This window comes from Myxacorys sp. (assembly GCF_059501405.1).
The window spans coordinates 1-47,040 of sequence record NZ_JCACCM010000057.1 but is presented as its reverse complement, the minus strand read 5'-3'; the positions used below and the strand labels follow the sequence as shown (position 1 = coordinate 47,040).

52 protein-coding genes and 6 pseudogenes are annotated in these 47,040 nt (G+C 48.5%); 12 read left to right on the top strand and 46 right to left on the bottom strand.

The window, feature by feature from the left end; all coding sequences use genetic code 11:
* The first annotated feature begins 433 nt into the window (after positions 1-433).
* Genes AC5I6P_RS06120 through AC5I6P_RS06110 form a run of 3 tightly spaced genes read left to right on the top strand, consistent with a single transcriptional unit; the run spans position 434 to position 899 of the window.
* Positions 434-637, top strand: a complete 204-nt coding sequence (locus tag AC5I6P_RS06120) for a tyrosine-type recombinase/integrase (RefSeq protein ID WP_495692866.1) — start codon at positions 434-436, stop codon at positions 635-637.
* Complete coding sequence (locus AC5I6P_RS06115; RefSeq protein WP_495692868.1) at positions 580-861, top strand: hypothetical protein; 282 nt, start codon at positions 580-582, stop codon at positions 859-861. The genes AC5I6P_RS06120 and AC5I6P_RS06115 overlap by 58 nt, the downstream gene beginning before the upstream one ends.
* Entirely contained in the window at positions 831-899 is a 69-nt protein-coding gene (locus tag AC5I6P_RS06110; RefSeq protein WP_495692867.1) for a hypothetical protein, read from the top strand. The genes AC5I6P_RS06115 and AC5I6P_RS06110 overlap by 31 nt, the downstream gene beginning before the upstream one ends.
* 140 nt (positions 900-1,039) lie before the next feature.
* Here the strand turns inward: AC5I6P_RS06110 and AC5I6P_RS06105 are convergent, their stop codons facing one another.
* Positions 1,040-1,456, bottom strand: coding sequence for a hypothetical protein (locus AC5I6P_RS06105; protein WP_495692865.1), 417 nt, complete (start codon positions 1,454-1,456; stop codon positions 1,040-1,042).
* Between AC5I6P_RS06105 and AC5I6P_RS06100 the strand changes: the two genes are divergently transcribed.
* Positions 1,439-1,603 carry a hypothetical protein gene (locus AC5I6P_RS06100; protein ID WP_495692864.1) on the top strand — a complete coding sequence of 55 codons (165 nt, stop codon included), beginning with the start codon at positions 1,439-1,441 and terminating at the stop codon, positions 1,601-1,603. The two genes, AC5I6P_RS06105 and AC5I6P_RS06100, sit on opposite strands and share 18 nt — an antisense overlap.
* 66 nt (positions 1,604-1,669) lie before the next feature.
* Here the strand turns inward: AC5I6P_RS06100 and AC5I6P_RS06095 are convergent, their stop codons facing one another.
* Both AC5I6P_RS06095 and AC5I6P_RS06090 read right to left on the bottom strand, forming a co-directional pair.
* Entirely contained in the window at positions 1,670-1,882 is a 213-nt protein-coding gene (locus tag AC5I6P_RS06095; protein WP_495692863.1) for a hypothetical protein, read from the bottom strand.
* 8 nt (positions 1,883-1,890) lie between these two features.
* The gene (locus tag AC5I6P_RS06090; protein WP_495692862.1) at positions 1,891-3,207 is read right to left on the bottom strand and encodes a glycosyltransferase; all 1,317 of its coding nucleotides are present in this window, start codon (positions 3,205-3,207) and stop codon (positions 1,891-1,893) included.
* Positions 3,208-3,301: 94 nt separating this feature from the next.
* Between AC5I6P_RS06090 and AC5I6P_RS06085 the strand changes: the two genes are divergently transcribed.
* The gene (locus AC5I6P_RS06085; RefSeq protein ID WP_495692861.1) at positions 3,302-3,982 is read left to right on the top strand and encodes a TetR/AcrR family transcriptional regulator; all 681 of its coding nucleotides are present in this window, start codon (positions 3,302-3,304) and stop codon (positions 3,980-3,982) included.
* Positions 3,983-4,127: 145 nt separating this feature from the next.
* On the opposite strand, the gene AC5I6P_RS06080 is transcribed toward AC5I6P_RS06085, so the two are convergent.
* On the bottom strand, positions 4,128-4,613 hold the full coding sequence (locus AC5I6P_RS06080) for a transposase (protein ID WP_495692860.1): 486 nt from the start codon (positions 4,611-4,613) through the stop codon (positions 4,128-4,130).
* Between AC5I6P_RS06080 and AC5I6P_RS06075 the strand changes: the two genes are divergently transcribed.
* Positions 4,596-4,868 carry a transposase family protein gene (locus AC5I6P_RS06075; protein ID WP_495692859.1) on the top strand — a complete coding sequence of 91 codons (273 nt, stop codon included), beginning with the start codon at positions 4,596-4,598 and terminating at the stop codon, positions 4,866-4,868. The genes AC5I6P_RS06080 and AC5I6P_RS06075 overlap by 18 nt on opposite strands.
* 1 nt (position 4,869) lies before the next feature.
* Here the strand turns inward: AC5I6P_RS06075 and AC5I6P_RS06070 are convergent, their stop codons facing one another.
* Together AC5I6P_RS06070 and AC5I6P_RS06065 are read right to left on the bottom strand one after the other, a co-directional pair.
* A complete protein-coding gene (locus tag AC5I6P_RS06070) occupies positions 4,870-5,127 on the bottom strand; it encodes a hypothetical protein (protein WP_495692858.1) in 258 nt (85 codons plus the stop codon).
* Between the two features lie 138 nt (positions 5,128-5,265).
* Positions 5,266-6,199 (bottom strand): annotated as a pseudogene (locus AC5I6P_RS06065) (ISAs1 family transposase).
* Positions 6,200-6,520: 321 nt separating this feature from the next.
* On the opposite strand from AC5I6P_RS06065, the gene AC5I6P_RS06060 reads away from it, so the two are divergent.
* Positions 6,521-7,087, top strand: coding sequence for an ISAs1 family transposase (locus tag AC5I6P_RS06060; RefSeq protein WP_495692857.1), 567 nt, complete (start codon positions 6,521-6,523; stop codon positions 7,085-7,087).
* Here the strand turns inward: AC5I6P_RS06060 and AC5I6P_RS06055 are convergent.
* Together AC5I6P_RS06055 and AC5I6P_RS06050 are read right to left on the bottom strand one after the other, a co-directional pair.
* Positions 7,046-7,393, bottom strand: a complete 348-nt coding sequence (locus AC5I6P_RS06055; RefSeq protein WP_495692856.1) for a transposase — start codon at positions 7,391-7,393, stop codon at positions 7,046-7,048. The two genes, AC5I6P_RS06060 and AC5I6P_RS06055, sit on opposite strands and share 42 nt — an antisense overlap.
* A 221-nt stretch (positions 7,394-7,614) precedes the next feature.
* Positions 7,615-8,991, bottom strand: coding sequence for a dihydrolipoyl dehydrogenase family protein (locus AC5I6P_RS06050; RefSeq protein WP_495692855.1), 1,377 nt, complete (start codon positions 8,989-8,991; stop codon positions 7,615-7,617).
* A 117-nt stretch (positions 8,992-9,108) separates the two neighbouring features.
* Here AC5I6P_RS06050 and AC5I6P_RS06045 point away from each other — a divergent pair.
* A pseudogene (locus tag AC5I6P_RS06045) lies at positions 9,109-9,848 on the top strand (IS1 family transposase).
* 55 nt (positions 9,849-9,903) lie between these two features.
* Here AC5I6P_RS06045 and AC5I6P_RS06040 read toward each other — a convergent pair.
* The 32 genes and pseudogenes from AC5I6P_RS06040 to AC5I6P_RS05885 form a co-directional block, all read right to left on the bottom strand.
* Positions 9,904-10,146, bottom strand: a complete 243-nt coding sequence (locus tag AC5I6P_RS06040) for a hypothetical protein (protein WP_495692854.1) — start codon at positions 10,144-10,146, stop codon at positions 9,904-9,906.
* A gap of 89 nt (positions 10,147-10,235) precedes the next feature.
* A pseudogene (locus AC5I6P_RS06035) lies at positions 10,236-10,457 on the bottom strand (IS1 family transposase); the annotation flags it as partial.
* Positions 10,458-11,065: 608 nt separating this feature from the next.
* Positions 11,066-11,884: an MIP/aquaporin family protein gene (locus AC5I6P_RS06030; protein ID WP_495692853.1), complete on the bottom strand. Its 819-nt coding sequence runs from the start codon at positions 11,882-11,884 to the stop codon at positions 11,066-11,068.
* A complete protein-coding gene (locus AC5I6P_RS06025) occupies positions 11,871-14,561 on the bottom strand; it encodes an MGH1-like glycoside hydrolase domain-containing protein (protein WP_495692852.1) in 2,691 nt (896 codons plus the stop codon). Before AC5I6P_RS06025 ends, AC5I6P_RS06030 begins: the two co-directional genes overlap by 14 nt.
* A gap of 2 nt (positions 14,562-14,563) precedes the next feature.
* Complete coding sequence (locus AC5I6P_RS06020) at positions 14,564-15,346, bottom strand: glucose 1-dehydrogenase (protein WP_495692851.1); 783 nt, start codon at positions 15,344-15,346, stop codon at positions 14,564-14,566.
* Positions 15,347-15,417: 71 nt separating this feature from the next.
* Positions 15,418-16,992: a GMC oxidoreductase gene (locus AC5I6P_RS06015; protein ID WP_495692850.1), complete on the bottom strand. Its 1,575-nt coding sequence runs from the start codon at positions 16,990-16,992 to the stop codon at positions 15,418-15,420.
* 235 nt (positions 16,993-17,227) lie between these two features.
* Positions 17,228-17,371: pseudogene (locus AC5I6P_RS06010) on the bottom strand (zinc-binding dehydrogenase); the annotation flags it as partial.
* Positions 17,372-17,706: 335 nt separating this feature from the next.
* Positions 17,707-18,402 (bottom strand): 3-oxoacyl-ACP reductase FabG, encoded by a 696-nt coding sequence (gene fabG, locus AC5I6P_RS06005; RefSeq protein ID WP_495692849.1) that lies wholly within the window; start codon positions 18,400-18,402, stop codon positions 17,707-17,709.
* A 251-nt stretch (positions 18,403-18,653) separates the two neighbouring features.
* A complete protein-coding gene (locus AC5I6P_RS06000) occupies positions 18,654-18,938 on the bottom strand; it encodes a hypothetical protein (RefSeq protein WP_495692848.1) in 285 nt (94 codons plus the stop codon).
* A gap of 134 nt (positions 18,939-19,072) precedes the next feature.
* Complete coding sequence (locus tag AC5I6P_RS05995; protein WP_495692847.1) at positions 19,073-19,576, bottom strand: DUF2721 domain-containing protein; 504 nt, start codon at positions 19,574-19,576, stop codon at positions 19,073-19,075.
* A gap of 197 nt (positions 19,577-19,773) precedes the next feature.
* Positions 19,774-20,595, bottom strand: a complete 822-nt coding sequence (locus AC5I6P_RS05990; RefSeq protein ID WP_495692846.1) for an alpha/beta fold hydrolase — start codon at positions 20,593-20,595, stop codon at positions 19,774-19,776.
* A gap of 39 nt (positions 20,596-20,634) precedes the next feature.
* Positions 20,635-21,282, bottom strand: coding sequence for a cysteine hydrolase family protein (locus tag AC5I6P_RS05985; protein ID WP_495692845.1), 648 nt, complete (start codon positions 21,280-21,282; stop codon positions 20,635-20,637).
* A 122-nt stretch (positions 21,283-21,404) separates the two neighbouring features.
* Complete coding sequence (locus tag AC5I6P_RS05980; protein WP_495692844.1) at positions 21,405-22,151, bottom strand: SDR family NAD(P)-dependent oxidoreductase; 747 nt, start codon at positions 22,149-22,151, stop codon at positions 21,405-21,407.
* Positions 22,152-22,308: 157 nt separating this feature from the next.
* A complete protein-coding gene (locus tag AC5I6P_RS05975; RefSeq protein WP_495692843.1) occupies positions 22,309-22,938 on the bottom strand; it encodes an HD domain-containing protein in 630 nt (209 codons plus the stop codon).
* 55 nt (positions 22,939-22,993) lie between these two features.
* Complete coding sequence (locus AC5I6P_RS05970) at positions 22,994-23,743, bottom strand: SDR family oxidoreductase (protein WP_495692842.1); 750 nt, start codon at positions 23,741-23,743, stop codon at positions 22,994-22,996.
* Between the two features lie 28 nt (positions 23,744-23,771).
* Positions 23,772-24,056 carry a hypothetical protein gene (locus AC5I6P_RS05965; RefSeq protein ID WP_495692841.1) on the bottom strand — a complete coding sequence of 95 codons (285 nt, stop codon included), beginning with the start codon at positions 24,054-24,056 and terminating at the stop codon, positions 23,772-23,774.
* A 77-nt stretch (positions 24,057-24,133) separates the two neighbouring features.
* Positions 24,134-24,832: a 3-oxoacyl-ACP reductase FabG gene (gene fabG / locus AC5I6P_RS05960; RefSeq protein ID WP_495692840.1), complete on the bottom strand. Its 699-nt coding sequence runs from the start codon at positions 24,830-24,832 to the stop codon at positions 24,134-24,136.
* Positions 24,833-24,869: 37 nt separating this feature from the next.
* Positions 24,870-24,989 carry a hypothetical protein gene (locus AC5I6P_RS05955; protein WP_495692839.1) on the bottom strand — a complete coding sequence of 40 codons (120 nt, stop codon included), beginning with the start codon at positions 24,987-24,989 and terminating at the stop codon, positions 24,870-24,872.
* Between the two features lies 1 nt (position 24,990).
* Positions 24,991-25,143: a hypothetical protein gene (locus AC5I6P_RS05950; protein ID WP_495692838.1), complete on the bottom strand. Its 153-nt coding sequence runs from the start codon at positions 25,141-25,143 to the stop codon at positions 24,991-24,993.
* Positions 25,144-25,188: 45 nt separating this feature from the next.
* Positions 25,189-25,752: a flavodoxin domain-containing protein gene (locus tag AC5I6P_RS05945; RefSeq protein ID WP_495692837.1), complete on the bottom strand. Its 564-nt coding sequence runs from the start codon at positions 25,750-25,752 to the stop codon at positions 25,189-25,191.
* A gap of 63 nt (positions 25,753-25,815) precedes the next feature.
* Positions 25,816-26,517: a dienelactone hydrolase family protein gene (locus tag AC5I6P_RS05940; RefSeq protein WP_495692836.1), complete on the bottom strand. Its 702-nt coding sequence runs from the start codon at positions 26,515-26,517 to the stop codon at positions 25,816-25,818.
* A gap of 64 nt (positions 26,518-26,581) precedes the next feature.
* Positions 26,582-27,451, bottom strand: a complete 870-nt coding sequence (locus AC5I6P_RS05935; protein ID WP_495692835.1) for an alpha/beta fold hydrolase — start codon at positions 27,449-27,451, stop codon at positions 26,582-26,584.
* A 54-nt stretch (positions 27,452-27,505) separates the two neighbouring features.
* The gene (locus AC5I6P_RS05930; protein ID WP_495692834.1) at positions 27,506-28,075 is read right to left on the bottom strand and encodes a DUF981 family protein; all 570 of its coding nucleotides are present in this window, start codon (positions 28,073-28,075) and stop codon (positions 27,506-27,508) included.
* A gap of 151 nt (positions 28,076-28,226) precedes the next feature.
* A complete protein-coding gene (locus tag AC5I6P_RS05925) occupies positions 28,227-28,718 on the bottom strand; it encodes a cupin domain-containing protein (protein WP_495692833.1) in 492 nt (163 codons plus the stop codon).
* Positions 28,719-28,817: 99 nt separating this feature from the next.
* Positions 28,818-29,444 carry an MOSC domain-containing protein gene (locus AC5I6P_RS05920; protein ID WP_495692832.1) on the bottom strand — a complete coding sequence of 209 codons (627 nt, stop codon included), beginning with the start codon at positions 29,442-29,444 and terminating at the stop codon, positions 28,818-28,820.
* Between the two features lie 7 nt (positions 29,445-29,451).
* Complete coding sequence (locus AC5I6P_RS05915) at positions 29,452-30,288, bottom strand: alpha/beta fold hydrolase (RefSeq protein ID WP_495692831.1); 837 nt, start codon at positions 30,286-30,288, stop codon at positions 29,452-29,454.
* A 144-nt stretch (positions 30,289-30,432) separates the two neighbouring features.
* Complete coding sequence (locus tag AC5I6P_RS05910; protein ID WP_495692830.1) at positions 30,433-30,780, bottom strand: hypothetical protein; 348 nt, start codon at positions 30,778-30,780, stop codon at positions 30,433-30,435.
* Positions 30,781-30,897: 117 nt separating this feature from the next.
* Positions 30,898-32,466: a GMC family oxidoreductase gene (locus AC5I6P_RS05905; protein WP_495692829.1), complete on the bottom strand. Its 1,569-nt coding sequence runs from the start codon at positions 32,464-32,466 to the stop codon at positions 30,898-30,900.
* Between the two features lie 21 nt (positions 32,467-32,487).
* The gene (locus AC5I6P_RS05900) at positions 32,488-32,874 is read right to left on the bottom strand and encodes a VOC family protein (RefSeq protein ID WP_495692828.1); all 387 of its coding nucleotides are present in this window, start codon (positions 32,872-32,874) and stop codon (positions 32,488-32,490) included.
* A gap of 24 nt (positions 32,875-32,898) precedes the next feature.
* Positions 32,899-33,459, bottom strand: a complete 561-nt coding sequence (locus AC5I6P_RS05895; RefSeq protein ID WP_495692827.1) for a DsbA family protein — start codon at positions 33,457-33,459, stop codon at positions 32,899-32,901.
* 220 nt (positions 33,460-33,679) lie between these two features.
* Positions 33,680-34,309 (bottom strand): response regulator, encoded by a 630-nt coding sequence (locus tag AC5I6P_RS05890; RefSeq protein ID WP_495692826.1) that lies wholly within the window; start codon positions 34,307-34,309, stop codon positions 33,680-33,682.
* Entirely contained in the window at positions 34,306-40,254 is a 5,949-nt protein-coding gene (locus AC5I6P_RS05885; RefSeq protein WP_495692825.1) for an AAA family ATPase, read from the bottom strand. Before AC5I6P_RS05885 ends, AC5I6P_RS05890 begins: the two co-directional genes overlap by 4 nt.
* A 195-nt stretch (positions 40,255-40,449) precedes the next feature.
* On the opposite strand from AC5I6P_RS05885, the gene AC5I6P_RS05880 reads away from it, so the two are divergent.
* Positions 40,450-40,827, top strand: coding sequence for an IS1/IS1595 family N-terminal zinc-binding domain-containing protein (locus AC5I6P_RS05880; protein ID WP_495692824.1), 378 nt, complete (start codon positions 40,450-40,452; stop codon positions 40,825-40,827).
* Here AC5I6P_RS05880 and AC5I6P_RS05875 read toward each other — a convergent pair.
* The 3 genes from AC5I6P_RS05875 to AC5I6P_RS05865 are packed head-to-tail and all read right to left on the bottom strand — an operon-like array spanning position 40,824 to position 41,653.
* Positions 40,824-41,099: a transposase gene (locus tag AC5I6P_RS05875; RefSeq protein ID WP_495692823.1), complete on the bottom strand. Its 276-nt coding sequence runs from the start codon at positions 41,097-41,099 to the stop codon at positions 40,824-40,826. The two genes, AC5I6P_RS05880 and AC5I6P_RS05875, sit on opposite strands and share 4 nt — an antisense overlap.
* A gap of 6 nt (positions 41,100-41,105) precedes the next feature.
* Complete coding sequence (locus tag AC5I6P_RS05870; protein WP_495692822.1) at positions 41,106-41,273, bottom strand: transposase; 168 nt, start codon at positions 41,271-41,273, stop codon at positions 41,106-41,108.
* Positions 41,270-41,653, bottom strand: coding sequence for an IS5 family transposase (locus AC5I6P_RS05865; RefSeq protein WP_495692821.1), 384 nt, complete (start codon positions 41,651-41,653; stop codon positions 41,270-41,272). The genes AC5I6P_RS05870 and AC5I6P_RS05865 overlap by 4 nt, the downstream gene beginning before the upstream one ends.
* An 88-nt stretch (positions 41,654-41,741) precedes the next feature.
* On the opposite strand from AC5I6P_RS05865, the pseudogene AC5I6P_RS05860 reads away from it, so the two are divergent.
* Positions 41,742-42,181: pseudogene (locus tag AC5I6P_RS05860) on the top strand (IS1 family transposase); the annotation flags it as partial.
* A gap of 126 nt (positions 42,182-42,307) precedes the next feature.
* Entirely contained in the window at positions 42,308-43,138 is an 831-nt protein-coding gene (locus AC5I6P_RS05855; RefSeq protein ID WP_495692820.1) for an IS5 family transposase, read from the top strand.
* A gap of 103 nt (positions 43,139-43,241) precedes the next feature.
* Here AC5I6P_RS05855 and AC5I6P_RS05850 read toward each other — a convergent pair whose 3' ends face one another.
* From AC5I6P_RS05850 to AC5I6P_RS05840, 3 genes and pseudogenes are all read right to left on the bottom strand, one after another.
* Entirely contained in the window at positions 43,242-44,069 is an 828-nt protein-coding gene (locus tag AC5I6P_RS05850) for a transposase (RefSeq protein ID WP_495692819.1), read from the bottom strand.
* Positions 44,070-44,216: 147 nt separating this feature from the next.
* Positions 44,217-45,142, bottom strand: a pseudogene (locus AC5I6P_RS05845) (ISAzo13 family transposase).
* 63 nt (positions 45,143-45,205) lie between these two features.
* Positions 45,206-45,430: a hypothetical protein gene (locus AC5I6P_RS05840; RefSeq protein ID WP_495692818.1), complete on the bottom strand. Its 225-nt coding sequence runs from the start codon at positions 45,428-45,430 to the stop codon at positions 45,206-45,208.
* 253 nt (positions 45,431-45,683) lie between these two features.
* On the opposite strand from AC5I6P_RS05840, the gene AC5I6P_RS05835 reads away from it, so the two are divergent.
* Positions 45,684-46,940, top strand: a complete 1,257-nt coding sequence (locus tag AC5I6P_RS05835; RefSeq protein ID WP_495692817.1) for an IS110 family RNA-guided transposase — start codon at positions 45,684-45,686, stop codon at positions 46,938-46,940.
* Positions 46,941-47,040: the final 100 nt, after the last annotated feature.

Sequence of the window (47,040 nt, the reverse complement as noted above, 5' to 3'; positions counted from 1 at the left end):
CCCGTCAGGATGAGGAACCACAAACTGATTTCGTTTTGGCATTGATCAGACTTCCTGAAATGTTGACGCTGAAAACTGAGTTAATCAATTGAAGCTAGGGTTCCCAGTCGGAGAGAAGCAGTCGCGATTGCTTTGTAAGCTCCGAAGGATCGATAGCTGAGCTAACCGAGTTGACCCTTATGGAGCAATTGCAACAAGCTGGGGGTTGTTGCTCAATAAAGTACTCAAAAATAAGTTGATTATTTTAACCCACGAGACAATGGAGGTTCCAGGCTCTAAATTAATCCTAAAAAACTGTTTTATGACTAGTTGAAATTTTGGTATGGCAAAGCAGAAACGAGTGCCTAACGGCGGACGATTAGCGCTTCGCGCAACTCCGTAGGAACCGCGCCGACTGCCGAATCAAAAACTTCGCAGTCGAGAACACATGCTCATGAGTGAAGTCGATGCACTGTTAGAAGCTGTAAGAGAACACAGTCGTTATGGAGATCGCGATTACGCGCTCATTCTTATGATGTTTCGTCATGGATTGAGAGTGGTCGAAGCGGCCATGTTGGAGTGGAAGGACATTGATTTAAGTTGCAACAGCATTTACATCCGGCGAGTGAAGGGGAGCCAGTCAGGAGTTCACCCCTAGAACACGATGAGCGAGACGCGATTCTGAAACTTCAACAGCGTGATGTGGCTCAAATTTTTGTAAATGAACGGCAGCGATCGTTTCTCATTCCTGCCACGATTCCAGGTCGAGCAGACAAAGCAACGGGAATTTCGCGGGTCGTGGAGCGCATTGGTGAAGCCCCGCTAATTTGGGCATCAAGGTTCATGCTCACATGCTGCGGCATTCGTGCGGGTACTGGTTAGCGAATGGGGGCTATGATACCCGGTTGATTCAGGATTAGGGGCACAAAAACATTCAGCACACGGTGAGGTATACAACGCTGAATCCGGAGCGGTTTAGAGCAATTCGATGGAGGAATTGAGGGGGAGTGAGCAGCGGCTAGAAGATGAAATTGCTTTGGTCGAAAGTCGGATCGATAAACTACTTTCCTGGACGCCGAGGCTTCGGCAACCATAATCTAATTCCGACAATGCTGATGATTCCCAATCCCCCTAGAACGACCCAGAGTTGACCAGGGCGATGAGTTCTGACATCCAGCGTTTCGGACTGGGACGTGTTGAGGAAACGATCGATTTGATCGCGCTGCGCAAACAGTTGATCATTTGCACTCCTTGACCAATTGCGCGTGAACGGGAGTTCTCCTTGTGACCCTGTGACCAGGATCAATCGAGAAATCGATCGTCCTAGCACATCGTTTCTCGACTGCACACGCGTTCTGATGAGGTCAGTTTTGGCAACATGCAGCGTTTGTAAGTTACCGATCAGGGGTTCATGAGCCAGTTCGCAGAGCACGCGACTGGTTTGAGAACGGCAGTTGAAATGAACGAGTTCACCCATATCCGAGATCGCACTCCTACCAATTCCGGTCACGGATATGGCGAGAACGGAATTGGTGGTCAGTTTGAAGAGGAGAAGACGCGATCGCGCATAGAGCATGAGGTCATCTTAGTGCCAAGAATGAGCCAAAATACACCCCGTAATTGATTTGGAACGATGGGGGGGAGAGTGGAAGCTTTGGAGCATAGGTTAGGGAGTGGGATGGAAGCGTCGCTAGAGGCGGCTCATCGCTTCTTCAAACTTAACGGCCGATGCCAAGAAACCGTCTCGATCAGGATGCATATCGTCATACCAAGTATAGGGTTCTGTGGCATAGCGGCAATCGAGGTAGTGGATTTTAGTAGATTGAGTAACTCCTTGAATGACATCGTTCAGTCTGTCGATGATGGCGGCGCTGACTGAACCTTTTGGGGTTGATACGCTCACAGTTCCTCCTACGCAGCTTCTGACTTTCTTAGAATCGGTTGCTTCGTGGTTGCCAGCGTTTCCAGTAGCGTTGCTGCTCGTACTGCGGAATTGTACAGCTTAATTTCTTCTTGAAACCGTTGTGCGTTCTGCTTATAACGAGGCGATGCTAAAACTGTCTGCACTGCCGCTCGAATTTGCGTGGGTGTTGGGGTGTTCGTTTTGAGATCAATTCCGGTGCCTGTCCATCGCACTCTTGCACAGATTTCTGGCTTTTCCTCGGTTTGTCCTGCTGTTACCAGTGGCACTCCGTTCGCCAATGCCATTTGCACCCCGTTGAATCCACCATTCGTCACCATGACATCTACATGCGGCAATAAGTGAGCATGGGGAAGAAACGGCTCCAGCCTGACGTTAGCCGGAATAGATTCTAGATTCAGCCCCTCGATAGCTTGTCCTCCAGTAGTTGCAACCACCAAGACCGCTTCATTAGCGAGAGCTTGAAGGGTTGGCACAATCAAATTATTCGCTTGGGTGGCAATCGTCCCTTGCGTGACGTGTACGACAGGCGTTTCACTTTGGAGATCTTGCCACCAAGCGGGTGGCACAAAGTCGGCGGTTGGAAGTTGTAAAGATGAGCCGATGAAGTGAATTTGAGCGGGTAAGTCACGTCGAGGATATTCGAATGAAGGGGTCGTTCCCTGCAAGTAGAGAAATGGTGACAGGGCAGCACCAAAAAAGTCTTGCCCTTCCGGAGGAAGTCCTACACGGAGACGAATTTGATCCAGATAAATACTGACATCCCGCATCAACACATGCTTCGACAGCCAATTCAATCCCCTATTGCGAAGCTGCCCAAAGGCGGAATGATTCGGCTGCATTGCCAACCCAAAAGGAGCCGTATCTCGGCTGTTGAAAGGCAAAGCAGACATCCCAAATCCCGCCCACGGCAGCCTGGTCTGCTCATGCAGCCAAGACATTCCCAGAAAAAACACATCGCATAACAATACATCAGCCGGAAATTCTTGAAGAATCTCGCTCAAGTCTTGAAGTTGGGTAACAGCAGCATCGATAAACGCATACTTCAGATAAAACTTGAATTGAGCAAACCCCTTCAGCGCATCGCGTCGTTCTGCCCACTCTTCTGGAATGCTGCCGGGTAGGGTAATGTCGATACCTCGACGAATGGGCACATGATGAGCACCCGTCGCTTCTACCTTCGCTTGGAATCCTTGTCCGGTGTACCACCAAACCTCATGCCCTTGAGCTACTAATTGCCGAACAATTGGTAAAGCGGGATTGACGTGACCAATTGCTGCAATTGTCCCGACTAGAAATCGTGCCATCAATCTTATGAATTAAACGTTTATTTCATAACTCTGCGGTAAGCCTTCTCGTCTGTCAAGCTCTAATGAAACGTTTATTCCATCAGCAGGTAGGATGAAACTAAATGAACTAGGGATGCTCATGGGTCGTAAAGCACAATTACCAGGCAAACTGAATCACTCGGTTCGAGACCCAGAAGCGACCAAGCAGCAGATTTTAGATGCGGCGGAGATTGAGTTTGCCGGGCAAGGGTTGAATGGCGCTCGCGTTGATGCTATTGCGGTGCGAGCAGGGGTTGCGCCGCGGATGATTTATTACTACTTCCAGAGCAAGGAGGGGCTGTACCAAGCGGTGTTGCAACGTCCTGCAACCCTGCTCCAGAGCGTGTTTCAGCAATTGAATTTAGATGAATTACCGCCTGATGTGGCGCTAACGTCACTAATCCAAGCTGCGATTCAGTACGAAACGGCGAACCGCAATCGAGGAATGCTGTTGTTTCAAGAAGCGATCCAAAATCAGGGACGGTATTTCAAACTGATTCCGTGGCACGATCCCATTTCACTACTGGCTAAAATCTTGGAGCGAGGCGTAGAAACGGGAGTGTTCAGACCCTTAGATATTCAAATGACGACACTTAGTATCATTGGCATTTGCACCTTTTACGCGAACGCCTACGAAAACGTGAAGCACCTCACACCTGACCAAGACCTCTTGAGTCAGACGATGATTGAGCGTTACACACAAGCAGCCATTCAACTTGCACTCAGGGGCATTCAAAATAGTTCTTTGGAATAAATAGTCAGGATTGTGCTGATGATGTCTGCACATTTCCTAAAACAATGAATGTACTCCCCTAGTACCTAGATGCACCCACCTCAGTCTTCCCAACTTTTCCAATTTCATATCTCAGCTAGGATTGCTATAGAAGGACCTCTCATTTCTAGCGCTCCTGACATGAGTTGTAGAAATTGCTTGAACAGGCAGTGCAGAAGGACTTGGATTGATGACAAACAATCCAAGTCCTTCTGGTCAAATAATTCGTCGCTCTACACCCGTGTAAAAAGTCTTCTCCTGAGAAGCCACCATCCACCCAAATGCGAACGAGTCGTGGCAGGCGTTGGCGTTCCTGATGCACCTGCTGGAGCAACTGCTTTGCCCCTTCGCGTTCGGGGACATTACCTGCAACGACTGGCACAGCAATCAACAGTCCCAAGGTATCAACCAAGGTAAAGCGCTTTCTACCCTTGATTTTTTTGTCAGCATCGTAACCCACCGCTTCATGCACCATGACGGCAGTGGGTACCGTTTGAGAGTCCAGACTGGTTGCACTCGGGCTGGCAAGGCAGGGCTGTTTTGTTAGTGGTAGAAAAAGTAAGGTAGGCGTGTTCCCTGTCTGAAGCGTCTTGCCATGAGTCTGATTGAGCATCTCAAACAAATCCCCGATTACCGCACGCAGCCGCGCTATCCGCTGTGGGTGGTGCTGTTACTGGTGATCATGGGAACGATGAGCGATTGTTTAGGGTATCGCGCTTTAGGCGATTTCGCCGAGCGCTATCAAGCGGTGTTGTTAGACTTGCTAGAGTTATCCCACAACCGCCTGCCCTCGTATTCAACGATTCGCCAAGTGATGATTCGGATCAACTTTGAGGCCATGACGACCTCGTTTAATGCGCAGGGCTGATTTATTGAAAGAAGGAAAAGAGACGACGCACATCATGAGCAAGCTGTCTTAGTCCCTGAGTCACTGAGGTAAAGCCATGCTGTCGAAAGAGGTTGACAGCAATGGTTCTCAGAATGGCAAAGTTCTCTGGTGCGTAACCTGCACACAAGGGCGTTATGTCTTCACGTTCAGGGGGTGACAACGAGCCTGTAACCATTGCCACAGAGCAGTTACAGCCGTTCTGCTCCCGATAAAAATTGGCATTGCTTTTGCCATTCATAGAACATTTGCCCTACCTAAGCGGTGACAGAATGCCTGATCCAAGCGACAGCTTCTAATATTTTAGAGAAATAAAATCAGATTCTTTTTGCTGCTTAATGCCTAAATCTCTTTCTACACAAGCGCTTCAAGGTCGTTGTCACCCCCTGAAGTCTTCACGCAGAACAACATCTTTGACCCAGTGCAAGCGATTTTCAATCTGCCAATGGTCACGAATGAGCTGAGCGAATTCAACGGCATCCGTGGCAACTGAACTGATGTAGAACATCGTTTCATGAGTGGGTTTAGTGCCGCGAATTCCAGTCCGTTGCACTCGAATTAAGCGCTGTACTCCCACCCAAGCCGCACCGAGATTTGCTCCAGGATTGAGGACACTCACGGTACGATGGGTGACGCGGTTCCTCGTTTGTTCAAGTTGATCATCAATGCTCTGAGGTGCGTGCTGCTCAAACTCGGTTTGCAAGTGTTCGTAGAGCTTAGGCTGATTGCCTTTGACGGCAATCACAAAGTCATTGCCACTTGCGATAATCTGCTCAACTGTTTTTTTGGGTATGTAATGCATCGAGACTCAAGCAAACGTTCTGCAATTTCAGCGTTTCCAGTAACGTTCTCACGGTGTCAATCTCGCTGCCCGCCTGCGTGTGCATCGGCATCAGTCCGACCACAATGCCTTGACGGACGCAGAACGCAGACACGACATTGACAAAATCTTGATACCGACTGTCGTACTCTTCGACACTGGCTTTGATGCTTTTCCCATCGATAGCAAGTTGCTCCCCAGGTTGCAATCGAACCTGTTCTGCTGCCCAGGCATTGAATGCGCTCGTGACTGAGGCAAAGTCAACCCGAATCATCACTTGTCGGATTGTTGAGTACGACGGTAAGCGATCATGGGGCAATTCCATTAGCTTCAGCAGCACTGCTTGATGCCGCTCGACGAACTCGCCCAAAGCCCGATAGCCGACTGCGCCGCTCATCGTTCCCATGATAACCAACACTAACACCGCCCATAGCGGGTAGCGCGGTTGAGTTCGATAATCTCGCACTTGTTTGAGATGCTCAATCAAGCTCATGGTCAGTTACAACATAATCACCGCCTTGATTCTAGTTTTTCTCCTGCCAATAGAACAGCCCTGCGTTTAATGCGTGGGCAAGCGAGACGGTTGCCGTAAAACTTGGCGAAGCCATCGCGGTCGATGGTAAAAGTATCCGGGCGAGTCTAAGCGAGTACGACACCCGCTATCAAGATTTTGTCAGTGTCGTGTCAGCATACTGTACGCAAACGGGATTGGTAATTGGGCTACAAGCGATGCGCAATCGGGGAGGCAGCGAGATTGAGACAGTGCAATACTTGCTGCATGAATTGAAGTTAACAGGGGTGTGTTTCAGTTTCGATGCCTTGCACACCCAAAAAAACGGTTGAGCAAATCATCCAGAGCGGCAACGACTATGTGATCACAGTCAAGAAGAATCAGCCAACCTTATATCAATTTCTAGAGACTCAGTTTGCGCAACAGACACCAGATAGCTTGGACATTCAGAAGGAACACACTCGAGGTCGTGTCACCCAACGTATCGTGAGTGTCCTAAACCGCGTCGAAGATATTGACGCGGCTTGGGTCGGCGTGCAGTGGTTGATCCGAGTTGAGCGCAGCGGCACTCGAGGCGCAAAGCCGTACCACGAAACGATGTTTTACATCAGTTCGCGCCCCGTCGATGCAGCCGATTTGAGCCAACGGATTCGCGGACACTGGCAAATTGAAAACGGATTGCATTGGTCGAAAGATGTCGTGCTGGAGGAGGACACGGCACCGCTCTATGCAGGCTACGCGCCTGCCAACTTTGCCATACTACGGACGATGGTCATGAATCTGTTTCGACAGCATGGCTTGACCTCGATTACTCAAGGACTCAGACGCCTAGCACATGATATCCCTCTCCTTTTTTCCTTCTTTCAATAGAACAACCCTGGGGCTGGCAAGGTGGTCTGCGCCCACTCTCACCCATTGCACCAGATGGTCATGAATCCGCTTCCAACTGCCATCTTTGCGCCATTTGCAGAAGTAGTAATAGACCGTTGAGTAAGGAGGATACTCATTGGGTAGAAGTCGCCAAGCGCAACCTGTTACCAGCACATACAGAATCGCCTGGAGGACGCTCATCAAGCTGACGCTGCGGGGTCTACCCGTTGTGTAGGTTGGATGGAGCAGGAATTCAAATAATTGGTATTGTTCGAGGTTGAGTTCTGTGACGTAGGCTAGATCCATAGCTTCTTGGAAGGCTGTTGAAACTTTGTATATGATTCAGCCTATGACTCCAGGAAGCTTTCTTACAGTACGAGTGCTTATTGCTACTTTCTAAACATCCTCTTAAACAACGTTTACAAACAGTCTCTTAGTGTGCTTAATTTCGAATATCTCCGGTTAAGTCGATAATATCGTCCTAACTCCCCTGGCGACAGCTATAGTCGTTATTAATTGCTCCTTTCTTACATATTGGGACAGGTTGGCATGTCGTCCCCGACCAACAGCCTTGCGAGACTGGGCAATGCTTCACCGTAAGTGGGATGAATGTGAACCGATTGTTCCAGTACCTGCCATGTTGCTCCAGCTTCCATCAGTGACAAAAAGACATGCACTAGCTCGGCAGTTTCGTATCCCACTAGTGTTGCTCCTAAAATCAAATTCGTCTGAGTGTCGATGACCATACGGTAAAAGCCCAAATCATGCCCCCACTCTATGCTGCGAGCGATGTGAGCCATCGGCAGGGTGACTTCGCGAGCATGAATGCCCTGTTGCTGAGCCTGCTCTCGTGTCATTCCCACCCGGCCCACTTGCGGCTCGGTATACACGGCATAGCCTAAGACTCGATCGTCGCGTGTCCTCTGTTCGCCACAGAGAATGGCTTTCAAGCGACGATAGTCTTCCCAAGAAACATGAGTGAAGGCAGGCTGTTTGGCAGCGTCTCCGATCGCATAAATGCCAGCACCGGTGGTCTGAAACTGATTGTCAATTTTAACAAAGCCTTGGGCGTCTAATTCAACGCCTGTCACCGCAGCATTTAATGCATCAGTATTGGGTTTGCGTCCGATTGCAATCAGCAATGCTTCTCCATCCAGTGCTTCGCCAGTGTTCAGCGTCAGGGTAAACACACCGTTGGTATAAGCAACCTGCTGAACCATCGTGTTGAAATGCAATCCTATTCCATCGTGCCCCAATGCATCAGCAAGCACAGCACTGACATCGGATTCTTCTTGAGCGAGCAAGCGATCGCCTCGCATAATCAATTGGGTCTGACTGCCTAAACGCGCGATTCCTTGCCCTAACTCTAGGGCAATATAGCCGCCGCCAACCACGAGCAACCGGGGCGGAATCTGCTGTAAATCAAAGAAGTTTCGGTTGGTGAGATACGGCGTTCCCGCTAAACCGGAAATGTCAGGAATGGTAGAGGATGTCCCGGTGTTAATGACCACGATTGGAGCCTGCACCGTCACACTGCCTCCGCTCACCGTTCGCTCTCCGGTGAACGCGGCTTCAGCGCAGATGACTCTAACCCCTGCACTCTCTAGTCGCCGCTTGGTGCCCCCGTTAAACTGGCTGCGAATTTCGCGCACGCGCTCCATCACCTTAGGGAAATCGACTTCAACCTGTGCGTGTATGCCTAGCTTTGCGGCTTGACGAGCACGACCTGCGGCATGAGCGGCGGCTAAGAAGGCTTTAGAAGGCGTACAGCCATAGTTGATGCAACTGCCACCCAATGCATCGCGCTCAAAGAGAACAACGTTCTGACCTGATGATGCAAAGTCAGCCGCGAGTGGCACACCGCCCTGACCGCTGCCAATCACAATTACATCTGCTGTTTCCATCGTTACCTCTGTTGATAGTTGGTCATCTGTTTGTCGGATAATGCTCTAGACAAGGTGATTTTGTGATGAGATAATGCTGTCGGTTAGTTTACGGTGAAACAGATGAGTACACACTCAATGGTACTCGAACCAGTTCGCTGCCCGACTTGTAACGGAACTCATATTGTCAAACACGGTAAGAGTGCTGAAGGGAAACAACGGTATCGATGCCGGAATACGGACTGTTCCCGCCATAATTTCGTTTTAGACTACACTTATCGGGCTTATCTGCCTGAAGTTAAGCAACAGATTAGTGACATGGCAATTAATGGCAGTGGAATTCGAGACACAGCACGAGTGTTGAAGATCAGTCAAACAACCGTGATTGAAATATTAAAAAAAAGCTCGTCACTTAAAATCCGTCAATGAGCCGTTGCTCGAAACGTTGAAACCAACTGCGGTGGAAATCGTTCAACACGTCGAAGAAGCTGAACTCGACGAGATGTGGAGCTTTGTCAAATGTAAGCAACAAGAGCGATGGTTGTGGCACGCCATTGATCACACTACCGGACAAATTCTCGCGTATGTTCTTGCCGATCACAAAGATGCAGCATTCCTCCAACTGAAAGCCTTATTAGCCCCCTGGCATTCAAACGTTTTACACCGATGGCTGGGGAGCCTACGAACGTCACCTAGAAGCAAACCAGCATGTGGTTGGCAAAACCAACACTCAGAAGATTGAACGGAAGCATTTGAATCTGCGAACTCGAATCAAACGATTAGCACGGAAGACGATCTGCTTTTCCAAGTTAACGTTGATGCATGATATTGTCATTGGCCTGTTGATCAATCGGGAAGAGTTTGGTTTTACCCTCTAATCCTAAGATCACCTTGTCTAGAGCATTATCCGAATGCCGGTGCGTTCCACTCGGACTAAGCGCTCACACCCACCCAAGTTGCATCCAGTCCAGCAACGGTATCTAAGACACTAACGGTACGTTGCGTCATCCGATTTCGGGTCTGTTCGGTTTGATCATCGACACTTTGCGCCTCATGTTGCTCAAACTGCGTCTTCAGGTGTGCAAACAACTTCGGCTGATTGCCTTTGACCGCAATCACAAAGTCATTGCCGCTTCCGATGATTTGCTCAACCGTTTTTTTGGGTATGCAAGGCATCGAGGCTAAACCTCCAAATCAGGGAAGTAAATAGAACATTTCCTTATAAGTATCCTAGATAGAGATTTTAAACAGAAGGCACTGGTTTGTTAATGGGTGAAGTTATCAAACCCACGAGTGGTCAAGAGTTCAGAGATTGAAACCGGGCGATTGCAGTACCCCATAGCCATCGCTGGAGTCATCTTGTGCTTCAGTCCCCAGTGCGGTCGTACCCAGTTCTGGATCAGACGTTGCACATCTAAAACTCGTTGTAATCCCTCCACGCACTTGGCATACAGGTTTTGTCGTCTGCGATAAGCACTCGCCAATCTTGTTGAACAGGCTTGACATTTCAGACGATCGCTTCTACTTGATGGCAGCTTGATCTCAACACCAAAAAGCAGAAACTGTTAGAATCTCACTTCAAAGCTAAGCTATTTCCCAACATCTCTAGTAATTTCTGGATTGGCTTGTACGGAACGCTGTGGATTGATTCGATGGATGCGTGGTCAGTCTGGGCGGAGCAACTGATGTGACTCAAGCCGCAAAAGCGCTCTTTTTTCTGACGAGGATTACGGGCACTTTCCCTCATCCAGTCCGCTTTCTAGCCGCTCTGTCACCCCGTGAGCACTTTCACCCAAAGCAGCATAAACTAAGTGCGAAACGATACTGAGAACAGCTACGCCAACGCTTTGAGGAGTAGCAAGAAATCGCTTGCGTGAAAATTGCTGCGTAAAATTAAGCAACGCTTGAATGTTGGAGGATTACTGTGCTTAATGCTGAACATACGTGGTTAAGTTGATAATGCCATGACAAACAATCTGCCGTTCTGGTCAAATAATTCGTCGCTCTACACCAAAGATCTTGAGAGGAAAGGTGAGTGGCAGTCGTCATGCTAGGAATCTCCATGCGAGTCGTTACTGTCATGTGAACGCTGAGTTTAAGAGTTAAGGAGCCGATCGCTCAGGTCAATGGGTTGCTGTTGGTGATAGCTACAGCGAAAAATGCAGCGTTTGTGGTTAGCGTGATGCAGCTTGGCACACTTGATGGCTCTGCGCCCGAACCCGTATTGGTACAATGCGGATGCTGAAACCATACTGAGTGGTGGCACCAACACATACAGCCAGAATGCCGTCCAATTTTGGGCTGGAAATGCCGAGGCAAAACTGCGGGCAGGGTTCATGCCAAAGCCAGAAAGGGGCGCTTCAAGGGTGACATAAAGCATCACTAAACAGCCTGCAAATACTCCTGTGTAGCGACTGAGCGTGTTGTGGTTGCTGGTGAACAGAACCATCGTCATCATGATAAATGCAACAATCCACTCACCAGCCAACGCGCCGATCAAGCCCAGCGCACTAGGAACCGTCACGACATAGCTCACAGGGGGTTGCGTGAACAGGCTACCAAAGAGCAATGCCACCAGGTAAACCCCTGCTAAACCACCCAGGCATTGAAACACAATATAAAAAATGGCGTCCTGACGTTTGACTTTACCAGCTCGGTAAAACGTGAGCGTAATCGCTGGATTCATGTGTGCCCCGGATTGCTTGCCCCAGGGAGAATAAATCAGTGCGATCGCCGTCGTACCCATTGCCACCCCAATCAAAAAGCGACGCAGATCAGCATTGGTGATCGCCTGATGCACCGGGGAATGGGGATACTCAAACAGGATCGTAAATACACCAGCCGAAACCATGAAAAGCCCAAGCTCTGCGGCTTCCATCAGATATTCTGGTAGATGCCTTTTAAGGGTCTCCATGCTGACCTCCCGCTGTTCCACGATTAACAGTTCGATGTTCCACATTCTGTAGAATCATCGCGGCTACCAGTCCTGTCCAGCCCGTTTGGTGGCTGGCTCCCAGACCCGCACCATTGTCACCGTGAAAATATTCATGGAACAGGATCAGATCTTTCCAATGGGGATCGGTTTGGAAGATTTCCAGATTGCCATAAACGGGACGCTTGCCCGCTTCATCCGGCTCGAAGATGGAGACTAAGCGATGAGAAAGCTCGATCGCTACCTCTCGTAGCGTCATTTCATGACCAGAACCCGTTGGACACTCAACTTTGAATGTATCGCCGAGATACTCATGGAAGCGCCAAAGTGCTTCGATAATGAGATAATTCACCGGAAACCAGATCGGTCCCCGCCAGTTGGAATTGCCGCCAAACAGCCCTGTGGTAGATTCGGCGGGTTCATAGCGCACGCAGTAATCATGCTCACCTTCATGCAGCGTATAGGGATGTTCTAGATGAACTTTTGATAGCGCCCGAATGCCGTGAGGACTGAGAAATTCATTCTCATCCAACAGGCGCTGCAAGACGCGCTTTAATCTTGACCCGTAGACGATCGCCAATAGTCGTCTGGCTCCTATTCCAGGCGTTTCCATACACGCCACTTTATTCTTCAGTTGGGGACGATTGCGGATAAACCAATCCATCCGCCGCTTAAACCCTGGAAATTGCTGTAGTGTATCCAACTCCAGCACCGTCACCGCAAAGAGGGGAATTAACCCCACCATCGATCGCAGCTTCAGCGGAAACTGACGCCCATCCGGCAGTCGCAGCGCATCGTAGTAGAAACCATCTTCGTCATCCCAGAGCGCAATCTCGGCATCGCCAATCCCATCGATCGCATCTGCAATGTAGAGGAAATGCTCAAAAAACTTGCTGGCAATGTCTTCATAGGCATTGTCTTCTTTCGCCAGTTCCAGCGCGATCGTCAGCATGTTCAAACAATACATGCCCATCCAGCTTGTGCCATCAGCTTGATTCAGATAGCCGCCTGTGGGAAGTTCTTTGCTGCGATCGAATACACCAATGTTATCCAGTCCTAGAAAACCGCCCTGAAAGACATTGTTGCCTTCTATATCTTTGCGATTGACCCACCAGGTAAAGTTCAGCAGCAGTTTGTGAAAGACACGTTCCAAAAATTGGCGGTCACTGCGTCCATAAAACTTTTGCTCTACCTGATAGATGCGTAACGCTGCCCAGGCATGAACTGGGGGATTGACATCACTAAACGCCCACTCATAGGCAGGCAATTGACCGTTAGCCTGCATGTACCATTCGCGGGTGAGGCGATCGAGCTGCAACTTGGCAAAGTCTGGATCAAGCACCACCAAAGGAATCAAATGGAATGCTAAATCCCAGGCAGCAAACCAGGGATATTCCCACTTGTCAGGCATAGAAAGAATATCTTCACTGAATAGATTGATCCAGTCATGGTTGCGTCCTCTCTTCCGTTCAGGTGGTGGCGGCGGTTGTTTGGGATCACCATTTAACCAGTCATGCACGACGTAGTTATAGTACTGCTTGCTCCACAACAGTCCGGCAAACGCCTGTCGCTGAATGTTGCGCTCCTCTTCCGACATTGGAAAGGGACAGAGGCGATGATAGAACTCATCTGCTTCCTGTTTTCGTGTGTGAAAGATCTCATCGAACTCAGCCCCTAATGGATCGCTGAGTGCCTGTTGATCGGACAACCGTAGGCGAACCGTTTTGGTTTCTCCGGGTGCGAATGTCAAGGGATAACGAGCCGCAAATTTAGTGCCAATGCGATCGCCATTAATCGCATTTTGCTTGCCATCCACGACATATTCATTGATGCCGTCTTTCACATAGGGTGATGTATTGCTGGAGCCAAAGAGCCGTTCGTAATTCGTTTCGTTATTGGTAAAGAGCAGTTCTGCACCGGGTTCACAATAGAGCCAGTGAGTACCAAGAGTTGGATGGTCGGCTTCCAGTACGCTCACTGTGGTGTCAGCGACTACTTTAATGAAGGGTGCTTCGGTATCCGGCAGCCAGCCCCACAAGTTGCGAAACCAGAGCGTTGGTAGGAGATGCAGCGTACAAGTTTCAGAGCCTCGATTGGCGATCTCCACCTGAATCAAAATATCTTCAGGTGATGCCTTGGCGTATTCCACAAAGACATCGTAGTAGCAATGCTCGGCAAAGATGCCGGTATCAAGCAGCTCAAATTCGGGTTCAAATTTGCTGCGGCAACGGTTTTCTTCCGTTAACTGGGTATAGGGAAACGCCTGCTGGGGATACTTATACAGGCATTTCATGTAGGAATGCGTGGGCGTATTGTCTAGATAAAAGTAATACTCTTTGACATCCTCGCCATGATTCCCTTCACTACCCGTTAAACCAAATAAGCGCTCTTTCAAAATCGGATCGTTACCATTCCACAAGGCAATCGCAAAACACAAGCGCTGACGATTATCCGAAATGCCCGCGATGCCGTCCTCACCCCAACGGTATGCCCGCGATCGTGCCTGATCATGGGGGAAATAATCCCAGGCAGATCCAGACGGGCTGTAGTCTTCGCGCACCGTGCCCCACTGCCGCTCACTCACATAGGGTCCCCAACGCTTCCAATATGCAGTGCGTCCCCGATCTTGCTGCAACCGCTGTTCTTCTGGAGTCATCATTACTACTGCTCCTGATAGTTCCAGAGTAAACCACCATCGACAAAGAAGGTTGTGCCCGTAACGTAATCGGCTTCAGCAGAGGCAAGAAACGCGACGATCGAAGCGACATCGCCTGGTTTGCCTAAGCGCCCTAACGGAATATTTTGCAAAAGTGCACCCAACTTCTGGGGATCATTCAGGAGTTTGGTATTGATGGGCGTTTCGATCGCCCCTGGAGCCACATTGTTGATGTTGATCCCAAGCGACGCTAGTTCGACTGCCAAGTTACGGGTCAGCATCTTCAAACCGCCCTTGCTCGCACAGTAAGCAGCAAAATGAGGAAAGGGCAGTTCTTCATGCACTGAACTGATGTTAATGATTTTGCCAGGTTGTTTGGTTTCCCTTAAATGGTTCACAAGAGCCTGCGTTGCAAAAAATACACCCTTAAGGTTCACATTCAACACGGCATCATAATCGGCTTCAGTCACGTCCCAAAAATCGGCATTTTTCTCGATCCCGGCATTATTGACTAGAATATCCAACTTGCCAAAGTGAGCAATACTGTCTGCAACCATGCGCTGCACATCAGCCACCCTCCCCGCGTCTGCCTGCACTGTGAACCCATCAACCATGTGGCACTGACCACCCGCCGCTTTCACTTTCTCCAGGGTTTCTTCTGCGCCTTCTGGATGCGATCGATAGTTAATCACTACACCCGCTCCTTCTTGAGCCAGCCGGATGGCAATGGCTTGTCCAATGCCTTGGCTGCTGCCTGTTACCAACGCTACCTTACCGTCAAGTTTCATAGGTTTCTTGGTGAGTTTTGAGTTTTGAGTTTGAGTGATTGCATTGAGGCGTGAGCGCTGATCACGCTTAGCTACTTCAAGCGCTCCATCAAATGTTCACTGACCCGCAGAGCATTGGCAATGATTGTCAGCGTCGGATTAACGCCGGAGTTTGATGGGAAGAAACTGCCATCCACCACATACAAATTATGGATGTCATGCGTGCGACAGTTGAGATCCAATACCGACGTGGTAGGGTCTTCACCAAAGCGACAGGTACCACACTGATGCCCCACAACCTGAATGCCTGTGTTGTTGCGCGGATAAATACCGTGGTGCAGTCGCACATTTTCGGCACCTTTATCGATCGCCTTCAAGATTTCCGTCCAGCGATGAACCAGGCGATCGCGGGCTTTCGTATTATTGGGCGTGTAGTTTAAATGCAATTTATCTCCCTCGACCTGCACGCGATTATTGGGATCAGGTAAATCCTCTGTTTGTAGCCACCAGCCCGTAGAATGGCTGGCAATTTGCTGCAATCCAAAGCCGGGTACTAATTTTACCAGCGGAGCCAGCAGCGACGGCGCTTCGGCTGGGATCATATCTCCAAGGACGTTACCCGTGTTTTGCACTTCGCCCATCGGATAGGGAAAGTCTGGTTCTCCCCAGTAAAAATCATTCAGACAAATGGTTTTTTGATACACATCAGGATTAGGGGTAGTGCTGAGTTGCACCATTGCAGTAGTCAGGTGCTTCATCAAATTGCGCCCGACCTGATCAGAGCAATTGGCGAGTCCGATCGAATGCTTATCGTTGGCAGATCGCAACAATAGGGCTGCTGAATTAATGGCACCACAGGCAACCACCACAATGTCACCCTGAAACAGGTAAGTCTCCCCACCAATCTCAGTTTCCACCCCTGTGATCTCCCGACCCGATTTGCTCGTCTGTAGCCGCAATACTTTCGCTTCGGTTTTGAGCGTCACGTTGGGAAATTTCAATGCGGGTTCAATCCCTTCCACTTCGGCATCTGCTTTACCGTGCACTAAACAGGGAAACCCATCACACGTATCACAACGAATACAGGTGCTGAGGGTACGATCGACTTCATTGAGCTTCAGACCCAGTGGCAAATGAAACGGATGCAAACCCTGCTTTGAGATCGCCTCACTCAGCTGCTGCATGCGCGGCTCATGGCGAATGGGAGGATAGGCATACTCGCGGCTGCGAGGTGGTTCCGTTGGGTCTTCGCCCTGTTTGCCATGCACATCGTAAAGGATCTCCGCTTCGGTGTAGTAAGGCTCAAAGTCCGAGTATTTGAGCGCCCAGGCAGGCGAGATGCCATCGCAGTGTTCAACTGCTTCAAAATCCCGCTCTCGTAAGCGCAGCAGAGCCGCACCATAGACTTTGGTGTTTCCGCCCACCCAGTAGCTCATCTGAGGACGAAACGGTTTGCCAGCACCGTCATACCAATGGTCTGATGTATGGTAGCGCTCCTTCGCGTACACTTCAGATGCACTCCAATTCGTTTTTTCTTTGGGTAAGTAAGTCCCTTGTTCCAAAATCAGAATTTTCTTGCCAGTTGGGGCCAGTTTGTAGGCTAAGGTGCCGCCACCTGCACCCGTACCAATAACAATCAGGTCATAGGATTGCTCATCATTGGTCACGATCGCTCTCCTCGTTGGTTTTTGCTTATTAATTCAGGTAGAAGAACTCGTTCAGCCACCAAAGCCGCATCGTCTTAGGCCACTTGCGTTTTTGTTAAGCCTGAGCAAATTGTACTAACAACCATACCAGCAGATTCTGAGTAATGGGTAAGAAGATTCTGAATAATGGGTAAGAGTAGTGCCTTTACATCAAGAACAAGAAACAATAGCCTTAGCCAATTTGTCCTAAGTTAGACTACGGCTCATTGACCAAGACCACTAATTTCCCTTTTGCCTGGTTAGACTTCATATATTGATGGGCTTCAACAATTTCATTGAAATGGAAAATCTGATCAACATTGACTCGGCTTTGCCCCGCAGCGACACCATCAATAAAGTGTTGTAACTGTTCAACTGAGAAGTCTGTAGACGGTCAACCTGACTGTGTGAAGAATATCATTCATCGGTGAAAAGTTGAAGGCCCAAGCATTGCCCAAAATTCTGGTCATGCAGACAATACCGCCAAGGGTTGCGCATTGCAATGAATCAAGCAGAGTCGTGGTGCCCACGAGTTCCAAAACTCGATCGACACCATTAGGAAAGTGCTCATGGATGACAGATGCAATTTTCCCAGTTGGGCAGAATTCATTGAGTTATCTAACCGTCTGCCCGAGAGCTAAGGGATGGCAACAACACTGTTTCTGATTCATCACGCATGTCTAGTCTCTAGCCTCACTATGCATTGCCATAAACTGGAATTGCTGCCCCTCGGATATCTTGTGCTGCTTCAGATGCCAGAAAACAAATGACTTGAGCTAACGATTCGGGGTTAACCCATGTGTGTGCATTTTGAGATCCCATCGCCACTCGGTTGACAGGTGTATCGATGATACTGGGCAGAACAACGTTGGCAGTGATGTTTGTGCCTTTCGTTTCATCTGCGATCGCCTTGGTCAGAGCAACCACTCCTGCTTTTGAGGCACAATAGGCGGCGAGTTGTCCGCTTGGTTCTACTGCACCTCGTGATCCGACTGTTACGATCCGTCCATAACTCTGTTCCAGCATTCGTCGGAGGCAGTGCTTGCTGACTAAGAAGGTTGAGTTGAGGTTTAAATCAAAGTCTCGTTGCCAGTCGGTAAATGGATACTCGTGAGTTTTGCCCATTGCAAAGCCACCAACGAGATGAATTAAGATATCAACTTTGGGCATGTTGTTCACTAAGCGTTCTACGGACTGCTCATCTTGAAGATCGGCAGAGACAGCATTGATGCGAGCCATGTCATCAGCAGGCAATGCTTCTTTCAAGCGATCGAGATCTTGAACTCGACGGTATGGAATTGTTAGGTTACCCCCTTGTGCTAACACAACCGGTGTCACCCCCAAACCAAGTCCACCTGTTGCGCCTGTTAACAAAACATGTTTCCCTTCCATGTAATACCACCTTATATTGATTCATTGGATGGGTTAAACGTTCACCTAATCAAGAACACGCTCATGTCACGATCCGTTTTGTAGATCAGTTACAGTAATGCTTTCTAACACTAATCTGTAGCTGATTCCTTCAGTGACCAAGCGTTTGAGTCGTTGGGTGAGCGCAACGCTCGTGTAGCATAAGTTCAGTGGAAGGGAGGTGAAGTTTTACCTCCCTCTACCTCATGCAGATGGAAAATGCTGTAACATCCTTATTTGATTTCAGCCGAAGCAAATTCTGTGACTCGCCCAAGTCGTGCTGCTAGAAACACATCATAGGTTGCACAATAGGCGATCGTGACATCGTTTGCTTTGTTGTAGAGATGGACAACCGTACCTGCCCCTCCCGGTTGAAGTGCGATCGGTTTTAAATCTCCAAAGAAAAGACGACGAATTGTATCACCGCTGCCTAATTCATCTCTCAACTTTCGCAGTAGAGCCAGTTTTTTCTCAAGATCTTGAGGGGTTGGATCGGCTGGATTTATGGCTTGGCTCATGATCGAATTTCTCCAATGATGTTTACAACGTACGTCACCACGGCCCGGTATCGGCAGGCTCATTTACTGATTGCAGAATTAAGTTCAAGCTGCCTTTATTTGATGCATGTGAGGTGAGCATGGGAGTGGCGATCTCATTTCTTACTTTGTCGGGGATTACACCAATCGCAGGTCATTTGTAATTCGAACTGGATAAAGTTATGAGAGGCTTGTAACTCATAAAAAGCAAGAAACAAACTCCAGCAGAGAATACAAACAGCCACTAGAAAAATAGCTAAGACGAGATAGGAAACCCACTGAATTGAAGTAGCGATCGAAACAGCGACAACCAGCATGTCCACAACGAAAATAAATAGGGAAAAGTAAATCAGTGCCAGGATATTATGAAGCAGATGGTGATGATGCAAAAGCTTTGGGGTTAAACACTCCAAGTGATGCAACTGATTTACCTTTGGACCATTGCCCAAATTACTCTGCCTTAGATTTACACTCTCCTGCTTTAAGGAACGGAGCAGATTGTCGATAGCGGTGTACCGAAGAATGATCCCATTTAGCAGAATCGCACAAGCAGAGATCATGACTGCTGGAGCAATAATGGCTCCAATTACTCTAGTAGCTGCTTCCGGTGACAGTATCATTGTTCAACTAGTTTAACTACGTCACAATCGGACAGGTGACCGTAATTCCAGCAGGTGTAAATTCTGGACTACCGTCAATATTGGCTCACAATCCTCGTGCGTTATATTGCAGAGACTGGAAAATATCGTTAAGTTGACAATACCGTCACCAACAGAGCACAACGATTCTGATGTATTCACGATGCATTTAGACTTCTCTATTGCGCGATCGCAGCATGTTCAATAACCTCAGCAACGGCATTTGGATGAGAAACCATCACTACATGTGACGCGCCATCCACAGCGAGCGTCTCCCTTGAGTTAGCGCGCTTCGCCATGAAAGAGTGCACCGCCGCTGGAATGTTCAAGTCGCGATCGCCATAAATAAACCAGGACGGGATGGACTTCCATGCAGGCGCGCTGGAGGCTTCGTTCAGCGCGCCTTCTGTAATTGGACGCTGGGTGCTAGCCATCAACTTCGCGTCACTGGCGGGCACATCCGCAGCAAACTGTGCGTGGAACTTGTTCTGCTGAATGTAGAGGTCTTTGCCGCCATCAGGCAGTGCAACTGGTGGCGCGAGTGTCGGACCGAGTGTGCTGCCCGGATGACGTCCTGAAAGTTCGGCAGCAGTCTCGCCCACCTCAGGAGCGAAACCAGCAACGTAGACCAGTGCCTTCACGCTCTTGTTGCCATTGACTGCATTGGTAATCACCGAGCCTCCGTAGGAATGCCCGACCAGCACGATCGGACCCTCGATCCCCTTGAGGACGCTAGCGACATAGCCCGCATCACTCTTAACTCCGCGTAGGGGATTCGCTACAGCAATCGTTGGGTAGCCTTTTGCAATCAGTTTGGTCAATACACTGTTCCAACTGGAAGACTCAGCAAATGCACCGTGGACAAGAACGATAGTGGGCTTGCCGTCTTCGGCGCTTGCAGGGTTCCTCATGCCTCCTAGAGACGTGAGCATAACAGTTCCTACAAAGAGTGCGACGATCAAAATCAGACGAATGCCGTTTCTGAGGATGGGCCTGTTCATGGTGTGATCTCCTTGGTATTTGTTTATGTGGCTAGATCGTTATGCCATCGCTACTACAACGTCATCTGTAGACAAAACGGCGTTGGCAACATACCCAAAATTAATGAGTGCTGCCTTGTAGCCGTCACCTAGCTCCGGATGATGCGGAGCCGCCGTCGCATCCTTGACGACAAGCACCTCAAAGCCCTGTTCGATTAAGTCGCGCAGATGGGCTTCCACACAAAGATTTGCTAGCATTCCCAGCAGGATGACTTTGCTAAGATGACGCTTCCGCAGTTGCAACACAAGATCATTGCTTTGCGGTCCATAGACCTTATGGGGGCTGACCACGATCGTCTTACCATCCTCAATGAAAGGCTTGTAGCGATCGAGCCAATCGGCACCTGATCCTAAAAAGCCATCAAGGGTTAAGGATCCACTGCGAGTGAATTCCTTCACCCCAAGCATCATCTGCTCCAGGGTTCCGGCAAATTTCCAATTGTAATCAGCGGGGTAGTAATAGTGGGGCGAAATGAACACCTCAAAATCGTTCTGCTTCGCGGCTTTGAAGATGCGCTCAATGTTCTCAACGGTCTGATTGTCTTTCACACTGTCACCCACCAAATCCCAGGAAACTCCGGCTTCACTGAGGACATCGTTTTGTGGATCGATCACAACGATCGCGGTGTCATTTTTGTTGATGTTCATAGCTTTCCTTGCTTGTTAAAGATTTGTCAGTCAGGGGGTCTCTCACAACCTAATTTGGAATTGCCATTGCGTAGCTGCAAAATCTGCCCTTACCGGCCTCTGCCGCAATCGCAACTTGAGTATTAAAAACCACCACTGATCGGTAGCGTTGCTCCCGTAATCCAGCCAGAATCGGAAGATGCGAGGAAGACAACGGCTGGGGAAATGTCTTGGGGTTGTCCAATCCGTCCCAAGGGAATTTGCCCTTCAACCTGCTTTTGGAAGTCACCCCCGACTGCACCAGCCGCCTGTGTGCCTTCTGTTTCCACAAAGCCAGGATTGATGGCGTTAACACGAATGTTGCGGGAACCCAACTCTTTAGAAAGTGACTTTGTGATAGCATCAACTGCCGCTTTGGTCGCACTGTAAACGGAGTTGTTTGGAAGTGGAATGGTACTGACGAGCGAACTGATATTGATAATATTGCCGCCTGTCGAGTCGAAATGTTTGACTGCCTGTTGCGTGGTGAGAATTAAGCCCAACACATTCAGATTGAAATGTTTGTGAAAGCTCTCCTCAGTGATATTTTCGAGTGGATAACTTTCATAGATTCCAGCATTGTTAACCAGGATATCGAGCTTGCCAAATGTTTGTTGGGTCTTGGCAAAAAGCTGTTCAACTTCTACTTTTTGGGAAACATCTGCTTGAATGGCGATTGCCTTTCCACCCGCGCTGGTAATGTCATCCACCACGCGATCGGCTCCTTCCTTGCTGAAAGCATAGTTGACGACTACAATGGCTCCTTCGGCTGCCAGATGTTTGGCGATCGAGGCACCAATTCCTTTCGATGCTCCTGTCACGACTGCAATTTTCCCATCTAATTTTTTCATGATGAGGCCAATAGTTGTTGAATTGGAAAGATTCATCTACAACGGATGGAGACTCGCCTGCCGCGCTGGTTCATCCAATAAGGGCGGTTTATTAGCAATGCTAGCTCCATGCTTTTGTATCCACACCAGCAGAGCAGTTGAGGTAAGTGCTTTATACTTACTCCGCGAATGGACTGCTATTGAGCATATCGTTCCAACTGGGAGGAGCAAATCCATGAATGCAGCAACGACCGACTTCAGTTAGCCAAGTAAATGTGGCTGCCTGAGGCTTTCGTTCGACTTGTGAAACCATTAATTGCGTTATCTGTTGATTGAAGCTAAGCCGAGGATAGGCATCCAGTATTCGCTCTACTGTTTCTGGAGTGATATCAGAAATCCGCATTCCTAGCAGATCGGCACTCGCTCCTAGATGCACCAACGCAATCTCAGGCTGTTTGCGTATAGCGATTCCAATCGAGGTGTGGAGCGCGATCGCATCCCAAACAATCTCCGCCTTCTCGTCTGATAATCCATGTTCTAAAACGAAGGCTCGTGCAGCATCAGCACCATTGACTTCAAACCGTTGTTCACCATCAAATCGCTCAGTCAATCCCAGATCGTGCATGATGGCACCCAGGTATAACAGTTCGCGATCGCACTTGAGACTGTCACGTATTCCTAACAAATCACCAAAGAGAAAGGTTCGGATGCAGTGATTACATAAAGAAGTGGGTGAAACTTCTGTAACCAGTCGCGTTGCTTTTTTACAGATCTCGCTATCTGGAATTGAATCGTGAATTAAAGCCATTTCCGCCTCGATGATTCTCAACGTGATTACGTGAGTTGACTGCTTCTAGGGTGCTTCAAATCTGTGCCATACCGCCATCGACAAACAACTCAATGCCATTGACAAAACTGCTATCGTCTGACGCAAGAAAGACAACGGCTTTGGCGATCTCATCGGGTGTGCCGACTCTTCCCAGTGGGATGTTGTTGGCTTGGCTCTCCACAAATTCCTGCACCTGCTCATCATTCAGCCCCAAGAGATTGTAACCAGGAGTCGGAACCACGCCAGGACTAATGGCATTCACCCGAATCTTGCGCTCTTTGAGGTCAAGTGTCCAATTGCGGGCAAACGATCGCACTGCGGCTTTGGTTGCACTGTAAACGCTAAATGCTGGAGTGCCTACGGTGGAAGCCGTCGAGGCATTCAGAATGATAGAAGCACCCTCTGGTAGCAGCGGCAGTGCCTTCTGCACAGTAAACAGCAGACCTTTGACGTTGGTGTCGAATGTTTTGTCAAAGTGTTCTTCGGTGATCGCTCCCAGTGGGGCGATTCCTCCACCGCCAGCATTGGCGAAAAGCACATCGAGGTGTCCTTTCTCTTGCTGGATTATGGCGAACAGGCGATCGAGGTCTGCCAGATTGGAGACATCGCTCTGAATACCCGTGACGTTTTTCTCGATTGCCTTCACAGCAGCATCCAATTCAGCCTGACGACGACCTGTGATGAAGACATAAGCGCCTTCAGCGACAAAGCGTTTGGCAGTGGCAAGACCAATGCCACTCGTACCGCCAGTGACAAGAGCAACCTTTCCTTCTAGTTTGTTCATGATGCTGAATCCTGTGGTGATTTCAGTGCTACTTCATTTCAGCCGGATCGAATGCGGTCACTCGTCCTGGTCGGGCAGCCAAAAAGACATCGTAGGTGGAGCAATAAGCAATAGTGACATCATTGGCTTTGTTATAGAGATGGACAACTGTGCCAGCTCCTCCTGGTTGGAGTGCAATGGGTGTCAAATCGCCAAAAAATAGACGGCGAATCGTGTCCCCACTGCCTAATTCATCTCTTACCTTTCGGAGCAGAGCAAGTTTCTTCTCAATGGTTGAGGGTGTTGGATTTGCTGGGTCAGCTGATAAATGCATGGCTACAATTCTCCCGTAATTTTTACAGTGGTACTCGTTGGCGTTCTAGAAGTGAAGAAAATCGATGCTTGAGAGCATTAAGCACTGCCATAGACTGGAACGGCTGCCCCTCGAATATCTTGAGCCGCTTCAGAGGCTAAGAAACAAATCACTTGAGCTAAAGATTCAGGTTTAACCCAGTTGTGCGCGTCCTCAGCTCCCAATGCGACTCGATTGGTAGAGGTATCAATAATGCTGGGTAAAACTACATTGGCTGTAATGTTGGTTCCTTTGGTTTCATCAGCGATCGCCTTAGTTAGGGCAACGACCCCGGCTTTGGATGCACCATAAGCGGCGAGTTGTCCACTTGGTTCTACAGCCCCCCGCGAGCCAACCGTGACAATCCGTCCATACCCATGCTCTAGCATGCGTCGTAGACTGTGCTTGCAGAGTAAAAAGGTTGTGTTGAGATTCAAACCCAAGTCCCGCTGCCAATCAGCAAAAGGATACTCATGGGTTTTACCAGTTGCAAAACCGCCAACCAGATGGATCAACACATCGACTCGCGGCATATTATCCACTAGCTGTTGAACAGCTTGCTCATCTTGCAGATCAGCAGGAGTAAACTGGAGTCTGCTTTGAGTAGCGGGGGGGATAGCATCTTTGAGCCGCGCTGTTTCTTCCGCTTTGCGATAAGGCACTGTGACGAGCGCACCTTGTGCCAGTAAAACAGGAGTGACACCTAACCCTAACCCTCCAGTGCCCCCTGTCAGTAACACATACTTGTCTTTCATCATTACTCCACAAACTATTTCATCCTTCAACGCTGCCTGCTTACACCTTTGAAAACAACATATTTAACCCTTCGGTCATTGTGGGATGAGTCAAAACCCCATCGCGTAGAACGGTATAGGGCATCTGAGCTAGCATCACCATTTGCACCGTTGAAATCACTTCACCTGCTGCATGACACAACAGTGAACAACCAAGAATGCAACCTGTCTCGGTATCGACGGGTTTTACGTCCGTTTGCGACTAGCGCAGGTGCCAGTGTTTTACCCGGTTTGCCGCCACCGATAATAATGTTGTCATAGTCTTCAGTGTCCATTTCTATCTCCGTTGAGTTTGGCGGTCTTTCGTGCGGCAATTGGGATTACTTGGCAAACAATTCTTTGCCTGCTAAGACAGCAGCCACTCGTGCTACATTCGCGCCGTGATGCTTGGCAGCTTCCAGCCTTGGTTCAGTCACGCCTGTCTGCTCCATATGTTCTCCCGCAGAGCGTCCATAGGGGCCCCATTGCAGGCCACCAAGCGGATATCCTGGTGTGATTTTGGGCAAAGGAACCATCACCATTCCCAGTTCAGCAAAGTTATTTAACAGCGCCAGCATGGTTAGTTCAGCGCCACCCCCTGTATTGCCGTAACCGCCACCCGTTGCAAAGACAGCGCCCACCTTCCCAATGAGGCTATCTTTAATCCAAAGAGGCCCACAAACCTGATCGATAAATTTTTTCACTCGCCAATCTGGGCTGCCCATGTGGACGGGGGAACCCACAATGACAGCATCGCTGGCGATTACATCATCTTCAGTCACATCCTCAGCAAACTTTACCTCTACTTCAATTCCTGGAACTGATGTCGCACCAGACGCGACCACTTCTGCCATCTTCTGGGTATTGCCGTAATCGGTTGCGTAAACAATTAGAACCTTTGTCACCTTATTACCTCACACTTGTTGAAGTTGATAGCTGTTTGTACATCAAATCGCATTTAAATTCCGCTAGCCTAAATGCTGTTTTAAGAACGCTAAGGTGCGATCGCTCGCTAACTCTGCAGCTTCTTTGCGATAAGCGGAACTATTTATGCGACTAAACCCGTGACTGACTCCTGCATAGCGATAGATGGTTACCAGGGGGTTGTCTTTCAGTTCTTGCTGTATGGTCGCTTGAGCGTCTGGTGACACATACTCGTCATTTCCAGCTATGTGCAAGATCAGCGGTTTCTGAATCTTTGTCGCCTCGGCTAAATTCTTGTCAATCTCAACCCCGTAGTAACTCACGTTGGCATCGGCGTCGCTGCGGGTTGCCATCAAATATGCCAGTTTGCCGCCCAAACAAAAGCCTACACTGCCAACCTTACTTGTGCTGCTGGGATATTGCCGCAGAAAAGACAGGGCTGTCTTCAGGTCTTCTATGCCGCTATCTATGTCAAACGCTCCGAGTAGCTCAAAGCCTTTAGCACGCTGCTTCTCATCATCAAAATCCAGTTGCACATTCGGTTCCAGCCGCCAATACAAATCTGGTACGAGCACCTGATAGCCTATCTTCGCAAAATCATCGGCAATCTGCCGCATATTTTGATTGACCCCAACAATTTCTTGAATCAGCACAATTCCTGCACGCGGTTGAGTATTGGGTGTTGCTAGATAGGCATTAAAACTGCCCCCTAACAAAGCGGAAATGGTTACAGTTTGAGTTGTCATGGTGTTTCCTTCCTGTCTAATCAATTAGTGGGGATCGAAAATCCTAATTTGATTAGGCATTTGATTAGGCAGAGATAGGGTGCAGCCGCGAGGTGAGAAATTGACGGATGTAGTTTGCGATCGCGTCCCCATCTTCTTCTAATGCAAAGTGTCCGGTATCGAGTAAATGGAACTCAATTTCTTTCAAGTCGCGTTGGTAGGGATAAGCACCGTCGGCAGGGAAAATGGCGTCGTTCTTACCCCAAACAACCAGAGTAGGGGGTTGATATTGGCGGAAATATTCCTGCCATTGTGGGTAGAGCGGTGGATTCGTTCGATAGTCATAAAATAGCGCCATTTGAATCTCAGCATTTCCAGGGCGATCAAGGAAGAGTTGATCCATGTTCCAGGTGTCAGGGCTGATCGCCTCCGGATTGCGAGCGCCGTTTATGTATTGCCACTTCGTTCCCTCCAGGCTGAGAAAGTCTCTGAGCGGTTTAGCATTCTTAGCAGAAGGATCGTTCCAGTATGCCTTGGTCGGTTCCGTAAACTCCCCCAGTCCTTCTTCGTAGGCATTGCCGTTTTGCACAATCAATCCCTGCACTCGCTCTGGATGTTTTGTCGCAATTCGGTAGCCAACGGGCGCACCATAATCCATCAAGTAAAGGCTGTATTGCTTGAGGTCGATTGCAGTAATGAACTTCTCCACAATTTCAGCCAACTGATCAAATGTATAATCGAACTCATCCACCCCTGGCATGGAACTGTTACCAAAGCCTGGATAATCGGGTGCAACCAGATGGAATTTATCAGCTAGTGCGGGTATTAAATTACGAAACATGTGCGATGAGGTTGGGAAGCCGTGCAGCAGCAGAATTGTTGGATTATCACGAGAACCTGCTTCCCGGTAAAAGATATCTAAACCATCGATCGCGCTCGTGTGGAATGTAGTCATGAAACGACTCCTTGTGAGTTTATTGGTGAGAGTAAAGTGGTTGGCTTGCGGCGGCTACTTTGGCATGGGTTGCCACGTCGAGAAGTTAGCCAGATGTGCCCAGTAGGAACTCAATCCAATAAAAGCAAAGATGAGAGCTGCCGCAACTAACACAATTCCTCCAATAGTTCGCAAGAGCCGGTTTTCTTTTAGATAGAGGGTCAGTGCAGCAAAAATTCCTCCTAAACCCACTAAGATGAACCCAATTCCTGCTGGCACAGCAATTGGTGTGAGTCCCAGGTTGATGAAGCGGAAGCCAATTAGAAGCGATACAAGCCCTGCAAAGAAGCCATAAATGCCTAGGGTCAGTAGTTCCCAACCCATTGCGAGAGTGAGTGAAGTTCCTACGAATAGAATGCCAAATAGGGCAGTTGTTTCACCAAAGGCAATATTAAAACTACCAGGAATGGGCCAGGTAAGTGTCATGTGTAAGCCAGTGACTAAAGCGATCGCACCGACTACACCAAAGCCTGGAATCCAACGTCTCTGATTTGACCTACCAAGACCAAAATACACATAGCCAGCTAGCAGAGCGAGTCCAGCTGCCAGGTTAATGAGCATGAGTGTAACGTAATCGATAAACATTAGATCTCCTGTAAATGTTCGGTTTTATTGGAACTTAGACAAAAACTGAAACGAAGATGCCTGTCGCATTGCTTTGTAGCACCAGTTTTGGCTTCAGAAATACTCTTGCTTTGCGTAAGTCCTAGAAGTTTTACGGTGAGTCCTCGTATTGTCATTGCTCAGGAGGCGGAGGAATAATCTCGATGCCGTACTTAGGTGAAGTGGTGAGGATTTTATCTAAGTCTTCAGAACTCAATGGTGGAGCAGATGTAACTTGACCATTTACCGCCTTTCCTACTTCGGCAATAAACTTCTCAAATCCAGCAGGTGTCACCCAAACTAACAGTTTTGCAGGTACAGAGGTCGTATTGGTAAATCGATGAATCTGACCTTTGGGCGAATGGAGGAAGGTTCCTGCGGTTGCAACAAAGGTGCGATCGTCAAGCTGGAATTCAATCTCTCCGTCTTGAACATAGAATGATTCGTTTTCTCGGCTGTGCCGGTGCGGAGGTGTACCGCCTTGAGGGGCAACGATTACCTCACAAAGCGCATAGGCTTCCCCTGTCTCTTCACCAACTGCCTTAAAAGTATAGAGGTCTTGACCAAACCAGTAGCAATGACCTTGACCTGGTTCAACGAGAAGTTCGTTTTGGTTGATTGTCATTGTTATCTCCAAGTAACAAGTTGTTGATTGGTAAATTAGTGTTAGTGGTGGGAGTTCTGTTGCAATAGCGATCGCGCGGTCAGCTTTGATGGAAACACGCTACTGCTGGAAATAGTCGCGCCAACTTTTGGGTAAGGCTTCTAGTTGAGCAGCGCGGTGACGTAACTCCGGATTGTCTTTCTCACGAACATAGAGCTGGGTGATATCGGCAACCGTGATATTGTTATCATCCCGGCTCACCAGCTCTAGAGTGTCTCCGGCTCCGACTTTGCCCTCTTGCAACACACGGAAGTAAAATCCGGTGCGACGACTTGCAAGAAATCGTTTCACCATATCCGGTCGCCCAAACCGAATCCCCAGTTTGTAGCAGGGCAGACGAGGTTGTGTCACCATCAGTTTTACAGTACTGATCTGGAAGAGATCGCCAATATTCACCTCCTCTTCTCTCAGTCCAGTGATCGTGAAATTTTCACCAAAGATGCCTGGTAGTAGTTCTGTGTCAGGCAATTCACTTCGCCAGTAATCATAATGCTCGAACGGATAGACATAAACGGCTTTGTCTAATCCTCCATGAACGGTGAGATCGGCCTGTCCATCCCCGTCTACATTAAGCGATCGCACCATCACGCGATCGCTGACTGGCTCTTTAAAGATTCCAGTGCTAACTGTTTTCCCTTTCCAGGTCACTTCACGCGGAAGCCCGACGTTGACAGAGAAGATTTTCATCTTCATCTCAATTTCCTTTGAGAAAGTCCAGCAGCACCGGATTGACCTGATCAGCATGAGTCCAGTTGATGGCGTGCGGTCCATCAGGAATCACCACAAGGCGGCTGCCTTTGATTAGGTCCGGCAGTCTCTTTGCAGTAGACGCAAATGGAAGAATGCGATCGCTATCACCATGAATGATCAGGGTTGGTACATCAATGCGTGGTAAATCTTCGCGGAAATCGGTTAACCATGACGGTACACAGTCTAAAGTCCCCTTAGCAGAAGCACTTGCTGCCACATTCCAACTCATCTGAATAGCCTCATTACTGATGCGATCGCCCAGCAGCACATCTACGTTGAAGAAGTCTTTGAGGAATGTGGACATATAGGCTGGGCGATCGTCTACGATACTCTTCATGATGCCGTCGAAAACGCTTTGAGGAACTCCCTCTGGATTATCATCGGTCTTTAGCAGGAAGGGAGGTACTGGAGCCATCAGCACGGCTTTACTGACGCGCTCTGAGCCGTATTTGCCGAGATAGCGGGTCACTTCACCTGTTCCCATTGAGAAGCCGACCAACACCGCATCTCGCAGGTCAAGCTTTGTCATCAGTGTGTTTAAATCCGCTGCAAAGGTCTCGTAGTCATAGCCCAGCGATGGCTGGCTAGAGTCACCAAATCCTCGGCGATCGTAGGTAATGACTCGGTAGCCTGCTCCTAGCAAAACTCCTACCTGCTTTTCCCAAGAGTGACCGTTGAGCGGAAACCCATGAATCAACACGATAGGTTGACCCGCTCCAAAATCTTCGTAGTAAATATCAATGCTGGCAGAGTTTTCTTGACCGACAGTCACGTAAGGCATGAGAGTCTCCTATTTTGTGGATTCGTCTGTTGTTTGATGTGGAAAGTAGAAATCTAGGCAAACTTAGAATTTCGTCGTCATGTTGCCCATATCAAAATCTCTTGGTTTACGCTGTCTTGTTAGACAGGTTGCACAACGTAGTTACTATTCGGAAGGACGACAGGTCATGACTCCTTCCTTTTGGGGATTGGCATTGGGATTACTACTCATCGCTCGAAGCGCAATCGTGGGCTCATAGCCAGGGTAACAGCGTACCAAAACAGTATCTTCAGATTGAGTCACATAGAGCACATAAACAGGTCTACCCCCTAATACAGCAGGAATAAGGTTAGGAGGTGCGGGGGCTGTTGCAATCAGTGTTGACTGATTCAGCGTGAATACATCTGGTGTCTCAGACAGAGCAGACTTTACTTGGAGCAATTGCAAATTGATCAGGACTAATGCTGTGGAAATGACCAGTGCAACAGAGAATTGAGCCGATAGTTTGAACATAGTTCAGGAGTTTTAGTTGGCTCTACCAAATAGGAAAAGGATGTCAGAAAGAAGGGTTGCGATCGCAGAATTTGCAGATGAATTCTTACCCGTCGGAATCACCAATTCCCAAATAGGCTAAATGGCAGAATTTTTCACGTTGTGCTTAGTCATCAAATTTTTTCGAGTGCGACTGGCTTTAACTAAATCGGCCGCTTTTTCGCCAATCATGATCGTCGGTGCGTTCGTATTTCCGGTGGTGATCGTGGGCATGATGGAGGCATCCACAACCCGCAAGCCCTCAATTCCATGTACTCGCAGTTCAGGATCTACCACCGCCATCCGGTCAGTTCCCATTTTGCAAGTGCCCACCGGATGCCACACCGTACTGCAAGTTTCCCGGACGTAAGCTTCTAGCGCTACATCACTCTGCTGGTCGGCACCCGGAGCGATTTCCTTACCGCGAAACTCATCCAAAGCACTGGCACCGAACAAGTTACGGAGTAATTTAATCCCAAGAACGAGCTTTTGCAGATCCGCTTCATTTTGGAGATAGTTCATCCTAAACATCGGTGCGTCTTTGGGGTCGGGCGATCGCAAATTGACACTGCCAATGTTTTGGGGGTGAGTCAAACAGACGAAACTTGTGAATCCTGAACCAGAGTGGGCATAACCAGGCGGTGCCAAGGCAACGGGACCGAAGAGAAACTGTAAATCTGGCGCAGCATCCAGATGACCCTCGGTATGCAAAAACAAGCCCGCTTCAGCGATACTACTGGTGCTTGCCGGGTGTAAATCCTGAGTTGTCTCGTGTGTCACGGACACGACAGGGTGGTCTTGGAGGTTTTGACCGACACCTGGCAAATGGACCACTACCGGAATTCCCAGGGCTTTCAGGTGTTCTGCATTCCCAATGCCGGAAAGCATCAGCAGCTTGGGTGAATCGAACGCACCCGCACTTAAAATCACTTCGGAGTTGACCCGAACCTGGTGCAGCGTGCCTTCGTGCAGATATTCCACCCCAACGGTGCGGGTGCCCTCAAACAACAAGCGAGTGACCAATGCTCCTGTCGTTACAGTCAAATTGGGACGCTGGAGAATGGGCAGGAGGAAGGCAACTGCGGTACTGTGCCGCTTACCATCCTTAATGGTCAATTGATAGAGTCCTGCCCCTTCTTGCTGCTTTCCATTAGGATCAGGATTGTGGTCATAGCCTAATGCTACCGCTGCCTCTACAAAGCGTTGGGATACCACAGCAGGCGCAATGTGATCGGTCACGCTCAACTCTCCATCGACCCCGTGAAATTCAGACGCGCCTCGCTGCTGGTGCTCTGATTTCTTGAAGTAGGGCAAGACATCTTGGTAACTCCAACCGGGATTCCCAAATGACTGCCAGTAGTCATAATCGTGAGGATTGCCCCGCAGATAAATCATGATATTAATCGAACTGCTGCCACCCAAGACTTTGCCACGGGGACAAAAGATTTTGCGATCGTTGAGGTAGGGTTCTGGTTGGGAGAAATAGGCCCAGTCCACCTCAGAGCCCAGTAGACTGAGGCATTGGGCCGGGATTTGAATCTCTGGTTTTGTATCCGGGTTGCCCGCTTCGAGGAGTAACACCGCGGTGTCACTGTCTTCTGTTAGACGATTAGCAACCACGCAGCCTGCCGAACCGGCACCAATCACAATGTAGTCATATTGAGTCATAATATCCTCTGCTTCGATCAGCTATATCGGACTACCCAGTTCAATTAAAATGCCGTCTAAATCACGAATATAACCAACCGTTTGTCCCCATGGCTTCACTTGAGGAGCGACAATTGCTACAGCACCCGCTGCTACAGCCTGTGCAAACGCGGCGGCTACATCCTCTGTAACAAAACCAATCTCAATGCCAGCAGGCAACTTCGACAAGCTATTCTCTTGAAATTCCTGGGGTAGGTTAGAGTTTGCAAACTCATTAGTAGCAAAGGCAAGGGCGGTTCCACCGGTATCCATTTCAGCGTACTGCTTGCTCTCGTCAATGAACCGTTGTTTCAAACCAAAGGCACGTTCATAGAACGCGATCGCTTGGGCAATGTCTTTGACATAGAGAATTGTGTAGGAGAATTTCATTGTTTTTTGCTTCTATCAGAGAACTCAATTACTTGCGGCGGTAATGGCTGCCGTCAATTGTGCGATGTTCCAGCGATCGCGATACCGAACTCCGTTAATGAACAAAGCTGGCGCAACCGTTACGCCACTGTTGCATCCACTTTCGATATCTTGATTGATGCGATCCACATATGTTTGTGCAAATAGATCCTGCAAAAATTGGCAGATGTCGAGTCCTAGATGATTGGCATACTCAACGAGATAGCCGTCTTCTAATGTTTCTTGATGGGTAAACAGCATCTCGTGCATTTGCCAAAACTGACCTTGCGCAGCAGCCGCTTCCGCAACTTCTGCGGCCTTTTGTGCTTGAGGATAGATTGAATGCTCGATAAAGTGACGAAACACGACACAGAGCCAATTCTCTCCAGAAAACCCAGAACTGAAATGTTGCTGAATTTTCTGAATCAATCGATGTACTTCTCTACACTGAGAGCATTGGTAATTTCCATACTCCACGAGCACAACTGGAGCATTGAGTACTCCTTGGTAGTAATCGCGTTGTGAGGGTGAAACAAAGAGTTGATTAGGATGACTATCTTGATTCATCGGAAATTTTAGCGAAAGGGGTTTTTCATGGCATCAAGGGATTGCCATGTCTCCTATCCGTGATTCCTCCCGGCTCCGTTATTTGTATGACTAGCCTATGAAATTAATGTAGCTTTGTCGCCAACTCAGAGTTGAGTGATTGAAGGGATAAAACGACAGTTGCTAACTATCTTTGCAACGAACCCTCAACCGAACTTAAGTTCAGTTCTCATCGCTTGTCTCACAACTTGGCGAGTCCCCGCTTCAACGCGGTAATCACCGCTTGAGTGCGATCGCTCACGCCTAATTTACTCAGAATTCGGTTGATGTGAAATTTGACGGTACTTTCAGTAATATTTAAAGCCGCACCAATATCGTGATTACTCAAGCCGCGTGCCATCTGACGAACGACCTCTTGTTCTCGATCGCTCAACTCTGGAATGTTCATCCGTTGCACTAGTTTGGCAGCAACTTCAGAAGGGATATATTGTTGCCCGCTGTGGACGATCTGAATGGCATTGATGAGTGCTTCCGGTTCGGCATCCTTGAGCAAATAGCCCTTGGCTCCGGCGCGTAATGCGCGATAAATATCCTCGTCCCCGTCGTAAGTGGTCAGTATAATCATGCGGGCGTGGGCGAATTCAGCACAGATTGCCAAGGTCGCATCAGCGCCGTTCATCTGCGGCATCTGTAAGTCCATCAAGGTGACATCAGGTTGTAGTTGTTGATATTGCTCGATCGCTTCCTGTCCATCACTTGCTTGACCCACCACCGTCATATCCGGCTCATTTTCAATCATCGCGGCTAGTCCCTGCCGAACAATTGCGTGATCATCGACAATCAAAACGCGGATTGCTGCGGACTGACTCATGCTGATGCCTCCCGATGGACAAATACACTTACTTCGGTTCCCTGCCCCAGTTGGCTCTCGATCGAGAGTTGTGCCCCAATGCGTTCTGCTCGCTCGGTAATCCCTAGTAAGCCAAATCCCTGATTTAGGAGTGTATGATTGACTTCAAATCCTCGTCCATTGTCTCTAATGTATAAATAGCATTGTGTAGGCTCATAGACTAACTCAATTCGAATTTCGTTTGCATCTGCATACCGAAATGCATTCGTAAATGCTTCCTGTGCAATTCTCAGAAGATTATTCTCAGTCTCAGGAACTAACACATAGGGTGTGCCAATAATCTCACAAACCAAGCTAGTTTCGGTTGAAGATTGCATACTGGCTACAAATCGCTCTAGCGCCGTCCACAAATTACCATCTTCTAGAGATTGAGGACGCAGTGCCGCAACCGATCGCCGAGCTTCTGTCAGCCCACTGCGAGCCAGATCTCGCACAGTATTGATATGCGTTTGAATTGCGTCTGGGTTCGTTGCCATGAGTCGAGAAGTGGCTCCCATGTGAATCAGAATCCCTGTAAAAGCTTGTGCGAGAGTGTCATGAATTTCTCGCGCTATGCGGTTGCGTTCTTCTAAAATGGAAGCTTCTTCGGCACGTTTATGGTGGCTAATATCTGTATTTAGAGCATAGAATCCTCTGACTTGGGCATCGCTATCAACATTGGGGATTAAGGTCACACTGATATGCCGTTTGCCTGATGAAAGAGGGACTTCCATCTCCAAGGTTGCAATTTGCCCCGCTAATGCTTGCTTGATATACGGTTCAACAACTTGATAAGCCTTCTCACCTAACAGTTCACGGACAGACTTGCCCAAAATTTCAGTACGGCTATAGTGAAACCAGTCTTCATAGGTGCGGTTAACAAACCGATAGCGCTGATCGACATCCACATAGCTGATACAAACGGGGAGAGCGTCAGTAATCAGCCGTAATTCTTGTTCTTGATCGCGCACTTCTGCTTCACTTTGCTGTAAGGCTGCCGTTCGTTCTACCACCTGTTGCTCTAAAGTACGGTTGTAATTGGCTAAGAGATGTTCTGTTTGTTTTCGCTCTGTGATGTCTTGAAAGGCTGCGATCGCATAAGCCACTTTGCCTTGTTCATCAAAGACGGGAGTGCCCCACACCTCAACTGGAATAGCGACGTTATTTTGGCGAATTTCTACGTCGTCAATAGTGGTGCGTTCGCCGCTCAAAGCCCGGATAATCGGCAGTTTCTCAGTTAGATATACTTGATTCGTTCCTGCCACATAAAATTGGTAGTCTTCTGCAATTTGCTCCGGCGGCACGGCAGGATCAATCCCTTTACCCATGAGCTGAACGCCCTGTTGATTAGCATAGTAAGGGCGACCCGTTGCGTCCAATACTCCAATTCCTACCGGAACCGCTTCTAGGAATTGAGCCATCTTACTTTCGCTAGCACGTACCTCTGAGTATAGTTTGGCATTTTGAATAGCGCTCGCTGCTTGGGCGGATAGTAGATGTAGAACTTGCGATCGCTCTGGAGTAAATGCCCCAAACGCTAATTGATTTTCCAGATGCAACACGCCAATAAGCTTACTTTGATTTAGTAGCGGCAAACAAAGAAGCGATTTCGTTTGGTTGTGCTGAATGTAGGGATCATTGGTGAAATTACCTTCACGAGTTGCATCATTCAAGATGACAGATTCATGAGTCCGAATCACATACTGAATGATTGATTCGGGTAAGCGATTTGCGATGGGAATCGATTGCAGCACTTGTGTAGAAATGTTCTCACCATCATTCAGTTCGCAAGCAGCCTCGATTGACCATTCTCCTGCCCTTTCCAAAATCAAAGACCCTGTTTGTGCGCCAGCGTTTTCAATTAAGATCCGCATCAAGCAACTGAGCAACCGTTCTAGTTCAATTTCACTCGAAATTGCCTGTGCGGCTTTCATCACCGCCGCTAAATCGAACGCGCTGTCTGAGCGAGTAGCAGTGGTTCCATAAGTAGTGCGAATTGGTGTTTCAGCTATACTTAACGACTGAGAAAAGAACTGCGGGTAGTGAGTTTCTAAATCTTTCACCTTTGCCGTTGCTCCCCAGAGATCGTAGCAGTAGTGAGCTTCTTGCATGTAGGTTTGAGCAAACTTTTCCCGACCGCGAGACAGGTAAAATTTAGCAGCTAATTCATAGGCTAATGCTTCTTCTTGAAGATAGTCATTCTCTTTAGCACCTTGAATGGCTTGTTCATAGAATTCTTCCGCCTCAAGCAACTGACTCAAAACTCGCGCTTTCTCTGCCTCAACGAGATGATATTTATGCAAGTAATTCATGGGCGCATGATGTGCCCATTGCTTCATTTTCTCCTGATTAATCACGACTTTTTCAAGGATTACCTCTTGTACTTGAGCGTTGCTTTCAGGGTACATTGCAAGTCTTGTCAGTGCATCGTAGAGGTAGTACAAGGGAACAAAGGCTGACGCTGCTACTTGGAGCAAATAACGTTCCGCTAGAGCTGAGGATTCAACTGCTTGAGCATACTCAGAAAATAGACAGTATAGGAAAAGCTTATTGAAATAGTCTATAAAGATTGTGTGTCCATCATTCGCCGTTTTGTGTTGTGGCAGTCTATTTTCCTCATTGTAGAATTTGCCAATTAGGTGGGTTGGGCTAGCTGAGCACCCCATCAAAATTAAGATCGACTGGTGATGTATTTGCGTCCAGGTGAGTGCTGCTTCCTGTTTAATTTGACGGATTGCTTCAATGTATGTTCTCATCTCTCGTTCAAGTTCCACGAGTTCCTTTCCAGAGATAAAGGATTGGAAGCAGTAACCGTGAGCACAATAAGCAGCAAACTCCAAATCCCCCATTTCCAGCCCACTTTGATAAGCTTCTAGTAATGGCTTCAATAGTTCTTTAGTATGTTCTTTCCAGTGGATGATGAAGATAGTTACAATAGTTAAAGTCCGGGCTTTGTAGGAATGGGTGTTCAGCTGTGACAACAGCTTTAAAGCAAGCCGTCCAAACTGGTAGCCAGACTCGATATTTTCGACCATTCCACAAAGAATTAACCCAAAGTTGGCATAGGCAAAGGGAGACACAAATGCATTGCCATACTGGATTGACAAGTTGACCTGCCTAGACACAAGTAGAGGCATCAGATCGGGAGCAGCAAGATAGGCAGCGATCGTGATGCTGGACAGGATTCGCATCGCCGCCAACTTGTCCGGCTCAGTCATTTCTGGTGAGTGAATTAAGTCCTCAATCGGTTTCTCGCTAAAGAGGGATGTAATGGCATCTAATTCAAGATGAACATCTGATTGATTAAGTTTTTCAGGAGAACTGATTCCCAGTTGTTGCAAAACTTGCAATCCAATATTGATTGCTTCTAATGGCTGCTTCTGCGCCATGTGGGTTTGAATTTTGACTTCGTAAACTTTCACAGTATCGAAAACCGTCTTGGCTTCTTGTAAAACGATCGCTGCCCAATATTCCACCTGCTCAAAATCGCCACACAAATACGCGACTTCTGTTGTATCTACATATAACTCTAAGGTCAGGTCATAGTTTGTTTGCCAGCTAGAAGGTGTTAACCATTCTCTTCCTGTAGCTAAATATTTTTTGGCCACGCTGTGGGCGATCGCCCCTTTTGCTTTCTGCCCTGCTATTAGATTTGATCTAGCAATTTTATCTCGTTCGGATTGATCAGTGATAAGCTCAATTCCATGATTGAGATGATCCACAATTTCAAACAGCCGCTCTGATAACTCCTCTGGTAACTTTTTTTTAACTAAATTGCGACCAATTTGGAGATGAACCACTTGTTTCTGCGACTCATTGATTAAGGCGTATGCTGCTTGCTGTACGTGATCATGCAAGAACTTATAATCTTGAACTAATAAGTTCTCATCTAATTCAGAGAGGGGTTGAACTAATCCGGCTTGAATTGCCACCAGTAAATCTAGAAAAATCGCTGAAGAAGGCTTATCACAAACGATAGCTAACGTCTCCAAATCAAATTCAGCTCCAATACAAGCTGCTAAGCGGAGAATTTGCTGCGTCACCTCCGGTAGTTTCTTCAACTTGAGGAGCATCAACTCCACCACATTATCGGTGATATCTTGAGCTTTAATCTGAGCAATGTTCCACTGCCAGCTTAAGTGTTGTGTATCAAAGGTCAACAAATTATCGCTATACAGCATTTGCAAAAATTGGCCGACGAAGAAAGGATTGCCTTCGGTTTTATCAAGTACTAACTGGGTTAAGGTCCGAATGGAGTCAGTATCCTGATGTAGCGTCTCGGCAATCAACTGGCTCAACGGTTCCAGCGTTAAGGGTTCCAGGACAATCTCCTGAAGTACTGCCCCTTGTTTTCGCAGCCGCTCTAGTGTTAGTGCCAGTGGATGCGTTGGATTTACTTCATTGTCTCGATAGGCTCCAATCAAAAATAGCGCTTGGGTTTGCTCATCCAGCAGCATCAGTTCAATTAACTTCAACGTGGCTGAGTCAATCCACTGCAAATCATCCAAGAAAATCACAAGCGGATGTTCCCTTGAGCAAAACACCCGCACAAACTGCTGAAAGATGCGATTGAAACGATTTTGAGCTTCCGTTGCGCCCACGTCCGGGACCGGCTGCTGCTTGCCAATAACTAATTCAACTTCCGGGATCACATCAATGATGATTTGTCCGCTGCTTCCCAAAGCAGTGAGCAGACGCGATCGCCACTGCTGCACCTGCTCATCTGGCTCCCCAAGCAGTTGGCGCATTAATTTTTGCAGGGCATGGGTGATCGCACTATAGGGAATATTGCGTTGCAACTGGTCAAACTTACCAGAGACAAAATAACCACGCTTGGCAGTAATTTGCTTGTAAAGCTCCTGCACAAGTGCTGATTTGCCAACACCAGAATAGCCGGAAACCAACATCATTGTGCTGTGTGGGAGATTAGAAAGTTCTTCTCCGTTCTCCATTCCCTGTTTTCCACTTCCCGCTACCTTTTCAAATGTTGCTAATAACACTGCAAGCTCTGTTTCTCGTCCATACAGTTTTTGGGGAATGTGAAACTGTTCCAACGCATCTTGCAGCCCCAGTTGAATGTTGTCAATTTTCCTTGTTTCTGCAAGCTGGCTAAGACAAATTTCTAAATCCGCTTTGATGCCCGAAGCACTTTGATAGCGATCTTCAGCATTCTTTGCCATCAGCTTCATCACAATGTCTGAAACAGCTTTAGGAATCGCTGCCAATTCACATGGAGGAACAGGTTGTTTAGCAATATGACAATGGATTAACTCTAGAATGTCCGTAGTGGGAAACGGTAGGTGTCCAGTGATTAGTTCATAGAAGGTGACACCGAACGAGTAAAAATCGGTTCGGTAATCAAGCAAACGGTTCATACGCCCAGTTTGCTCTGGAGACAGGTAAGCAAGAGTGCCCTCTAATACATGAGGACTTTTGAACGTTGGATTGATGCGATTAAATCGGGTAGCCATGCCGAAGTCGATGATTTTAACCACGCCCGTAGCCGGTTCAAGAACGATGTTTCCAGGGCTGATATCCCTATGAATAATGTCGGCGGCATGGATGCTACCCAGAATACCTGTGAGATCGATCGCGAGCCGTAGAAATGTAGCTAAGGGCATGGGGCAGAAGTCTGGACGCTGCCGCATCCATCGTTCCAAGGACTCTCCACCAAAATCTTCTAAGAGAATAAAAAGCGTGCGTTGATAGTTTTGCTGACTATATGCTTTGATCACGCCTTCCAGGTTGAGGGAGCGGGTGATTTCATACTCCTGCCGGTAGCGCATTAATTCTTGAGCAGAGGGATAGTTTTGCTTGAGCAGTTTGACGACGATCGTCAGCCCATCGTCTCGGATCCCCCGATACACCAAAGAATTAGAGCTTTCGTAAATTTTGCTTTGGATAGCAATCCCTGGTAGAGCAACCATACAGCTTTTTTAGATGAGTACGATGCGGCATACCTCAAACTATAGGAGACTCATCACAAATTTAGGCTACAATGCTCCTCCAAATTCCATCCCTTCACTCAAAAGCTCCGACACAGCAGTAGTGCTATTTAGGAAAGGACGTAGAAAAAACAACGAGCGAGAATAGAGAAGTAGCTTTACGAACCTCAACAGTAGATGACTAAACTCCTGTTGCAATGTCCGAACTGTGGTTCCAATGACATTAATAAAAACGGCACGACCCGCCACGGCAATCAGAACTATAAATGCCGGGATTGGGGGCGGCAGTTTGTCGAGAACCCAAAATGGAAACGGATTAGCGATGACACCAAAGCGACGATGGGGCGGATGCTTTTGGAAAAGATTCCGCTTGTCGGCATTGCTCGAAGCTTGCAGTTGAGTGAAAGCTGGTTACAGCAGTACGTCAATGCTTACTATGCGACCGTTCCTCAGCAAGTCCAAGTGGAACCGAAAGCGCGGCGACGATTGACTGTGCAGATGGATGAGTTGTGGTCATTTGTGGGTGATAAGAAACTGTTTGTAAACGCTAGTTAAGCAGTTTTGGATTTCCTGGTTCGACGATTGTTGGTTAATCGCCGCAGCATCAACCGAATCATCACGACGTAAATCATCCCTTCATGATTTTCAGGTAAGGTTTCATAGTCGCGTGTTAAAACTCGGGCATTGTCCAGCCATGTCCAAGTGCGTTCCACAATCCATCGCTGCGGTTCAAGTTGAAATCCTTTCGCTCCGTTTAGGCGTTGACTAATCTCAAGCTCAACACGACGCTCTTCAGTCCTAAAGGCGTTGTTAATCAGCGCACCCAACCCTCCCTAATAGCCCTTGTCTGCGAGCACTTTGGCAAGGCGTTCGTATAACTCCAACACCCAGACTAAGACCGCAGGAACTGCTTTGACATCGGCAGTATTAGCCGCACTGACGTAACATCCCAACACCAATCCGAGGACATCAACCACGATGTGACGCTTGCGTCCTTTCACCTTTTTGTTGCCATCAAAGCCGTGTTCTTCCCTCCTTTTTGTCCAAGTTTGACAGACTGACTATCAATGATGGCTAAGCTCGGTTGAGCATCGCGTCCCTCATACATCCGCACTTTCTGTACCAAAGCAGTGTTGATCTGTTCCCAAATCCCTAATCTGACCCACAGTCGGTAGTACCCATACACTGTCTGCCAAGCCGGAAAATCCCGGGGTAAGTTGCGCCATTTCACTCCGTTATCCGCTCGATAGAAAATCGCGTTCAACACCTCACGCAAACTCACTTCCCGCACCTTGCCGACTGGCTTTTCTGGCGGCAGTAGGGGTTCGATGTATTGCCATTCCTCATCGCTCAGGTCGCTGTCGTAAAACCGTGAACTCATGCTCTTGCGTATCACTCAAAGGATGATTTAGGTATCGCTCATCTCATCTCCCTAGCAGCAGTTGCTTCATTTCTATTTACAAACAGTTTCTAAAGGCAATGAGCGATGGGTCTGGTTAGCCCTTGATGTGGTAACTCGCGAAATTGTCGGGTGCTACGTCGGGGATCGCTCAGGCGAGGCAGCGAAAGCATTCTGGGAATCGTTGCCTCCCGTCTATCGGCAGTGTGCAGTGGGTTACAGCGATTTCTGGGTGTCTTACCCCGTGGCGCTGCCCAGCAAGCGGCATCAGGCAGTTGGCAAGGAAAGTGGCAAAACGAGTTACATTGAGCGGTTCAACAATACGCTCAGACAACGAGTGTCTCGACTCGTCAGAAAAACCTTGTCGTTCTCGAAAGACTTGAACAATCACATCCGTGCGACCCCTTGCGGGTATCTGCGGAGCAGCGCTGGAACTTCATCCATTACTACAACGAACAACTGCGGATCGTTCCTGCACGAAATCAGCAGATTTCCTCTATCCTTTCCTAAATGGCACTACCTAATCGCAATGAGTTCAGCCTCGAAGTAATGCAAGAAACCGCGATCGATTGATTGTTGAGTTCTCAGAGGACGTTTGAGAAGTAGTGGATTATACTCATTCGTTAGAATGGAGACATGAACCGAAAACCTTACAATACTGATGTGTCTGATGATGAGTGGACAATCATCGCACCATTAATTCCACCAGTTCAACCGGGTGGCCGCCCACGTTTTAGAAACATACGCGAAATTATTAACGCGATCTTCTACATCCAACGCACTGGCTGTGCTTGGCGCTTACTTCCACATGAGTTTCCACCTTGGCAAACGGTGTATCATTATTTTCGCACTTGGCGCATCGCAGGTGTGTGGGAAGCAATGCTCAAAACCATTCGCGAGCAGCTTCGTCAGAAGCTTGGAAGAGTAGCGACACCCAGTGCAGGCATCATCGATGCTCAATCTATCAAAACCACTGAAGTCGGCGGAGCCGAGCGAGGGTATGATGGCAGGAAAAAGGTGAAAGGACGCAAGCGTCACTTGTTGGTCGACACGCAAGGATTTGTGCTGAAGGTCAAGGTATTAGCGGCTAACACAGCCGATCAAGAAGGCGCAAAACAGCTCCTTCATGGCATGGCGATGCAGTTTCCCCGCTTGCGACATTTGTGGGTCGATGGCGGCTATCGTAGGACCTTTGTCACTTGGGTGAAAGAGCAGTTCGGTTGGACAGTGCAGCGCGTGCAACATCCGAATGCAGGGTCACGTCGTCGCATCGTTGGTCCAGGTGTGGAACCTGCGCCGATTGACCGCAGTTTCAAAGTCATTGCGCGTCGTTGGGTCGTGGAGCGCACTTACGGTTGGCTGGGGCGGTATCGGCGTTTGAGTAAAGACTACGAATTTCTGCCTGAAACATCGGAAGCTTTCATCTACACTACCTCTCTCCGTACACTGCTACGGAGACTAGCATAATCCGCTACTTCTCAAACGTCCTCTAAGCCGCTACTAAGTAAAAATTCCATAACCCTGCAACAGTTAGCATCAAGTGGTCATCGAAATCAAACACTCGATTTCTCTAGACATGGGCAACCGCGTTATATCGCTTCATCCCAGCAAAGGCATGTTCACACTTGACGCGTCTGCGACTCAGTTCTCGATTCTCTTGCTTTTGCTCGTCACTTAAAGTTCCTCCACGCGGTTTCTTGTGCGGAATCTCGAGATTGACCCACTCGTTTTGCAACCCTTGAAACCCTAAATCAACCGCAATCGGAACTTCATCGGGAATACAACTAGCCATCTGCGTCTCATCCAACAATCGTTTGTCGTGAATCTTGCCTTCTCGGGCTGGGCTAAGGATGAGAATGCGCTGATAAGCCTCCGTTGCTGCCAGATGCTTGCGTGTATGCCGTCGCTTCTTGCCAGAATAGTTTTGCTGCTGTTGTTGGCTGTCTTGAGCGCGACGAATCGGGCGTTCAGTGCCATCAATGATGACCCGCTTGACCTCTGGAAACCGCTGAATAAAGGCCGCGACACTCCCCAGTTTGCGTTCAGGTAACATCAGTTTTTGCCCTAACGCTGCTTCGAGTATGGGTTGAAGTCGATGCACCCATCGGTTGGCACGACTGTAGTCGAGGTCAAACAACAGCCCCAGCACATCAAAGGTCGGGTAGCATTTGAAGTAGACCAAGATGAAAAATAACTTCGCTTCCCTGCTGCCCAAGCGTGCCTTTTGTCCCCCTCCTACGGCACGTTGACGAGGGCGTTGAGCCTGGGTTTGATTCATTTGGCTTTGCTGGTAAACAGACTCAAAGGTGAGCACCAGCTCTTCAAAGGCTTTACGGTTGAGTCCGGTCAATGCCCTTAGGAGCCGGTCGCTTTTCAGGACTCGTTCGATGTCTAGCATGGTCTACCTGACCCAATCCAATGAGTTGCACTTTAGCTTATTGGGCAACAAGTCTATTCTCGCTTATTCCCCAACAGGCGTTCGGGCGGCACCGCCAGCACCGAGGATGAAAAGGTGAAGTTCAGGCTTTACGCTAAGGAGCGTGGATTAAATAACCTGTAATTCTGGTTGAGCCGTGTAGTTCCACTGAGGCAAAAATTCATCAAAGATAATTTTCATGTTGGATTTGAAGTCTTGGGCGACTTTTCGACCTGTTTGATAGGTTTTGTCGAGAATCGTTGTAACCACAATGAGACCTGTACGAGTCGTTGCCGTTGCCATCAGTTCTTGCACTGTTTGGACACTCTCAAAAATGACACCTTGGCAGACACGAGAGACATGAGGAAACAAGCGATGCTCAATGGGATTGTACTTGGAGGTGTAGGGTGGATAGTGAGCGATGCGAATTTCGATTCCCAGCTCATTGACCAGTGCTTGTAAATCCTGTTTGAAGATGTAATAACGGGAGCTATTGCTGCCACCCCCATCGCAGAGCAGCAACATTGAGTCAGCCCGTGGATAGCGAACTTTCCCATAGGTGTTCCACCAGTAGCGAATCGAGTCGCAGGCAAACTCGCTGGTATCGTGACTGGTGCCAATCTGGATGTACCCGACATTATCCGTCAAGTCGTACAAACCGTGGGGAATGGCAACCCCGTCTGCCAGTGATGCCCAATCGTGATCAAACACCTTAACCGCCTCCTGGGTGTACAGTTGCCCCTCCCGATAGAGTTGACCAATCAACTCTCTTTTCTTGTGTCCATGCTGATGACTGGATTTCCTGCCGCTTGATAGCTCTGTTTCAACTGTTCAATGGTCTTAAATTGTTCGTTGCGGTGTTCACTCTCACCGGTTGCCAGGGTCTTTACGGCTTTGCGTTTGCGATAATTGTGTTTCTCCAACAACTGGTCTACAACGGTGACGCTGACCTCAATGCCCTCGCGCATGAGCAATTGGGCAATCTGGTGCCGCTTGAGGTTCGTCCACTTGAGCGCTTCATCGACGGGTGAACCTGCCGTGTGTTGTTCCAGCACTCGCAAGAACGCCTCATCTAATCCAGCAATGGTCTCAAATGCAGATTTGCGTCCTCCGCCAGGCTACCGAATTCGCTCTTCGCTCAGGGCGGTTTCGTCCTGAAGTTCCCTCAAGCCTAATTGCAACGTTTCATGGTGGCAGCTAAACAAGAGACGAATGTAAGCTTGACCGCCGTACCCTAACTTCACGGCTTCAATTGCCGCATAGCAACGCCGATCCTTCTCGCATAGCGACTGGTAGTACCGTCGCATTTGGGCTTCTATTTCAGCAGGGTAGGTTTGCATCATTCCACCTGTTGTGCTGTTGCCTCTCTAGCATACTGACACGACTAGCAGAATTACACCTTATTTAATCCACATTCCTAAGAACAACCAGTGTCAAGACCGCATAGATAGTGGTGCTGATAGCCCGACCGACAGGCTGGTCTGGCGCTCTGATCGGTAGCACCGACTGTTGCCTTCCTTGTGGATGAGCACGTATAGGAGATTCTCAAACTGCACAGAGCGCTCACTGGCATTGCCGTTTCTCGCAAGCTAAATTATGAAAAAGATCCATGAGCGCTGTTGTGGCTTAGATGTTCACAAACGAAGTGTGACTGCGTGTCTGATTACTCCCGTGACTGAAGGCAGATCTGCACAAGTCACGCGTACCTTTGGCACGACAACGGCTGAATTGCTGGAGTTAGTCGATTGGTTAGTGCAAGCTGAATGCACAATTGCCGCCATGGAAAGTACTGGGTCGTACTGGAAGCCCGTGTATAATCTGCTTGAAGGTGCGCTAGAGGTTTGGGTGGTTAACGCTCATCATATTAAGAGCGTGCCGGGGCGCAAGACCGATGTTAAGGATGCGCAATGGATTGCTGAATTGCTACAACACGGGTTGTTGCGACCGAGTTTTATTCCTTCTGCCACGATGCGCGAGTTACGAGAATTAGTGCGCTATCGCAAATCCCTGATTCAGGAGCGCAGTGCAGAAGCGAATCGGATTCAAAAAGTGTTGGAGGGAGCCAACACTAAACTTGCTTCAGTTGCAACCGATATCATGGGCATGTCAGGGCGTGCGATTTTATCCGCAATTGTGGCAGGGCAAACCAATCCGGAAGAAATGGCAGAGCTTGCCAAAGGCAAACTGCGGAGCAAGTTACCGCAACTACAACAAGCGCTCAGTGGCACAGTCCGCCCACATCAGCGCTTTATTCTGGCTCAAATGCTGGCACATGTAGACTTTCTCGACGAGGCGCTCAAGCAATGCTCAGACGAAATTGCGGAGCGCTTACGTCCCCAGCAGGCAGACGTAGAACGCTTGTGTACCATTCCAGGGGTCAAACAAAAGACCGCAGAACTGATTTTGGCAGAAATTGGGACAGACATGAGTCGGTTTCCAACGGCAAAACACCTGGCATCGTGGGCTGGTCTCTGTCCCGGCCTCTGTGAGAGTGCGGGTAAGCAATATTCTGGCAAAACTCGCAACGGCAGTGTTGCCTTGCGAAGCGGGCTAGTCGAAGCGGCTCTGGCAGCAGGTCGTGCTCGCAACACGTATTTAGGAGCACGCTATCAACGACTGAAGCTTCGTAGAGGCAGTAAACGAGCAGCGATGGCGGTTGCCCACACGATTTTAGTCATTGCCTACCACATACTCTCTGAGCAAACGACGTATCGCGAGTTGGGCAGTAACTATCTAGACCAACAAGACCGCGACCGCGTGTCGCGACAATTAAAACGGCATTTAGAGCGCTTGGGATACCAGGTTTCACTTGAGCCCACAGAACCCGAAACACCTACTCCCTCTATGGCATAGTTGATGTTTTCATAGGAGCTCTAATGGTAATTCTTGCGTTTTAGAGAGACAGACGTGCTCTTTTTCTAGGCGTTTCCCTGAAAGTTGAGGTGAAGAAAAG

Excerpts from the sequence above, each read along its gene's own strand:
- AC5I6P_RS06050 (WP_495692855.1), bottom strand. The coding sequence starts at position 8,991 with ATGGAAACAGCAGATGTAATTGTGATTGGCAGCGGTCAGGGCGGTGTG.
- AC5I6P_RS05850 (WP_495692819.1), bottom strand. The coding sequence starts at position 44,069 with ATGCTAGACATCGAACGAGTCCTGAAAAGCGACCGGCTCCTAAGGGCA.
- AC5I6P_RS06060 (WP_495692857.1), top strand. The coding sequence starts at position 6,521 with ATGCCTTGCACACCCAAAAAAACGGTTGAGCAAATCATCCAGAGCGGC.
- AC5I6P_RS05865 (WP_495692821.1), bottom strand. The coding sequence starts at position 41,653 with ATGAGTTCACGGTTTTACGACAGCGACCTGAGCGATGAGGAATGGCAA.
- AC5I6P_RS06085 (WP_495692861.1), top strand. The coding sequence starts at position 3,302 with ATGAAACTAAATGAACTAGGGATGCTCATGGGTCGTAAAGCACAATTA.
- AC5I6P_RS05930 (WP_495692834.1), bottom strand. The coding sequence starts at position 28,075 with ATGTTTATCGATTACGTTACACTCATGCTCATTAACCTGGCAGCTGGA.
- AC5I6P_RS05975 (WP_495692843.1), bottom strand. The coding sequence starts at position 22,938 with ATGGCTTTAATTCACGATTCAATTCCAGATAGCGAGATCTGTAAAAAA.
- AC5I6P_RS05990 (WP_495692846.1), bottom strand. The coding sequence starts at position 20,595 with ATGAACAGGCCCATCCTCAGAAACGGCATTCGTCTGATTTTGATCGTC.
- AC5I6P_RS06105 (WP_495692865.1), bottom strand. The coding sequence starts at position 1,456 with ATGGGTGAACTCGTTCATTTCAACTGCCGTTCTCAAACCAGTCGCGTG.
- AC5I6P_RS06090 (WP_495692862.1), bottom strand. The coding sequence starts at position 3,207 with ATGGCACGATTTCTAGTCGGGACAATTGCAGCAATTGGTCACGTCAAT.
- AC5I6P_RS06055 (WP_495692856.1), bottom strand. The coding sequence starts at position 7,393 with ATGGATCTAGCCTACGTCACAGAACTCAACCTCGAACAATACCAATTA.
- fabG (WP_495692849.1), bottom strand. The coding sequence starts at position 18,402 with ATGGAAGGGAAACATGTTTTGTTAACAGGCGCAACAGGTGGACTTGGT.
- AC5I6P_RS05925 (WP_495692833.1), bottom strand. The coding sequence starts at position 28,718 with ATGACAATCAACCAAAACGAACTTCTCGTTGAACCAGGTCAAGGTCAT.
- AC5I6P_RS05840 (WP_495692818.1), bottom strand. The coding sequence starts at position 45,430 with ATGATGCAAACCTACCCTGCTGAAATAGAAGCCCAAATGCGACGGTAC.
- fabG (WP_495692840.1), bottom strand. The coding sequence starts at position 24,832 with ATGATGAAAGACAAGTATGTGTTACTGACAGGGGGCACTGGAGGGTTA.
- AC5I6P_RS06040 (WP_495692854.1), bottom strand. The coding sequence starts at position 10,146 with ATGCCTTGCATACCCAAAAAAACGGTTGAGCAAATCATCGGAAGCGGC.
- AC5I6P_RS06020 (WP_495692851.1), bottom strand. The coding sequence starts at position 15,346 with ATGAAACTTGACGGTAAGGTAGCGTTGGTAACAGGCAGCAGCCAAGGC.
- AC5I6P_RS05980 (WP_495692844.1), bottom strand. The coding sequence starts at position 22,151 with ATGAAAAAATTAGATGGGAAAATTGCAGTCGTGACAGGAGCATCGAAA.
- AC5I6P_RS06025 (WP_495692852.1), bottom strand. The coding sequence starts at position 14,561 with ATGATGACTCCAGAAGAACAGCGGTTGCAGCAAGATCGGGGACGCACT.
- AC5I6P_RS05910 (WP_495692830.1), bottom strand. The coding sequence starts at position 30,780 with ATGTTCAAACTATCGGCTCAATTCTCTGTTGCACTGGTCATTTCCACA.
- AC5I6P_RS05985 (WP_495692845.1), bottom strand. The coding sequence starts at position 21,282 with ATGAACATCAACAAAAATGACACCGCGATCGTTGTGATCGATCCACAA.
- AC5I6P_RS05880 (WP_495692824.1), top strand. The coding sequence starts at position 40,450 with ATGACTAAACTCCTGTTGCAATGTCCGAACTGTGGTTCCAATGACATT.
- AC5I6P_RS05995 (WP_495692847.1), bottom strand. The coding sequence starts at position 19,576 with ATGATACTGTCACCGGAAGCAGCTACTAGAGTAATTGGAGCCATTATT.
- AC5I6P_RS05965 (WP_495692841.1), bottom strand. The coding sequence starts at position 24,056 with ATGCATTTATCAGCTGACCCAGCAAATCCAACACCCTCAACCATTGAG.
- AC5I6P_RS05885 (WP_495692825.1), bottom strand. The coding sequence starts at position 40,254 with ATGGTTGCTCTACCAGGGATTGCTATCCAAAGCAAAATTTACGAAAGC.
- AC5I6P_RS05950 (WP_495692838.1), bottom strand. The coding sequence starts at position 25,143 with ATGGACACTGAAGACTATGACAACATTATTATCGGTGGCGGCAAACCG.
- AC5I6P_RS06075 (WP_495692859.1), top strand. The coding sequence starts at position 4,596 with ATGAGTCTGATTGAGCATCTCAAACAAATCCCCGATTACCGCACGCAG.
- AC5I6P_RS05890 (WP_495692826.1), bottom strand. The coding sequence starts at position 34,309 with ATGAGTCAGTCCGCAGCAATCCGCGTTTTGATTGTCGATGATCACGCA.
- AC5I6P_RS06070 (WP_495692858.1), bottom strand. The coding sequence starts at position 5,127 with ATGAATGGCAAAAGCAATGCCAATTTTTATCGGGAGCAGAACGGCTGT.
- AC5I6P_RS05920 (WP_495692832.1), bottom strand. The coding sequence starts at position 29,444 with ATGAAAATCTTCTCTGTCAACGTCGGGCTTCCGCGTGAAGTGACCTGG.
- AC5I6P_RS06080 (WP_495692860.1), bottom strand. The coding sequence starts at position 4,613 with ATGCTCAATCAGACTCATGGCAAGACGCTTCAGACAGGGAACACGCCT.
- AC5I6P_RS05935 (WP_495692835.1), bottom strand. The coding sequence starts at position 27,451 with ATGACTACATTCCACACGAGCGCGATCGATGGTTTAGATATCTTTTAC.
- AC5I6P_RS05900 (WP_495692828.1), bottom strand. The coding sequence starts at position 32,874 with ATGAAATTCTCCTACACAATTCTCTATGTCAAAGACATTGCCCAAGCG.
- AC5I6P_RS05835 (WP_495692817.1), top strand. The coding sequence starts at position 45,684 with ATGAAAAAGATCCATGAGCGCTGTTGTGGCTTAGATGTTCACAAACGA.
- AC5I6P_RS05915 (WP_495692831.1), bottom strand. The coding sequence starts at position 30,288 with ATGCCTTACGTGACTGTCGGTCAAGAAAACTCTGCCAGCATTGATATT.
- AC5I6P_RS06030 (WP_495692853.1), bottom strand. The coding sequence starts at position 11,884 with ATGGAGACCCTTAAAAGGCATCTACCAGAATATCTGATGGAAGCCGCA.
- AC5I6P_RS05905 (WP_495692829.1), bottom strand. The coding sequence starts at position 32,466 with ATGACTCAATATGACTACATTGTGATTGGTGCCGGTTCGGCAGGCTGC.
- AC5I6P_RS05855 (WP_495692820.1), top strand. The coding sequence starts at position 42,308 with ATGAACCGAAAACCTTACAATACTGATGTGTCTGATGATGAGTGGACA.
- AC5I6P_RS05895 (WP_495692827.1), bottom strand. The coding sequence starts at position 33,459 with ATGAATCAAGATAGTCATCCTAATCAACTCTTTGTTTCACCCTCACAA.
- AC5I6P_RS05940 (WP_495692836.1), bottom strand. The coding sequence starts at position 26,517 with ATGACAACTCAAACTGTAACCATTTCCGCTTTGTTAGGGGGCAGTTTT.
- AC5I6P_RS05970 (WP_495692842.1), bottom strand. The coding sequence starts at position 23,743 with ATGAACAAACTAGAAGGAAAGGTTGCTCTTGTCACTGGCGGTACGAGT.
- AC5I6P_RS06000 (WP_495692848.1), bottom strand. The coding sequence starts at position 18,938 with ATGAGCCAAGCCATAAATCCAGCCGATCCAACCCCTCAAGATCTTGAG.
- AC5I6P_RS06120 (WP_495692866.1), top strand. The coding sequence starts at position 434 with ATGAGTGAAGTCGATGCACTGTTAGAAGCTGTAAGAGAACACAGTCGT.
- AC5I6P_RS06100 (WP_495692864.1), top strand. The coding sequence starts at position 1,439 with ATGAACGAGTTCACCCATATCCGAGATCGCACTCCTACCAATTCCGGT.